At 47.4% G+C, this 49,446-nt stretch carries 40 protein-coding genes (1 of these 40 cut by a window edge); 21 read left to right on the top strand and 19 right to left on the bottom strand.

Annotation, left to right across the window (positions count from 1 at the left end):
- Positions 1-91: 91 nt before the first annotated feature.
- From CWB99_RS13910 to CWB99_RS13890, 5 genes are all read left to right on the top strand, one after another.
- Positions 92-1,063 (top strand): transposase, encoded by a 972-nt coding sequence (locus tag CWB99_RS13910; RefSeq protein ID WP_138551691.1) that lies wholly within the window; start codon positions 92-94, stop codon positions 1,061-1,063.
- An 897-nt stretch (positions 1,064-1,960) separates the two neighbouring features.
- A complete protein-coding gene (locus CWB99_RS13905; RefSeq protein ID WP_138551690.1) occupies positions 1,961-2,137 on the top strand; it encodes a CRISPR-associated endonuclease Cas2 in 177 nt (58 codons plus the stop codon).
- A gap of 326 nt (positions 2,138-2,463) precedes the next feature.
- The gene (locus tag CWB99_RS24605; RefSeq protein ID WP_249331906.1) at positions 2,464-2,721 is read left to right on the top strand and encodes a GNAT family N-acetyltransferase; all 258 of its coding nucleotides are present in this window, start codon (positions 2,464-2,466) and stop codon (positions 2,719-2,721) included.
- Between the two features lie 114 nt (positions 2,722-2,835).
- Positions 2,836-5,250: a hybrid sensor histidine kinase/response regulator gene (locus CWB99_RS13895; protein ID WP_138551689.1), complete on the top strand. Its 2,415-nt coding sequence runs from the start codon at positions 2,836-2,838 to the stop codon at positions 5,248-5,250.
- On the top strand, positions 5,243-6,478 hold the full coding sequence (locus CWB99_RS13890; protein ID WP_138551688.1) for a hybrid sensor histidine kinase/response regulator: 1,236 nt from the start codon (positions 5,243-5,245) through the stop codon (positions 6,476-6,478). The genes CWB99_RS13895 and CWB99_RS13890 overlap by 8 nt, the downstream gene beginning before the upstream one ends.
- A 261-nt stretch (positions 6,479-6,739) precedes the next feature.
- Here CWB99_RS13890 and CWB99_RS13880 read toward each other — a convergent pair whose 3' ends face one another.
- From CWB99_RS13880 to CWB99_RS13860, 5 genes are all read right to left on the bottom strand, one after another.
- The gene (locus CWB99_RS13880; protein ID WP_138551687.1) at positions 6,740-9,001 is read right to left on the bottom strand and encodes an ATP-binding protein; all 2,262 of its coding nucleotides are present in this window, start codon (positions 8,999-9,001) and stop codon (positions 6,740-6,742) included.
- 248 nt (positions 9,002-9,249) lie between these two features.
- Complete coding sequence (locus tag CWB99_RS13875) at positions 9,250-10,524, bottom strand: hemolysin family protein (protein WP_283235365.1); 1,275 nt, start codon at positions 10,522-10,524, stop codon at positions 9,250-9,252.
- Positions 10,525-10,625: 101 nt separating this feature from the next.
- Positions 10,626-11,390 (bottom strand): AraC family transcriptional regulator, encoded by a 765-nt coding sequence (locus CWB99_RS13870; RefSeq protein ID WP_171045341.1) that lies wholly within the window; start codon positions 11,388-11,390, stop codon positions 10,626-10,628.
- Entirely contained in the window at positions 11,353-11,796 is a 444-nt protein-coding gene (locus tag CWB99_RS13865) for a carboxymuconolactone decarboxylase family protein (protein ID WP_138551684.1), read from the bottom strand. The genes CWB99_RS13870 and CWB99_RS13865 overlap by 38 nt, the downstream gene beginning before the upstream one ends.
- Positions 11,797-11,893: 97 nt before the next feature.
- Positions 11,894-12,967, bottom strand: coding sequence for an SGNH/GDSL hydrolase family protein (locus CWB99_RS13860; RefSeq protein ID WP_138551683.1), 1,074 nt, complete (start codon positions 12,965-12,967; stop codon positions 11,894-11,896).
- A 238-nt stretch (positions 12,968-13,205) separates the two neighbouring features.
- On the opposite strand from CWB99_RS13860, the gene CWB99_RS13855 reads away from it, so the two are divergent.
- From CWB99_RS13855 to CWB99_RS13845, 3 genes are all read left to right on the top strand, one after another.
- Positions 13,206-13,775 carry a hypothetical protein gene (locus CWB99_RS13855; RefSeq protein WP_138551682.1) on the top strand — a complete coding sequence of 190 codons (570 nt, stop codon included), beginning with the start codon at positions 13,206-13,208 and terminating at the stop codon, positions 13,773-13,775.
- A gap of 87 nt (positions 13,776-13,862) precedes the next feature.
- Positions 13,863-14,057: a hypothetical protein gene (locus CWB99_RS13850; protein WP_138551681.1), complete on the top strand. Its 195-nt coding sequence runs from the start codon at positions 13,863-13,865 to the stop codon at positions 14,055-14,057.
- Between the two features lie 244 nt (positions 14,058-14,301).
- Entirely contained in the window at positions 14,302-15,900 is a 1,599-nt protein-coding gene (locus tag CWB99_RS13845) for a formylglycine-generating enzyme family protein (protein ID WP_138551680.1), read from the top strand.
- Positions 15,901-15,946: 46 nt separating this feature from the next.
- On the opposite strand, the gene CWB99_RS13840 is transcribed toward CWB99_RS13845, so the two are convergent.
- From CWB99_RS13840 to ahpC, 5 genes are all read right to left on the bottom strand, one after another.
- Complete coding sequence (locus CWB99_RS13840; RefSeq protein ID WP_138551679.1) at positions 15,947-17,773, bottom strand: winged helix-turn-helix domain-containing protein; 1,827 nt, start codon at positions 17,771-17,773, stop codon at positions 15,947-15,949.
- 136 nt (positions 17,774-17,909) lie between these two features.
- The gene (locus CWB99_RS13835) at positions 17,910-21,248 is read right to left on the bottom strand and encodes a carboxypeptidase-like regulatory domain-containing protein (RefSeq protein WP_138551678.1); all 3,339 of its coding nucleotides are present in this window, start codon (positions 21,246-21,248) and stop codon (positions 17,910-17,912) included.
- Positions 21,249-21,255: 7 nt separating this feature from the next.
- Positions 21,256-21,786 carry a hypothetical protein gene (locus CWB99_RS13830; protein WP_138551677.1) on the bottom strand — a complete coding sequence of 177 codons (531 nt, stop codon included), beginning with the start codon at positions 21,784-21,786 and terminating at the stop codon, positions 21,256-21,258.
- A gap of 291 nt (positions 21,787-22,077) precedes the next feature.
- A complete protein-coding gene (gene ahpF / locus CWB99_RS13825; RefSeq protein WP_138551676.1) occupies positions 22,078-23,649 on the bottom strand; it encodes an alkyl hydroperoxide reductase subunit F in 1,572 nt (523 codons plus the stop codon).
- A 219-nt stretch (positions 23,650-23,868) separates the two neighbouring features.
- On the bottom strand, positions 23,869-24,438 hold the full coding sequence (ahpC, locus tag CWB99_RS13820) for an alkyl hydroperoxide reductase subunit C (protein WP_010380696.1): 570 nt from the start codon (positions 24,436-24,438) through the stop codon (positions 23,869-23,871).
- Between the two features lie 220 nt (positions 24,439-24,658).
- Here ahpC and CWB99_RS13815 point away from each other — a divergent pair, with 220 nt between their 5' ends.
- The 4 genes from CWB99_RS13815 (at position 24,659) to CWB99_RS13800 (ending at position 28,141) form a co-directional block, all read left to right on the top strand.
- Positions 24,659-25,081, top strand: coding sequence for a DUF3429 family protein (locus CWB99_RS13815; RefSeq protein ID WP_138551675.1), 423 nt, complete (start codon positions 24,659-24,661; stop codon positions 25,079-25,081).
- A gap of 62 nt (positions 25,082-25,143) precedes the next feature.
- Positions 25,144-25,986, top strand: coding sequence for a GGDEF domain-containing protein (locus CWB99_RS13810; protein ID WP_138551674.1), 843 nt, complete (start codon positions 25,144-25,146; stop codon positions 25,984-25,986).
- A 165-nt stretch (positions 25,987-26,151) separates the two neighbouring features.
- Entirely contained in the window at positions 26,152-27,234 is a 1,083-nt protein-coding gene (locus CWB99_RS24815) for a methyl-accepting chemotaxis protein (protein ID WP_138551673.1), read from the top strand.
- 121 nt (positions 27,235-27,355) lie between these two features.
- Complete coding sequence (locus CWB99_RS13800; protein WP_138551672.1) at positions 27,356-28,141, top strand: class I SAM-dependent methyltransferase; 786 nt, start codon at positions 27,356-27,358, stop codon at positions 28,139-28,141.
- Positions 28,142-28,148: 7 nt separating this feature from the next.
- On the opposite strand, the gene CWB99_RS24590 is transcribed toward CWB99_RS13800, so the two are convergent.
- Positions 28,149-28,892, bottom strand: coding sequence for a metalloregulator ArsR/SmtB family transcription factor (locus tag CWB99_RS24590; RefSeq protein WP_249331900.1), 744 nt, complete (start codon positions 28,890-28,892; stop codon positions 28,149-28,151).
- Between the two features lie 262 nt (positions 28,893-29,154).
- Here CWB99_RS24590 and CWB99_RS13790 point away from each other — a divergent pair, with 262 nt between their 5' ends.
- Positions 29,155-30,003, top strand: coding sequence for an EamA family transporter (locus CWB99_RS13790; RefSeq protein WP_138551671.1), 849 nt, complete (start codon positions 29,155-29,157; stop codon positions 30,001-30,003).
- A 12-nt stretch (positions 30,004-30,015) separates the two neighbouring features.
- Here CWB99_RS13790 and CWB99_RS13785 read toward each other — a convergent pair whose 3' ends face one another.
- Positions 30,016-32,478, bottom strand: coding sequence for a S9 family peptidase (locus CWB99_RS13785; protein WP_138551670.1), 2,463 nt, complete (start codon positions 32,476-32,478; stop codon positions 30,016-30,018).
- Between the two features lie 372 nt (positions 32,479-32,850).
- Here CWB99_RS13785 and CWB99_RS13775 point away from each other — a divergent pair, with 372 nt between their 5' ends.
- The 3 genes from CWB99_RS13775 (at position 32,851) to CWB99_RS13765 (ending at position 36,462) form a co-directional block, all read left to right on the top strand.
- On the top strand, positions 32,851-33,864 hold the full coding sequence (locus CWB99_RS13775) for a LacI family DNA-binding transcriptional regulator (RefSeq protein WP_138551669.1): 1,014 nt from the start codon (positions 32,851-32,853) through the stop codon (positions 33,862-33,864).
- Complete coding sequence (locus CWB99_RS13770) at positions 33,865-35,100, top strand: glycosyltransferase (RefSeq protein WP_138551668.1); 1,236 nt, start codon at positions 33,865-33,867, stop codon at positions 35,098-35,100. It abuts the gene before it with no gap.
- Positions 35,101-35,235: 135 nt separating this feature from the next.
- Positions 35,236-36,462: a threonine/serine ThrE exporter family protein gene (locus CWB99_RS13765; RefSeq protein ID WP_138551667.1), complete on the top strand. Its 1,227-nt coding sequence runs from the start codon at positions 35,236-35,238 to the stop codon at positions 36,460-36,462.
- Positions 36,463-36,529: 67 nt separating this feature from the next.
- On the opposite strand, the gene CWB99_RS13760 is transcribed toward CWB99_RS13765, so the two are convergent.
- A complete protein-coding gene (locus tag CWB99_RS13760) occupies positions 36,530-37,006 on the bottom strand; it encodes a methyltransferase family protein (RefSeq protein ID WP_171045340.1) in 477 nt (158 codons plus the stop codon).
- A gap of 174 nt (positions 37,007-37,180) precedes the next feature.
- On the opposite strand from CWB99_RS13760, the gene CWB99_RS13755 reads away from it, so the two are divergent.
- On the top strand, positions 37,181-39,244 hold the full coding sequence (locus CWB99_RS13755; RefSeq protein ID WP_138551665.1) for a S9 family peptidase: 2,064 nt from the start codon (positions 37,181-37,183) through the stop codon (positions 39,242-39,244).
- A 295-nt stretch (positions 39,245-39,539) separates the two neighbouring features.
- Here the strand turns inward: CWB99_RS13755 and CWB99_RS13750 are convergent, their stop codons facing one another.
- Together CWB99_RS13750 and CWB99_RS13745 are read right to left on the bottom strand one after the other, a co-directional pair.
- Entirely contained in the window at positions 39,540-39,902 is a 363-nt protein-coding gene (locus tag CWB99_RS13750; protein WP_171045339.1) for a hypothetical protein, read from the bottom strand.
- A gap of 186 nt (positions 39,903-40,088) precedes the next feature.
- Positions 40,089-40,856, bottom strand: coding sequence for a hypothetical protein (locus CWB99_RS13745; protein WP_138551663.1), 768 nt, complete (start codon positions 40,854-40,856; stop codon positions 40,089-40,091).
- A 226-nt stretch (positions 40,857-41,082) separates the two neighbouring features.
- Between CWB99_RS13745 and CWB99_RS13740 the strand changes: the two genes are divergently transcribed.
- From CWB99_RS13740 to CWB99_RS13730, 3 genes are all read left to right on the top strand, one after another.
- On the top strand, positions 41,083-41,598 hold the full coding sequence (locus CWB99_RS13740) for an SCO family protein (RefSeq protein ID WP_138551662.1): 516 nt from the start codon (positions 41,083-41,085) through the stop codon (positions 41,596-41,598).
- Between the two features lie 11 nt (positions 41,599-41,609).
- Complete coding sequence (locus CWB99_RS13735; RefSeq protein ID WP_138551661.1) at positions 41,610-43,178, top strand: methyl-accepting chemotaxis protein; 1,569 nt, start codon at positions 41,610-41,612, stop codon at positions 43,176-43,178.
- 256 nt (positions 43,179-43,434) lie between these two features.
- Complete coding sequence (locus CWB99_RS13730; RefSeq protein WP_138551660.1) at positions 43,435-44,121, top strand: LipL32 family surface lipoprotein; 687 nt, start codon at positions 43,435-43,437, stop codon at positions 44,119-44,121.
- Between the two features lie 74 nt (positions 44,122-44,195).
- On the opposite strand, the gene CWB99_RS13725 is transcribed toward CWB99_RS13730, so the two are convergent.
- From CWB99_RS13725 to CWB99_RS13715, 3 genes are all read right to left on the bottom strand, one after another.
- Positions 44,196-45,389, bottom strand: a complete 1,194-nt coding sequence (locus CWB99_RS13725; RefSeq protein WP_138551659.1) for a multidrug effflux MFS transporter — start codon at positions 45,387-45,389, stop codon at positions 44,196-44,198.
- Between the two features lie 76 nt (positions 45,390-45,465).
- Positions 45,466-46,689, bottom strand: coding sequence for a cytosine permease (codB, locus tag CWB99_RS13720; protein ID WP_138551694.1), 1,224 nt, complete (start codon positions 46,687-46,689; stop codon positions 45,466-45,468).
- Positions 46,690-46,774: 85 nt separating this feature from the next.
- Positions 46,775-47,233, bottom strand: coding sequence for a DUF4920 domain-containing protein (locus tag CWB99_RS13715; RefSeq protein WP_138551658.1), 459 nt, complete (start codon positions 47,231-47,233; stop codon positions 46,775-46,777).
- A gap of 208 nt (positions 47,234-47,441) precedes the next feature.
- Here CWB99_RS13715 and CWB99_RS13710 point away from each other — a divergent pair, with 208 nt between their 5' ends.
- Positions 47,442-47,960 carry a hypothetical protein gene (locus CWB99_RS13710; RefSeq protein ID WP_138551657.1) on the top strand — a complete coding sequence of 173 codons (519 nt, stop codon included), beginning with the start codon at positions 47,442-47,444 and terminating at the stop codon, positions 47,958-47,960.
- Between the two features lie 86 nt (positions 47,961-48,046).
- Here the strand turns inward: CWB99_RS13710 and CWB99_RS13705 are convergent, their stop codons facing one another.
- Positions 48,047-49,446: the 3' portion of a hypothetical protein gene (locus tag CWB99_RS13705; RefSeq protein ID WP_138551656.1), read on the bottom strand. Its footprint extends 535 nt past the window's final position; 1,400 of the gene's 1,935 nt are visible here — the last part of the coding sequence; the start codon falls outside the window, past its right edge; the stop codon is at positions 48,047-48,049.

Genomic DNA, 49,446 nt, shown 5'->3' with positions numbered 1-49,446 from the left:
AGCGTCCATCTCAATCACCCAGCCCAAAACTTGTGCGCCAAACCTCCACCGTCTACGCTTGTAATCAGCTCCAAGGATAAGGACGAACAAGATGCCAACCGCACGGAAGAATCAAATCAGCTTGGTGGACACCAAGTACTATCACTGCATATCTCGCTGCGTAAGACGAGCCTTTCTGTGCGGTGAAGACAAATTAACCGGTAAATCTTATGAGCATCGCCGCGAATGGGTAGAGGAAAAACTCCTAGCGCTAGCCATGGTGTTCTGTATAGATATCTGTGCCTATGCCGTGATGAGTAATCACACTCATATTGTGTTATATGTTGATGATAAGAAAGCTAGTCGCTTGTCAGATAAGGCCATAGTTATCCGTTGGCACAAACTATTTAAAGGAAACTGGCTGACGCAAAAATTCATTGACGGGAATGAGTTAACTCCATCCGAGCTTATTATGCTCAGTAGCATCGTCGATATGTACAGAGAAAGGCTGGCGAGCGTCAGCTGGTTTATGCGCGTACTCAACGAAGACATTGCACGTCGGGCAAACAAAGAAGATGGCTGCACAGGCCGGTTCTGGGAAGGCAGGTTTAAATCTCAGGCACTCCTTGATGAAGCCGCACTGGCTGCATGTATGGCCTATGTTGACCTGAATCCTATCCGAGCCAAAATCGCCTGCACCCCGGAAACGTCAGATTTCACAAGTATCAAAAAACGCATTGAACATGCCCAACACGGCAAACAACCTAAAAACCTTCTGCGCTTTGCGGGTAATCCAAGACAGAATATGCCTAAAGGACTGCCCTTTGAGCTCAAATACTACATTGAATTAGTTGAACTTACAGGCAGATGCTTACGCGCAGACAAGCGCGGTCATATCATTGATGAACAACCTATTCTTTCACGATTACAGATAGAGCCCGAAAACTGGCTAAAACTCACCACTAGGTTTACCAAAGTATTCCACGGTGCTGTCGGCCGACAGCAGGCCATGACCGAATACTGTTCACACCTTCAAAAGCAGCGACGCCCAAACCTGACTAACTGCGAGCGCTTGTTGGGATAGAACCCCTTATCTCAACCATTTAAAATACAACTGCAACACTGGCAGAGCTCTATCGTGGGCGATCGCCTGCAATTGAGCGCAATACGGCGTTACTTGAGCGGTAGCCAGCCGGAATGTAGCTTAGCTCTGATATTCCTTACTTCATTTTTTGAAAAATGTTCAACCCGATTAGGCAAAGCTCGGCGCCAGAGCTTTGCTGGCTTTACGATTGGGTGTCCATGCTTTTTGTTTTTGTACGACGAGGCCTCGATCCGCTATAGTACTGGTGACCCCGACTTTAGAGGCTGAGAGCCGCCCGGAAAAAGCACCGCTTTTTCAGACTCGAAGGTGAGGCCCTGGACGGCCGAACTGGTTGGCGCTTCATGGATGAATCAACGATACCACTGTTGAAATGATTGGCTAAGTGACCCCGACTTTAGAGGGGATTGAGACGTACCGTAAACTTCAAACGTGTTAACAGAGAAGTACCGGTAGCTCCGACTTTAGAGGGGATTGAGACCCCGTTTTCTGTTGCTTTTTACTTAATTTTTTCATTGTACCGGAAGCCCCGACTTTAGAGGGGATTGAGACACTCTTGGGTTTCTCCCATATGCTTGCATATTACGTACCGGAAGCCCCGACTTTAGATGCTGAGAGCCGCCCGGAAAAAGCATCGCTTTTTCAGGCTCGATGAGTGAAAATCATGCGTTTTAAAAAGCACCGCTTTTTGCGTGATTTGAACACTGGAGGCAGGACGCCGTAAGCCAGTTTTGGTATTTTGCAGGGAAAGCAAAATAGTAAAACAGGCCCTGGACGGCCGATTCTGGCGAACGCACCGCTTAGCGCTTCATGGATGAATCAACGATGCCGTTGTTGAAATGATTGGCTAAGTGACCCCCGACTTTAGAGGGGTATTCTGTGTTCGAAATTGATACCACATCCAAACAACTCATTAAACTGCAGCGACAGCTGAAAGAGCTGCTTAAACCCAACGACAAAGCACACCTCTTCCCGTTATGCGGAAAATGCATGGGTAACCGAAAAGCAGATGGTGCCGGTCAGGTCACCTGGCCTGAGCGATTTTATTACTACTAGTTTGCGTAGTATGCGCAACTGCCTATTAAATCGCCCGTTCAAATCGCCGCACTAAGCATTATTTTCACGCAACTCGCCCACAGAAATCGCGCCAGCTACTTGCGTTCAGACCTCGCACTTTTTTATGAAACCAGCCTAAAACTCCATTTCCAATCAATATGCTATGTAAAGGTGTATTTTCACACTCCCAGAGACATATCTTTTGATTTATACAAATTAAATCAATATGTTACGACCCATCACCAAAGTCAAAATCGTACTTTGTCAGTAGCTTAGATAGCATATCATTGAATTTTATACCTTTTACTAGTTTAAGAAGGGTTAAAATGTCAGTAAGTCAGCTGTTTCGGGAACAGCCGACAGGACATCGACATTTTTACCCCCTCCAGCCCTTGTACGACGCGGCCTCGATCCGCTGTAGGGTTTTACGATTGGGTGTCCATGCTTTTCTGCATGCTTTTCTGTCGCTACCATCGGTGGGGGCTTATCAAAAGTATGGTTTTGAGCTGGCCGGAGAGGTTGCCGAGTCTGGTGGCCTGGTTTATCAGCCCATGGAAGCCACACTGCCCCAGCCGCTTTTATAACCCTCCAAACGCTTGCATTCCGGGTACCGCTGCCCTGATAAATGCGCCAATCAGTGGTCGTTTTTATTGATCATTCACTACACTGTAAGTTCGGTACGTGAATTGAGATGTAATATGTTTGACGATGACACGCTCCTGTTTGGCTCTGATGATGAACCTGAAGAGTTACCCAGCCTGCCCCCCTGGAAAATCCTGTTGGTTGATGATGAAGAAGACATCCATCAAATTTCACGGCTGGTACTTGAGCAGATGGAACTGGATGGCCGCGGCGTGACCTTTTTGAATGCCTACAGCGGTACTCAGGCACAGCAGATATTGGCTGAACATGACGACATTGCACTGATTTTACTCGACGTGGTGATGGAAACCGCAGAGGCCGGACTGGACTTTGCAAAATATGTTCGTGAGCAAGCTCAGAATCACAAAGTTCGCATCATATTGCGCACCGGCCAGCCAGGTATGGCGCCAGAATCTGACATTACCCGGGAATACGATGTTAACGACTACAAAACCAAAACGGAGCTTACCAGCAGTAAATTAAAAGCGTCGGTGCTGGTTGCACTGCGTACCTACCAGCACCTGGACAAAACCCAGCAAGTTCAGTCCGGACTGGACAAAATCATCACCTGTACCAATGCCCTTTTGAGCGACTCTGAGCTGGTTGAATTTGAACTTAGGGTGTTTCAGACCCTCACCGAAACTTTGCCACTGAGCCAGCAATTTGAACCTGCCCCAATGAGTGTATTTATTGTTGAGCTGGATCGCACCAAAGAAAGCTTTGAGCAGATCCTGCCTCAGGAAGACATTGCGCTGGCCATGCCAGAGCCAATCCGGCAGCAATTTATGGTGCAATACAGTGCTCAAGAGAGCGCCCATTCAGAGCGCAGTGCCATTTTGGACAATTACGCCCTGCTATTTTTGGGTGATAAAGCCGATGGTACGCCCATCTTTGCGATAGCCTGTTACACCAACCTGATAGAAGAGCAAGAAGCGCAACTACTGCTGAATTTGGGCCATAATCTGGGCATTGCCTGGCGTAACACCCAGCTTCAGGAAAGGCTCAGTAACAATAATATTGAGCTTGAGGGGTTGGTCGAAGAACGCACGGCTGAATTGCAATCGGCAAGAGAGCGCGCAGAGCAAGCCAATCTGGCAAAAAGCATGTTTTTATCGAACATGAGCCACGAGATCCGTACCCCGCTCAATGCGGTGCTTGGCTTTGCCCAATTACTCGAACGAACCAATGATTTAAGCACCAGCCACAAAGGCACCATGAACAAAATTATCCGCGCAGGCAATCATCTGCTGGACATCATTAACGACGTGCTGGATATTTCAAAAATAGAAGCGGGTTCAAGTAAGCTCAACCCCGTTGATTTTGAACTGAATGCTCTGCTTGAAGACCTGGGGAGTATGTTCAAGCTCAAGTGCGAGCAAAAGCAGCTTACCTGGCAACTAGACAACACGCTTAATGCACCGACAGGGGTTCATGGCGACCAGGGTAAACTGCGCCAGGTGCTGATCAATTTGCTTGGTAATGCCGTAAAGTTTACTGACCAGGGGACCATTAAACTGAGCTACACCCAGCCAGAGCCTGGGTTACACCACTTTGAGGTGCAAGACACCGGACCGGGGATCGTACCGGAAGATCTGCAAAACCTCTTTACTAGCTTTACGCAAGGCAGTGCCGGTGTTGAAAAAGGCGGCACTGGTCTGGGTCTGTGTATTTCGTCCAAGCAAGTGGAAATGATGGGCGGTAAGCTGGATGTACAATCTGAACCCGGCAAAGGCAGTTGTTTTTCATTTACTTTGCCACTGCAACAGGCACAGGTGGCTACCACCAGCGCTCAGAAACGCAGTTTGCAGCAGTTAAGTGTTCGTGCCGACAAACAATTGAGCGCCTTATGTGTAGACGATGTTGCCTATAATCGGGAGATACTTGGCCAGACACTGGCTGCCTGTGGTATTGACGTAGATTACGCTGAGGATGGCAAACAAGCCATTGAACTCATTCAGCAAAAGAACTTTGATATTGTGTTTTTGGATCTGCTCATGCCGGTTATGCGCGGCGATGAAGCCGTGGTTATCATTCGAAAGGACCTTGGTTTATCTGAGCTAAAATGCGTGGCTATTTCGGCATTCAGCTTACACCATGAGGTACAACATTACCTCAGTATTGGCTTTGACCAGTTTATTGGTAAGCCCTACACAATCGAGCAAATCTTCGACTCCCTGCTGTCGTTCTTCCCTGACCACTTTGAAAGTACAGAACTGGCCGAGTCAGCAAACTCGGATAATGAGTCGTCAAATGAGATCCTGCCTGCTAATTTTTCGCTACCCGCGGAACAACGCGCGCAATTGATCCAATATGCTCAGGTCAACAACAGCTCGCGCATCAAACAAACCCTAAAAGAAATTGAGTCACAGCAGCCAAATAACAGGCAGCTTGCGCAATACTTGGCTAAATTTATAAGTAGGTTTGATATGTCAGGCTTTATTGCGGCGCTCGACGAGGTGCAAGATGGATGATGATCCGGTTTCACTGAACATTTGCAGAATTTTGATTGTTGATGACAAGGCTGAAAACCTTGAACTGCTGACCAACTTTTTGGAACCCGAGGGGTACGAGGTCGCATTTGCCACTTCAGGCAAAGAAGCAATTAATATTGCCACCATTTTCCTTCCCCACTTAATCTTACTCGACGTCATGATGCCCGGCATAGACGGGTTTGAAACCTGCCGCCGGCTAAAGTCACTGGATAAAGTGAAAGAGATCCCGGTTATCTTTGTCACCGGCAAAAGCGAATTAAGTGACATCGTTGAAGCCTTTAGCGTCGGCGCGGTCGATTACGTCACAAAACCCATTCGCCAGGAAGAGTTGCTGGCCCGCGTATCTACCCACCTGCAAATACAGGCACTGATCAATTTACGCGACGAGCTTATTTCCACGCTCAGAGATAAGACGCTGGAGCTGGAAAAACTCTCAAAGCTCAAAGAGCAACAACTGGAGACCTCACAACATTTCAGCCATATTGGTGAGCTGGTTGGAGAGCTCACCCATGAGCTGGGTACGCCTTTAAGCGTGGTGCGTACCGCAGTGTCACATCTGAATGAAAAACAGCAAGAACTTGGCCAGCAACTACAAAAGCAAACCCTGGCAAAGCAAGACCTGCAAGCCTTTATTGATAACACCGCCCAAAGCTGCGAGATAGTGCTATCCAGCATGGACAATGTGATGCACCTGATAGACAGCTTTAAGAACATAGTGGTGGGCGAGTTCAGTGGTACTATTTCGCAGTGCAACTTGCACGACTACCTGCACAATATTCAATACGTCCTGACGCCCAAGTTAAAACGTACTCCCCACACAGTTTCTATTAACTGCCCGCAAACACTCCATATTGTGTCGGATACCGGAGCCTTATCTCAGGTGTTGATCAACCTGATCAATAACGCACTGATCCACGCATTTGAAGAACAAACCGCAGGTACTGTAGATATTCATGTAGAGCATCTGGATGGCAATGTCGCCCTGAGCATAAAAGACAATGGTAAAGGGATTGAATGTGAACAGACCAGCAAGGTGTTTGATAAATACTACACAACCCGGGTAGGCACAGGCGGCAGTGGGCTGGGTTTGTATATAGTGAAAAAGCTAGTCGAAACTCGCTTGAAAGGCAGTATTGCGTTATCCAGTGAGCCCGGAGAAGGCACAGTATTTCATATTGTACTGCCTCAGGAGTTGAAAACTAACTAATGCCAGACAGTTATCTACTTATAGTCTGCCAAGCCTTTGAGATGTCGGTGTGCCTAACCCCCAGATAGTATTATACTGCCAGGGAGGTTTTCGCAATTGTGTGGTCCAGAGAAAGTGCGTTACCCTTCATCTAACATATTGAAATTTGAGGTCTTTGACTTGTTTGGTGCAAAATGGGAGCAACGGCAAATTGAAAAACGCCTGGGTAGAAAGCTCTGAATAGAGACAAACAGAGTTCTTTCGCCGCTGAGCGCCAGACGGCTACTGTGTTTGGCCTGCGGCTTTGTCCACCAGCATTTTGAGCATCTCAGCTTGCAGGACATCGGCCTGAATGGGTTTACTGACATAACCACTCATACCGCAGGCCAGACACGTTTTGCGCTCCCCCTGCATGGCATTGGCAGTCAGCGCGATAATGGGCAGGTCACGACAAGCCTCCAGCTCCGGGCTGCTGCGGATATGCCGGGTTGCTTCATAGCCATCCATTACGGGCATCTGGCAGTCCATCAACACTAAATCCGGTAAGGCATGCTCTGGCATGGCTTTGAGCATATCCACAGCTTGTTTTCCGGACTCCGCCAGTTGTACTTCTACCTCCCAACTTGCCAGCATTTTACTGGCAACCACCTGGTTGATTGGGTTATCTTCTGCAAGCAACACACGTACGCCACGTAAGGGCGACTCCGGCGCAACCGGCTCGGGTAGTTTAGAACCAGAATTACCTGAAAACATCTGGACCAGATCTTTGGCGGTAACCGGTGGATACACGACCGTTATCTGATGCTGAGCAAATACCGGTTCGTGCTGTATATCACATTGCATATTGCAAATAGCGAGAATTTTTCGACTCCCCGATAAGACCCTGAGCGCTTCCAGCTGTTTCTCCTGATACGCAGGTTCAGTCATATCCAAAATCAACACATCGTGGCTGATATCGCCAGCAAGGGGTAACATCAACACCTGTGCCTGACAACCCAACACCTCAAGCTGTCGACAGACAATTTGTGTCAATCCGGGCTGCTGTGACAACACCGCAGCACGTGCCCCTTGTGGTGCAATATCCCTCCCCCACAACCCGCCTTTTTGCGCCTCAACCTCAAAATGAAAACGAAAATGGGCGCCGGGCTCGGTACTATCAACCAGCTCAATATCTCCGTTCATCAACTTGCAAAGTTGCTTAACAATAGCAAGCCCCAATCCGGTACCACCATATTTACGGGTTGTCGACGCATCGCATTGACTGAAAGAACTAAACAGTTTGTGCCTGACTTCGGGTTTAATGCCAATGCCAGAATCAATGACATCGCACTGCAACGTAGTGACCGACCTTTGGGTGGCTGACAATTCCACCTCGTCACACTTCAAAATCAGGTTCAGCGTACCTGTGTCAGTAAATTTAACAGCATTACTTAGCAGGTTGGTCAGGATTTGCCGCGCCCTAACCGGGTCCAGGCGAACAAAGCGATGTTTCAGAGCGTGGCAATCTACCAGCAAAGTGAGCTGCTTTTGATCCAGCGTAATCGCAAACGACTTCACCACTGAATCAACCAACTCATAGAGATCAACAGACTCGACATTAATCTCCAGTTTGCCCGATTCTATTTTAGAGAAGTCCAGAATATCGTTGATCACGCCCAATAACGAATGGGCGCTGGCGTCAGCCAGTTTGGCGTATTGTTTCTGCTGTGCATCCAGGTCGTGACTGAGCAATAAGTTCAGACACCCAATGACACCATTGATTGGTGTGCGGATCTCATGACTCATATTGGCCAAAAATTCAGACTTCATTTTGGAGTGCTGCTCTGCACGTTGCTTTGCCTGCTGCAGTGCCTGATTCGACTCTATCAATTGATGCTGAATTTCACGGTTTTTGGCATTGCGATATTCCCCGGTCATGATCGCAAACGCAAAATTAAATACCAGTTGACTCATAAACAAGGAAATCACAAATAATTGCGCTTTCAATGTCTGATCTTGCTGAAGGCTACTGGTTGCGGGGTCTGACAAAACATCAAACGCTTTACCCAGGGCAAACAGGGTGACAAACCCTAGGCTCAGGCTGATCAGTACAAATGACACCGAATAGCGAGGCCGACCGAAACGATACAGACAAGCCCAGATCCACCCTGATGTGATGGTGAGCGTGAGCATACCTAAGATCAGCCGTGACGCATAATTTGAAACGACGTAAGTGAAAATACAGTGAATGAGCAAAAATGCCCCGTAATAGCAGGCAATCTGGCGCAGCGGTACAACTTGTTCGCAGGCATGGTAACAGCCAATGAGCACCAAAATCAGGGCAGCCTGACCAAACAAATTGGGTAACAGATAACGAACACTCAGTGGCAGCTCGTTTTGCACCCCAAACAGGATCATGCAAAGTGCCAGGCAGATTGGCGACAACGCCCAGTATAGCGTGGCTTTTACATCGCGGTTGGCCAGCCACAAAAACACTAAGGCCAGCGCGGAGGCAACCACCCCTGCACCTGCCATAAGCAATAAAGAAGGCGTAGATAATTGCACTAGCTGCTCGATAGGGAGCCAGTATAAATGTGCAGCTCCCCTAAAATTAACGGTTATTCAAAACTCTAGAAGACAGATGCAGGCTTGTAAAGTGAGTGAAAGTGCCCGACTGAAATACTGTCTGGCACTTTGATTTGAAACACTGATTTGAAACACAATGCACTACGCTACCTTTCCACGTTTCGGCGTACAGTTGACTTGAAGGTGCCAATCGCGGGTGCCAATCGCGGATGCCAATCATGGCAGGTTTAGCTACGGCTCACTTCAATCTGCTTGATGGCCAGGCCCTGTATCTCTGTCACTTTAAAGGTAAAGCCCTCAATTTCTATTGTTTCGCCCTGATGCGGAAAATGTCGGCAATGATGGATCAGATACCCCGCCAGCGTCTCTATTGCGTCAACGGGCATAAACTCATGCTCAACCACCGACAGCTGGAAATCTTTCATCGACATGTCACCTTGCACCAGCCAGCGTGACGCATCTTTTTGTCGAAACTGGGCTTCTATCGCTTCGCTGTCTTTGAGCGCAATAAAGTTGAGTATGCTGGACAATGTCACCATACCCACCACAGTCGCAAACTCGTTGATCACCACCGCGGTATTGCATGGATGAGCCTTGAGCGCATTAAGGGCGTCTGACAAGCTTAAGGTATCGAGCAAGATAACCGGCCGTAAGAACTCCTCCTGTTGCGCATCCAACAGTGGCCGTCCTGCTAACAGGTTACCTAATAACTGCTTAGCCTCTACAGCGGCAATCACCTGATCTAAGCTGCCATCACACAATAAGTACTGCTGAAAGCTGCGGTTTTGCACTTGCCTGGCCAGCACTTTTTCATCGTCATGGATATTGAGCCATTCGACGGCATCACGATTGATCATCGCCTGAGTAATACTGGTCTGGTCCAGGTCCAGTACATTGCCGATAATATTGTGCTCATGCGCCCCCAACTCTCCCTGCTCGGCACTTTGATCAACCACCGCAAACAAGTCATCCCGGGTGATCAGTTCATCGCGCTGATTGGGCAATTTAAATGCGCGAATAATCACATCCGCCATCAGGTTAAATAGCCAAATCACAGGTTTAAACAGCCAAACGCTTGCCAGCATCAGGCTGATAAAGCGCATTGCAATAGATTCGGGGATCACCATGGCAACCCGCTTAGGCAGTAGATCGGCAAACAACACAAACATGGCCGTGATCAGCAAAAAAGACAGCACCGTTGAAACCTGCAACAAAACCGTATGGTATTGCGCCACATCAGCAACAAGCAGACCCAAAATGACTTGCGATGCCTGATAGATGTAGGGCGTAAATACCGACTCGCCAATCATACCGGCAACAATGGCCAGGGCATTCAGTACCACCTGAACAGCCGCAAAAAACTGGTGTGCGTTGGCCTGTAAATACATCACTTTTTTGGCGCGGAGATCGCCCAGATCCAGCCGGCTTTGTAGTTTTACTTTACGCGCAGCAGCCAGAGATATTTCGCATAAAGCAAACATAGCGCTCATTATTATGAGCAAAAAAACCCATATAAGGTCCAATTACACACCTGACGGTTAAACGGAATTCGAGCGCGATATATACGCCCAATCGGCGTTGCTGGCAATAAAAAAATCGCTATCTACACAAATAATTGGCGGGCATATTTACCCGGGGTGATGCGCAGAATGTCCTTAAACTCCCGGGTAAGGTGCGCCTGATCAGAAAACCCGCAAGCCAATGCTAATTGTGCCAGATTTGTCATAGGGTTATCTCTGAGTTTTTGCTGCGCATTGCGGATCCGATAAATACGAGCAAGATATTTGGGAGTCAGCTCTGACTGTTCTTTTACCTGACGCTCAAGCTGGCGCATACAAAGGGGTACAGCACGATAAGCGTCTTCAAGCGGATTTAATTGCATCAGCTGATTAATCAGCTGATAAGTGTATTGCAGGTCACAACTCAAGTTCGGCGCTGAGGCAGCAAAAGTGTCCAGCCACTGCTGCAGAGTATACAGTGCCGGCGCTTGTTTGAGCTGCTCAGCCAGCGCACATAATCCGGATGCCGATAACACTGGATGAACCGCTTCCTGAAGTGCCTTGAATCTCGCTGGGAATAAGCGGATCCCAGCAAATTCGGCTCCGGCGCTGTAACTGAGTTCTGCAGATTGTTTTGAAGGGGCCTGAATATGAAAAGGCGCAGATATTTTATGCTCATCCAGTGTCAACTCACCTTTGAGCAAAAATAAAACGCCCTGAGCACCATCGCAGGGTAACCAGCGAGTACCCGCCTGCGTAGCACGTGCAAACCACACGGCCTGCACGTATCGCCCTGTTTCGCCATCCGGTTGATGGCGCTGTAAAATTAGCTCACTGTTCATCTGGGTCAGGTTTAAACATTTTGACAACTCGGTTCCAGGCATTAATAGCATTGATGGCAACCGTCAGAGTAACCAGGGCATCATCACTGAACACGTCTGACAATTGTGCATACAGAGTATCCTCAATGGGTTGGAGGTTTGTCAATTGCTCGCATAAAGTGAGTGCCAGCCGCTCCTGCGTCGTAAAGCCCGACATATCTCGCCAGGCGTTTAGTGCGATGATCCGTTTGGCGCATTCTCCCTGCTCCATCGCCTGGCGGCTATGCATGGCAATACAGTAGCCGCACTGGTTTAGCTGAGACGCTCTGAGTTTAACCAGCTCCCACAGTTTTGTATCCAAGTGACGCGTTACTTCCTCATTCAGTAATTGTTCCTGAACAAACAGGTGTTGCATCAGTTTAGGGGCACATTGTAAATAGTTGGCTCTTTTCATGGTCTTTTCCTGTTGTGTCTTCCATGGCAGTCAGATTACCTACCAGCATCACAACAGGATTGAAGAAAAACGACTTTATCGTCAGAGCATCTGGCAATCAGAGCAGATCGTGTTGTTTGATAAATTCGACCAATCCGGATGCGATATCCTTATGTTCCTGTGCCGTGGGGTGCCAGATACAGCCTTCCAGAGGAGAAACAAAGGTATTGGCATACACATGCTCAACCCCTTGGCTGGCCAACTGTTTCAATGCTGTGTTCGTCGCGGGGATGATAAAATCGTAGGGGTAAGCGGGTCGGGGCATAACCACTATGGCCACTTCCGGATAACGACTGCGCAAAGAGTGAACAAACTCGACCATGGCTTCTTCCCACGCAGCTTTTACCTCTTCGATGGTTTGCCATGGCTCATGGGGTTGAGGATCGGTACTAAAATCATTGGTGCCAAACTCAAGCACAATTAACTCGGGGTACTTTTCCTGATAGGGCAATTCATCGCCAAACACCGCAGATATTTTATCTACATAATCGACCAGCGTGTGGTGAGACTGGTTGCCATTCCAGTTACGGATTAAGCCTAAACCGGAATACGAAACCTGGGTAAAGGAGCTATTTAATTGCTGGGCAGCCAGATAAGGGAAAGCCAGTCGGGCGTTGCTGGTATCGTTGATCTCCTGCCAGGTGCACTGCCTTTTGGTTGATTCGCTGCCAAAGCCGGCACTGATCGAGTCGCCTATAAAAAGAATATGTGGTTGTACTTCCCAGGTACCTTCGAGCCGGCCATCCACCTCAAAATTAAGGAGTTTACTGCGCGCCTCATAATGCTCCCAGCGCTTGACCACTTCAATGTGCACGCGTTTTGGCTGTGACTGCTCAAACAACACAAAGCTTTGTGCCTCTCCCGTTTGCGCCGTAGCTATTTTTTTATGTAACTTGCCGTCAACCAGAATGTCGAACTGCTCGCCGTGACCCACTAAGTTGACTGCCAGGGATTTACCCACCAGCTGAGTATGAATGGCCGTGCCTGGCCAGTTAAATTCTACACTGCCATCTTGATAGTTTTTATGAATGCGGCCTTCATAAACCAACGCATGATGGGTAGCGGGCAGAATATTGGCCAAACAACTCAGGCTAACACTCAGCCCCAGTAAAATGAATATTAAGCGAGACATAGCAAGTTCCTTTTTTGTTAAAAAAGTAAACCTAGTGTTTAAACCCTAACTCCACAAGCCGATTAAATTGAAATTTTCTAAACTCGTGAGCTTCTGGACTCAAAAAGAAAATACAGATTGCTACCACACTCAAAAACCAATACCAAATTATGACAAATTTAGTACACCCCCTCTTTTATTCCTATGCAAAAGGCAATATAGTTACCAGAAGGTAAATTTAAACGCAAAGTCAATTAACATGTTTTCAATTGCTCGGGCAACGATAATATCAGCGCTGTTACTCGGTGGCTGTAGCCAGACTTATACACCGCAATCACACTCAAATAATGTGGTCCCCAGTTGCGAGATGCCACAACTTGAACATCCCGGTTTGCAATTACTTGCTGATCAAACTGTTCCGCCGGGCATCATTCTGGATAGCGGCCAGGGTGGGCTGTGTGATGCGCAAAACTATCAGGTTGTTCAGGAGCTGGTCATTTGGCGTGCCTGGAACAGCACCTACGAAGGATCAAAACTGGGCAAGTGGTGGGCACTGGAAAAGCCAGCCGGCCCGATTTCTCTGTATCGCGCTGAATTCAATATTTGCCCCAAATACTCGCCACTGGACATGCTGGTGCGTTGTACGCTCAAAGCGGGTACTAAGGTGGTCATTGGCCCGGGTCAGAGCGCACAATGCAGCGAGTATTTTACCTATCCTCAGTCTGATACCAACCAGCTTTATCTTGCCAATGCTGAGCAGGCAACGATGAACTGCACCACTTTCTCCGGGCAGTTCTCCTGGCATGAAGCAGACATGAAGGAACAATAGGTTTACTCCCTGCGGCACCTTCGTTGCGTTGCAGGGATCCACGATGAAGCGTTCAATGCGCTTCCTAACACGACAAAGGAAATGAAAATGAAACTCTCGTTAAACAAAAAAAAGATTAAGTCACTGTCTCAAAACAGAACTTTATCAGCGCAGCAAACCCCTCAGGTCGGCGGCGCAGTGGCAACTGGATTTCCAAACTGCCCCAATACCAACTTTTGTAATTCAATCAATGCCTGCTGGACTTTCAAAGACAATCGTCCGGATTGTATTATCTGGGGCTAATTGATTGCGCCAGTGTATTCTTTCTGTCCGCCTTTTTAACTCCACATGCAACGCGTAGTGAGCAAAAAAGGCCCAGAAAAAATACTTTGCGGCGACGTTTTTTCGCCGCATCATTATTAACTAACATTATGATGTTTATACTTATATACTCTATTCAACTTCTCATTGGCTCACTATCAGAAATAAAATAGGACTCTCATCATGTTCACCGTTAGTGTCTGTGTAAACACTGAGAGGAGATCCTATGACTTTACCAATTCACGCTCTGTTACTGAGCACCGTTTCAGCCTCAGCACAGGTTACACCGATTGAACCAGCCCTCGTTCCTGTTGTTAATAAAGAGCAGCAGATAAACCTGCAGATGGGCAAATATGAGGTCACGGTTGCGGAATTTTCCCGTTTTGTTGAAGCAACTGATTATCAGGTGCCAAAAAAGTGCATGCTCTTTACCTCAACACGCTGGCCAGATCCTGATTCTCCGGGTAACTGGGATAACCCTGAATTGACTCACAACCCCCACCGCCCTGTTGTTTGCATAGGTATACCTGGTGCGATGGCGTATGCACAGTGGTTGTCTGAACAAACCGGCAAACCCTATCGGTTGCCCACTCTAAAGGAATGGCGAGTGGCCGCCTCTGCACGGACCACAAGCCGCTCTCCATTTGGTGAGGACTGGCAGCAAACACAGATCTGTAAGTATGAGAATACCGAAGATCTCGCAAACCTGGCTGGGATGCAGATTGATCATCAACACCGTTACCGGAGCAGTGCAAACTGTAACGATGGTGCGGTTTATCACACGGTCGTAGGCATGTATCGCCCCAACCCACTGGGCCTGCACGATATGATGGGCAATGTAAAAGAGCTACTGCAAAGCTGCCAGCGCTGGGATAACAAAAACCCAAAACAATGCACACACTATGATGTTGCGGGTGAAGGCTGGCACTGGCAAACGCGTGGCGTCTTCAATGCAGACACCATTGCGGCTGATTTTTATGGCAGTATTGAGGGATTTCGTTTAGTGCTTGAACAACCAGCCGAAGGAAGTGAGAGACCATTCAATGACGTGTTTGCCAGGAAGCTTGCTGATGCACAGCGCCAACAACGACTTGCACACCAACAACTCAGGCAGCTTCCACCCGCCCCGGCAGGCGTGCGCGCTGTTCGCAATCAAAACAATCAGGTCACTATTAGCTGGCAGGAACTTGCTGATCAATCTACCCGGTACTCAGTGTTCCGAAGTTACGTCGACCCGAATGGCCAGCTCAGTCGAAAACAAACACAGGTAGCCAAAGACCTGAGTCTGGGTCAGTTTACAGATCAGCTGCCCGGAGCAGGACAAGCAAGCTACAGGGTTGCAGCGACGACAAGCCCTGGCCAGGGGCCTTTCAGTGTGCAGGTAGAAACCGGACATCATACCACCTTTGAGCCTGGACAGCGCATTGAGGCCGAACATTATGTGACGCAAGAGCACGTTTACCTGATTGACCATAAAGAGAAAAACCAACAAAGCCTGGCATTCAATGATAACCCCCATCACTACCCTACCGGTGACAAGCCTTTACTACCGGCATGGAGCAGTTACCAGTTTAAAAGCCACACACAACAAGACGTCGAACTGCAGATGCGACTCAGAGCCGATGAGGGAAGCCAAATCGAGATTTGGCAGGGACACCACCTGGTTGCCCGGGTCACAGGTATGACGCCCGATACATTGGAGATAGTCAAAGTACCAGCAAAACTGATAGCCTCCGATGCACCAATAGAAGTGCAGGCTGGCACGCAAACCTGGTTTATGGTTGACTGGTTACAGTTTAATCCCTTAGCCAGCTTGGAGCAGTAATTCGAATTCTTAAATAGACGTATCGAACAGTGCCACATTTAGGCAATTATAAAGCCGCCAGCTCTCGTTCTGAGATTTGCTGGTGGCGCAGCCAGTCAGCCCCGGTATTCGCTTTCAGATACGCCAGATAATACAGTTTCTCTTCCTGAGTGCTGGAACTAGCGCGGTAGAGCCTTAGCGCGGCTGTCTGTGCACTTTGGCCATCAAAACGCTGCTGAGCCAGTGTAAATGCACGTTTCAGCACCGTCATCATATGCGCCTCTTGCGCCTGTGCGGCATGAATCTGAGCCTTTAATAGCAATGCCCTGGGATTCTGTGACTCTGGCTGGATCAAGGCATGTGCTGCTTCGTAATCACCCTGCGCCAGTGCATACTCCACTAACAGTGCCATCGCCTCATCCTGAACCCAATAGTTTTTGCCCGTACGAGGTAGCGCCACAACCTGCTTCAGATAAGGCTCAGCATCGCTGTCGTTGCCACTAAATATGGCAAAATGGTAGAGCACGATTGCCTGATTGCTCCTGTCCAGTTCATGTGCTGTCAGAACGGACTGAGCCAGATTAAGATGATGGTACTGTTTTTCTACCTGTCCGGTTTTCTTAGCCAATATGGAATACAATATGTGCAGCTCAAATCGACGCAAGCCATCAACACCATCTGTCATGATCTCTGTTAATGCCTGATCCAATACCTGGTTCATCAATGACCAGTTACCCAGCTCATAGCTAAGCCAGGCCTGTGTCGTCACATAGCGGTGCTTTAGCGGCTCAAGCTGAGTTTCATGCAGCACCGCTGACATATCCCGTAAACTTGCCGTAGCCAGCACATGTTGGCTACGCATTTTATAAACCTTTCCCTTATGCCAGTGAGCCATTGCTACATAGGGCTTGTGCTGATGGCCATCGAACTGCTCAATCAGACGATCCAGATAGGTGATCGCCAAATCAAATTGTCCCTGCTCAATATAAAAAAGGCCAGCAGCAAGAATAAGCTCAGGGTCATCCGGTGCCTGTCGGCTCATAGAGAGTACAGCCAACTCATGTGTCGTGGCATGATTGTCTGCAAACAGTCCCAGCGATTTCAGAGCAGTCAGACGTCGGGTCAGGCTTGCTGCTAACTCACTCTCATCCAGTGCATAAACATAGCCTTCCCAGACTCTGCCTGGCCTGGCGATGCCATAATGTATAAAAACACCGCTTGATTCTGGATAAAGCTTGCCCCACATCTGCCAGTTTTTCTGGCCCTTTGACCATAACAGCTCAGGTGTTTCAAATGCTTGCTCTAAGCTTACTTCACCCGGTTCTTGCCAGACTGGCTTTAGTCCAGACATATCAATAGCCTGCGCAGCAATGTCAGAAAATGACAAAGTGCCGGCTTCTAAGTCACCCTTGTGCAAAATGGTGACTTGTGTTTCCACAGACGGACTAATGCTGTCATACAGACTCGCTGCGACATAAACAGACAAGCAAACAAGCAACACTGCCGTTACCCACAAGGGAAGCACTCTGCATCTGCCAGCAAAGTCGGCTTCAATGGGTGTCTCAGTAACATCAGTAACAGGCTTTTCTGTGACAGGACTCTCTGTAACGGGCCACTGCCATTGATACCCCAGGCGAGCGTAGGTGTGTATTGCATCGTCACCCAGTATGCTTCTGAGCTGACTAATGGTCTGAAAGATGACCTGTTCAGATACCACAGTCTCGCCCCAGACTTCATCCAGGATCTGCGTTTTGCTGACTATCTCTTTATGATGGGTCAGAAGTAAATGGAGTAATAAGGCTTGTTTAGGCTTGAGCGGCACACGATATTCTGTTTGATACAGTGCCATGCGGGTCAAATCAAATCGGTAGTCTGCAAAATAAATATCGGACATAAACCGTGTACAAAACAGTGAGTGAGTTTAACCCAACATCTTGCAACATATTGTCGACAAATGCAGCCTTGCAATTGTAACAATAAATCTAAGCAGGTTCAGGCCGGGCGCAAATGCCCGGCCTGTATTTGTGTATTTACTTCTGATTAAGGGCAGCGACGACCTGCATGATATCTCTGAGGTCTATTTCTCCATCCTCATTCAGGTCAAATCGTTGTTCAAATTGCGTGTCCCCAGAGGTGGCAGACCAACCGCTCACTATCGCTGATACATCATCAGCCGACAACTCACTGTCCCCACTAAAATCATATGGGCTAACTTCTTTTAAAACAAAAACCTGCTGCTCACTGAGTATGGTTTTATCCTTGCTGAGCATCACCACTACAGTCACAGATGTATCACCCGGCGCAGACACATCCCACAGATAACGGCCTTGTGAAAACTCTATACCCGTCGCAATTTCGGTCGTCGTTCCTTCAACCTGATAAGCAATATCTACAGTGTCAGAATCTGCAATATGAAGGCCCGACCAATTGATGCTGACCTGCTGCTCCGTACCTATGGCATTTTCGACATTGAGCAGTAAGACCGGCACTGCAACCCCAAGCTGTTTTACTTCCTGGCTTGCATCTGTCAGGTTCACCGCCTCGTCAGAGGTTTCGAACTGATAAGAGGCATGACTGTAACTCAATTTATATAAGCCCTTAGCCAAATTCGCAAAGCTGAATACCCCTTTGTCATCAGTCAACTGACGTGCAATTTCTATCTGGCTTAAGCCAACCCCATTAGTAAGTACAACCTCAACGCCGGCAATCCCCATTTCATTGCCATCATGTACCTGGCCATGCAAGGTGGCCTGGTGTGTGTCTACGTAGATGCTGTTTGGCTCAGAGGTAGAATCCTCAGCCACTGAGTACACATTGTAGTAATACTGGGTGTTTGCCGATGCACTATCGACAAACTCAGATGCCAGCCCGGTAAAAATCGTACTGCCATCGGTGATAGAGGTCGGCAGGCTGCCCACGGTTCTGGTGACAACGACTTCTTTGAGGTTACCACCTTGCGGATTTTGCCAGCTCAGCGAGACCACAGCGCCATTTACAATTGCTTTAAGCGACGACACCTGTGCCACCACAAAGCTGCTCTCCTGGGCATAAGTTGGCGCCTGCGCAACACCATTGACATTGATGTTTGCATCCGTGTTTTGTTGCCCTACGGTCAGTAATACGGTCGCGCTATCCTCATTACTCTGCGCGACCACATCTTCATAATTCAGCACCAAAACTTTGCCATTGGTCTGAGGAATGGTCACATAGACTTCTACTTCCGGATATTGAGGGTACTTTTCAACTTCAATGCTGTAAGTATCAGACAAAGGCAAAATAAACTCAGTCACCAGCTCTGAGTTTTTCAAATACGCCTGCGCCGTATCTGGCTCATCAAGAATTGGCGATAGCAACACCGCACTTTGGTCGCTCTGGCGATTTACCCCCACCAATTTGCCACCCGCGATCAGAACGGTAATGTGTTGTGGGTGCTCCAATTCAACCACACTGACTGGCGTATCTTCCTCTTCATTTAGGGTATCCTGAGACCGTTCACTGGCACCAGGCTGACCATATATACGAAGTTGATCCGTCAGGTCTGTATAGGCACCAAACTGAGCATAACTCGATGCGTTGTAGTAGTTTGTTAACTTAAAGTCCCCATGTTGGTCATAGGGTTCAGTGCCATCACCTGGCGCACCGGAGAATATAAAGTGCTTCAGAGTCAAAGAGTCAGTGAACTCCATCATGGTATATTCACCCGGGAAGTTATTGTCATGAGTGATATACAAAGACACATCGTTATACTGGATCAACCCGGCTGCCAGAATAGAATGCCCGCCGCCCCTTTTTGGACGATTGATGGTAAAGCGCAAACTGGCGATTTTATTTTCCATAAAATGGGGCGAATAAAACGCATTCATTGCCGAGATACCCGGGAATATGGTTCTCGGGTGAGAGCCTATCCATGCGTCACCTTTAAAGGCCGACTGTGATAAAAAGTAAAAGCCAATTTTGGACAAGCCATGAAATGCATCTGCGGCATCCGACTTAGCATCATAACTGCCAACGGCCTTCACATAAGGCTTGGGTGATTCCGTATTACGGTTATCCCAATGGTTCTGGAAGGTAGAAATCAGCTGTGCCCGTGTCAGCGTGGCATCAATGTTGGCTCCCCAGGCGACGCTCTCACTGGCATTGTTATAATTCGCAATAGCCGACGCAGCCATGCCATGGCATACGCCCAGAAAACGCCGGTCTAGTCTGTCAAAGCCTTGTGTATAATCTTTGAGCCGATAATAACCAATGACATCATAGGCTTTGCGTTTATTCGCCGGTGCCAGAAAGCTTGAAAATGAGCGGGCTACTTTACGCATAAAACCCAGATAAGATAATTGATCCGGTGTGCAACGATCGAACTTCCAGCATAAGAAAGAAGAAAGTGATACGTCCTTTACCTCAGTTAACATGAACTTATTCCAATCCCCGTTTTGGAAGGAAAAGCCATCCGTTGAGACATTGAATGCGGTGGTATACACATTGAGGTTATTCACATCCTCTATGGTTTTACATTCCTCCGATTTGCATACCGAGACCTGAGCACTGCTGAGATTGTAGGGTGCTTCAGCCAAAGAAAAGTCTATTCTGAAGGTCTTTTTATCAGTATTAACATTACAGTTCGCAGCCGTGACTTTTAAGTTATTGTCTTGCGCATGAAACTGATAATTACAGACATCGTCCAGTGTCGCGTCGTTGAGCGCTTCCAGATCTTTGAAATAAATAGAAAATTGATTCGCTGTTAAAGCGCCCGGAGAGAGGATCACTTTATCCAGATTAAATGTGTGATCAAATGCGGCTTCAATAAGGTTGAATGCAACGTTGTCGATGGCATACCCGGCATCTTCCTGAGCAATAATTTCAATCCGAAACGAGGCAATGTTTTCATCTCGAATTGCAAAGTGCTCAATACCAAATTGTGAGTCCAGGACTTCCCGGATCAATTGACCTTCGGGGTTAAACCACTGTAACCGCGTTGAACTCAGGTTATCAAAATACCCCGCGTCCAGCGAAAAACTATTTACCGTCGTCGGCTCACCCGTTAGGGGATCCACAAAACGCCCTTCAATGGCGCCGTTATACTGAGGTGTTCCCGATAATACAGGACTCGTTGGGTTCGCACTGTCAGTGGTAATAAACGGCGCGTCACCGCCAAATATGATCCCTCTGTCGGCATACTGATCAGTGATCGCAGTACCTGTTGGGAATTCACTAAAGGTAATAGGCGTCATCCCCACAGCCGCGGCCTGTTGGGCAGCCTGAGGTCGAGACAATGACTTGTCATAGTTCGCACCTGCCGTAGAACCTTCAGTTGCGAGAATCGGCATACTCAGTAAACCAAGTAGCGCTATAAAAAATAAGTTTTTCATCATTGCGCCCTCACTGTTCACTAACCGAAATGCTGCAGCTCACTTGCTGCGCTTGTCGATTCATACAGAGGGTTTTACTGCTGCTCACATCAAGCGCACCAGCATCCGGATCAACTTCAAATTTCAAAACCTCGGCAGAGCCGGTAAAGCCACTGGTATTCCCATAAGTGAGCGCGCCAAAGTGCAGCGCCTTTCCTTGGTCAGTGGATACAGGTCCAAGCGCAACCAAAGTACCGTCGGAGACAATAAAGCTGTTGCTCATGGTCATCGACCCGTCATTCGGAGTAACACTAAAGTTCAGTTTCAGTTCGTAGGCAGATATCGGTTGAGCTGTGCTCAGTGTGACTGTGTATCCCTTTGATGCTGGAGCATCAGATTGTGGAGGATCAGATTGAGGCGGATCAGATTGAGTTGGGGGTGTATTAGTTGTCGTTACACTGGGGGAGTCAACCCCACATCCAGCCAGTGCAATCAACAGTGACGAGCAAAAAACCAGACCTAAGGTATTTCGCGGGGCACCAGACGCGATAGAGGTTTTCATTGTTGCAGCCTTGTTTACGTGCGAAGACTGATATAGCCATTAATATGCTATATCACCTTGTTCTTCGGGTACTGGGCTCACTTTCACTGCATACTGTACAACCTGTGAAGCGCAATAATCAAAGTGACTTTTCGTCAGCACATCGAAGTACACTCGCAAGTATAGTCGAACCATAGGATTGTAAAGCTCAGAGTTAAAAAAGCCACAACCAGTGAAAATCCGGTTGTGGCTTTACTGTACTCAGATGAGTACAGGCTTGGGTGTAACTCGCTCTATGTTCGTTGTTTTAGGTTAGGCTGCCTGCTCAGCCATATCTGACTGATGTCTTATAAGGTAATCAAAAGCCCCAAGACTGGCTGTAGCACCGCCGCCCATGGCAATGATAATTTGCTTGTATGGCTCGGTTGTCACATCTCCTGCGGCGAACACTCCTGCTATGCTGGTTGCACCTTTAGCATCAATGGCAATTTCGCCAAAGGGTGTCAACGCAATCCCGCTTCCCTCCAGCCATTCCGTATTAGGGATCAACCCAATTTGTACAAAAATACCGGCCAGCTCAAGTTGGTGACTTTGATTACTTAGCCTGTCCACATAGGTCAAGCCTGTTACCTTATTACCATCTCCCAACACTTCGGTTGTTTGGGCATCAGTGATGATAGTGACGTTTTTTAAGCTGCGCGCCTTTTTGATCAGCACTTCATCTGCTTTTAGCGAATCGGCAAACTCCAGCACCGTGACGTGTTCAACCAGATTAGCCAGATCAATGGCAGCCTCAATGCCGGAATTTCCTCCACCTATTACGGCAACAGGTTTGCCTTTAAACAAAGGGCCATCACAGTGCGGACAATACGCTACGCCTCTGCCTTTATATTCTTGCTCTCCCGGCACATTCATGGTCCGCCATCTTGCGCCAGTAGCAATAACGAGTGATTTTGCTTTCAAGGTCGCACCGCTCTCCAAAGTCAGCTCAAGCTTATTACCTTGATTGAGTCCACTCGCTCGCTGGTGCTTAATCACATCCACCTGATACTCGTTGACGTGTTCTTCCAACTGAGCAACTAATTTAGGACCCTCCGTAGCCGGCACGGAGATAAAGTTTTCAATGCTCAAAGTATCTGCAACCTGACCGCCAAAGCGTTCGGCCACGATGCCAGTATTAAGACCTTTTCGAGCCGCGTAAATGGCAGCAGCTGCACCGGCAGGGCCGCCGCCTACAACCAAAACATCAAACTCAGATTTTTGCGCCAGCTCGGCAGCCTGTTGCTCGCTATGCGTACTGTCCAGTTTGGCCAGTATTTCGGGCAGGGTAATTGCGCCCTGGCTGAATAATTGGCCATTGAGATAAACGCTCGGTACAGCCAGAATGTTACGTTGTTCAACTTCTTCAGGAAACAGTGCGCCATCTATCATGGTTGCTTTGATTTTGGCATTGTGCGCCGCCATCAGGTTCAGGGCCTGTACAACCTGAGGACAGGTTTGGCAGCTCAAAGATATGTAGATTTCAAAATTTAGTTCGTCTTGCATAGACTGGATCACAGCAAGCGTTTGTTCAGACACTTTCGCCTGATGTCCGCCGCTATGAAGCAAAGCCAGTATTACACTGGTAAATTCATGCCCCATGGGTACGCCGGCAAACTCAACCTGAGTATTACGTACAGGGGAATACACAGTTAAACTGGGAGTACGCTGGCTATTCTCTGATGTGCGAACGGTAATTAGCTCACTCAGTGATGCGAGTTCTTGTGCCAGCGACGCCACCTCTGCTGACTTTGCGCTGTCGTCCAACCCCAAAAGGAGCTCTATGGGATCTACCAGTGCAGCGAAATGGGTTTGCAACTGACTTTTTATCTGATTATCTAACATTCTGTACTTCCTCAATATTTCTGCCATTACACCAGTTAGGTTGACCCTTTTAGGGGCGGGTTTTGCCGAGATTTACCGATTCGGGCTGAACTAGCCCGAACCCGCGTAATTTGCTTAACGCTATCGCCAGTTTTGCGGGAAGAAGTCTTGTCACCAACCAGGTAAAAACATGCGCCTCGGCCGCAACAGACTTTTCCCTCATATTGGCGTAAAGGGGCTTTAAAGCTTACCGACCAGGTCTAAAGACGGTGCCAGTGTTTCTTCACCTGGCTGCCAAGACGCAGGACATACCTCGCCATCGTGAGACGCTATGTATTGCGCCGCCTGAACTTTACGAACAAGCTCTTTTGCACTGCGACCAATACCCAGATCGTGGGTTTCAACCACCTTAATTTCACCTTCAGGATTGATTACGAAGGTACCACGCAAAGCCAGCCCCTCTTCTTCAATCATTACGCCGAAATTGCGGGTAATTTTGCCCGTCGGGTCACCTATCATTGGGAATTGAATTTTCTTAATGGTTTCAGACGCATCATGCCAGGCTTTATGGGTAAAATGGGTGTCTGTAGAGACCGAATACACTTCCACGCCCATTTCTTGCAATTGTGCGTAATGATCAGCAAGGTCGCCTAGCTCGGTTGGACACACAAAGGTGAAGTCTGCTGGATAGAAAAAGACAATAGACCATTTACCAAGTAAATCTTTTTCACTGACATCAACGAACTCGCCGTGATGAAAAGCTGTTGCATTAAAAGGTTGAATTTGAGTGTTAATCAAAGAGGTAGTCATGTTGTTTCTCTCTTAGTTGTCAAGTTAAAGGATAACAAGTGTGACGCTGATGCCGCCTTGTTGTCGTTGTGTGATTACTAAGATAGAGGGGAATGTGACTTTATTTAAATAGATTGTTTTGATTGCTCCAATCCAAAAAACTGATGAAACTTTGGCAAAGTTTATGCGTATATCAGATATAATTAAAACATGAGTCAGAACAAACTTTTAAGAGAACTGAATGCATCCATACTTCAACCATATTATGCTGGCCTATGTTGGCTTTATCCCATTTTTACTCTGCGTCGCATTAACCCTGATGGTTGGTAGTTCAACTGTAGCCATTGATACTTTTAGTTACTACAGTCTGGGTGTATTGGCGTTTTTGGCTGGCAGTCTGTGGCGCCCGGGAGAGCAATCACAGCAGCAGGCCGTGATAGCTATCCTGGCTATTGTGCCTTTCCCTTTGCTGGCCCTTGCTTCACAGGTGGTTTTACTAAGTTATCTGGCAGTCTCTTACTGGCTCGTACTGTTGTTTGAACGGATGGCACCAAAGTGGCAAGAGACCCATCAGGATTATAAGAAAATGCGCTTTACACTTACTTCTGTTGTTTTTGTGAGTCATTTATTTATGATTGCGCAGGCCGTCGAACTGGCCGGATGAAAACAGTGAGCCACAGCCCGAGTAAAACCTGCTATAACTAAACAGATTACTGAGGGTCACGTATGCGTCAAAAACTATTACTCACACTTATCTGGCTGACAACGGCGTGCGCAATTGTAATCCTGTTACAAAACCCAGCTCAATACGCGGGAACCATCGAAGAATTAATCTGGTTAGCGGTGGCACTAACAGTCCTTGTATTGAGCCTGCCTCACTTAAAATACCAGTTACTGTTATATGCCTGGATAACATATTGCGTTGGGCTTATTCTGGACCTTTTTGACGACCTGATGGCCATTGAATTCATACCCGTCAATACTTTTGACACCTCGCTAAAACACTTGGGTTTTATGCTAGTTTGTTATGGCCTGCATACCATAATTCAGCAGAAAAAAGAGACCATTTTGGCACTGAATAAAGAAATAGCCAGACGTCATGAACTGGAGCAGCAACTTAAGTTTGACGCAACCCATGACGAGTTAACCGGGCTTGGCAATCGTCGAGCCTGCTTTGAACGATTCGAGCCACTGTGTGAAAACAGCAGCTACCTGTATTACTTTGATCTGGATAACTTTAAGCTGGCTAACGACTGCCATGGGCACCACACCGGCGATGAGATACTCAAAAAAGTGGCACAGGCCATGTCCAGGCAGTTTACCGCCGACGCATGTTTTCGTATTGGTGGAGACGAATTTGTCGCTTTCACGAATGAGGCTAACCTGCAGGAAGAAACACTCAGAGCCATGCTGCTTGAAGAGGTGTTCGAATATGGCGTTGGTGTCAGTATCGGAAAAGCGGCCGCAGATCCCACCCAGGATCCGGATGCACTGCTTCATCAAGCTGATTTGAGCATGTACGAAAATAAAGCCGGAAAAAGCATTCGTACTAAGATCAGAAAGCCATAATCTCCTGATAACTTAACACTGATTCACTACGCTTAATTAACCAGTAGAAAACTCCTACCTCTTTACTTCTCCTTTATGTAGATCATTGTTTATTTACATTAATCTAGCACTTTAGTGTCTCTGCTGCTATGCTGCTGGCAGTTTTGATAGTCGAAGGAACCCCCAGTGTTAAAAAATCTTTTTGCCAATGCCAGCCATCAGTCGGAAATACAGCAATTAAAAGCTGAGCTGGCCGCTCAACGTCAGGCCTATGAGCAACTGGAGGCGGAAAAGCAGGCGATACAGAACGAGCTTGTCGAGGCTCAGAAACAGTTAAACGACAACACAGACAACCAGCTTTTGCAATGTGCGCTGTCCGGATTGGGACAGATCCATGAAGTACGAGACGCCGTCTTGCGAAGCCTGCATCAGATTGAAGAAGAAAGTAGCTCCATTTCTCAGGTAAGTGCTTCGTTCGAAACATCGGAGTCCTCTTTGGCAAAAATCCTGTCGGGCATGTCCAGCCTGTCAACCAACATGGCCAGCATGACAGACAACATTTCTGGCCTTTCCCAAATGGCGGATAACATCAATACCTTTGTTACTACAATCTCAAAAATATCCGATCAGACCAACCTCCTGGCTCTTAATGCCGCGATTGAAGCCGCACGTGCTGGAGAAGCAGGTCGGGGCTTCAGCGTTGTTGCCGACGAAGTGCGTGCACTGGCAAACAATACTAACGAGTCAGCCAATGAAGTGTCTGACCTAGTTAAAAAAATTATTGATACAACCCAATTAACCGTTGATGGTGTGAACGTGATCCAAAGCTCAAACAACGACTTATCGTCAAGTATTGCGCACCTCAATGACGAATACGGTAATATTGTGAGTTGCTGTGGTTCAATGAAACAAACCATCGTCTCAGCGTCTTTGCAAACCTTTGTGCAGACAGCAAAGCTGGACCATGTGGTGTGGAAAGGGGAAGTCTACGGCGTGATTGCTGGCAACAGTAACAAGCAAATCAATGAATTTGCGGATCATACCAGCTGCCGTCTCGGTAAGTGGCTCAGTGGTGAAGGAAATAAAGTACTCAATAAATCCGGGATAATCAACCGCATTGATGGCCCTCACAAAGAGGTCCACAGGGCCGGTGTTGAAGCCATGACCCTGTTTGTTGCGGGAGAAAAGCAAAAAGCCATCGCTGAGCTGAACCGTATGGAACAAGCCAGTCGCGATGTACTGAGACTACTGGATGAAGTAACTCACTGATATTAATTCGAGCAACCTTAGGGGGAATTTTGTTTGTTAATCTCCCAAAGGTTGCTCAGGTTTCTCCTGCGCCGCTCTTCTGCTATTATCGCGCTTTTGTGATTTTCCCCTGGTAGTAATTATGTTGATAGATGCGAATTGGCGCGTTCTTACCGTCGGCGATGGCGATCTGAGCTTTTCATTATCCCTTAGCAAACAGCTAAAACCCGGCCATATTTGCGCCAGTATCTATGACGATGAAGCAACTCTGAGAGCAAAGTACCAACATCATGCATTAGACGCCCTGCGTCAGGACAGTGTACCAGTATTAACAGGGTTTGACGTGACCAAACCGGAAAGCTGGCAACGTCTGGATGGGGCGCTGTTTGATGCGGTGATCTTTCAGTTCCCCTTGATCCCCGCCTTTACCAGTAAGCAGGCGTTTGATGACCAAAAGCTATCGACAAACACCCTCAACCGCCGTTTATTGCGTCATTTTGTTGATTTTAGCCATCGTTATGCGCTTAACCCGGCTGGTCCTATGCTGGCTCTGATCACTTCAAAAGACGTTAAGCCTTATTGTGAATGGAATCTGGAAGACTCTTTATGCCGCGGCACTGACTACCAATATCTCGGTCAATCTAACTTCGACATTCATGCTTTTCCGGGTTATCGCATAAGAAATGTTGACAGAGACAAACATGTTAAAGAGACCAGTGGCATCACCTACTACTGGTCAGCAAAGCCTCACGCAGACCTGAGCGCATCGCTCTACCAACCAGCTTACCTCAACCAGGATCATTGTGGGATGTGTCGCGCCGGACCATTTCTCAACGAGTACGACAAACGTGCACATTTAGGGTCGAAGAAACATGCAATGATGCTCAGGCATGAACAAGACTGGCTCACTTACCTTAACATTGGCTAAGTACCCGCTAGCTACAACAACTTTGCTGTCGGGCTGGCCTGTCTCCCATTTTTGCAAGTCGGGTCAGCTCCTGAGCAATACATTCTGGCTCGCCAAACAAAGTTCGTTGCAGCACCTTCAGCATCCAATCAGGTAATGCCACATTCAGCGCATAGTAGACCCACTGGCTCTGCTTACGCACCGTTAGTATGCCCGCCTTTCTCAGCTGTGCAAGGTGTCGGGAGACTTTAGGCTGGCTGGGTTCATCCAATGCAACCATGAGCTCACATACGCACAGCTCTTGTTCAAGTAAAATCAGTAACAGCGTTTTCAGACGCAGCTCGTCGCTCATTGCCTTGTAAAAAGTCATGGATGTAACTGGGCTTACTTGCTGAGACTGGGTAAGTAAATTGCGTACTTTCTCATTGAGCTCATACAGGCATTTGCGATAAGGGTTATAGGGCTCCACAGACTCATCTAACGTAACTTGCCAGTTCAGAGCCTGTTCTACTAGGCCATTTTCGTGTGTTGATCCCATACCGTCTGTAATGTGGATAGTTAACTCACACTCTTCAGGTTTTGCACCGCAAGACACACACTCTGTGCTACTCAACAAACCAAAAGCCCCGAGGGCCTCCTTTGCCATAGGGCTGATACTCTGCTCTGTTTGCAAAATGGCTGAAACCTTGATGTCCCGCCTGTGATGGTTAAGTAAAGACACAAGCATTAGCACCAAATCCGGGTTTGCACCTGTCACAAAAATACTTTTCACTGAACTGCTCTCCTATATACGAATATGATTATATAACGAAAGCACAACACAGTTAATATCCAGATTGGAGAACGCAGTGTTTCTCCAGGTTAAATTAAACCACTCAATGAAATAAAAACGCTGCAACTTGATAATATAAGTTAAAGAGAAATGGCGAATCTCTCGGTATTACCGAACTTTATAGAATAATGTATACAAAACTATTGAGCAGCACTATTTTGATAAGTAGACTAGCGACCTTCATTTTTTGCGAGACTTCTCGATGCATGTTTTAAACAAGAGCTTTCTATATGCCATCGCGTGCTTGTTGCTTGCCATGGTCACCATTCAGTCCGGTGCTTCAATCGCCAAACAGCTGTTTCCTCATGTTGGTCCTGAGGGCACAACGGCCTACCGGTTGGGCTTTTCGGCTCTTATTTTGTGCCTAGTTTTCCGCCCCTGGCGACATTTACCTAAAAACTGGCGACCTGTGATCTTGTATGGCCTGAGTCTGGGCATCATGAATCTGACATTTTATTATGCAATTGAACGCATTCCGCTGGGCATTGGCGTTGCATTGGAATTCACCGGGCCACTGGCCGTCGCGCTATTTTCCTCACGACGTAAGCGTGATTACCTCTGGGTCGCGCTCGCACTTGCTGGCATTTTGCTGTTGCTGCCTAATATGGGAGAGGTCGATGGGCTGGATCCCATCGGGGTTTTACTGGCTCTTACCGCAGGTGCCTGTTGGGCGGGGTACATCTTATTTGGTAAAAAAAGCGGGGGTCACGGCTCAGGAGGCGCAACGGTTGCCATTGGAATGAGCGTCGCCGCTTTCGCCGTTGTCCCGGTTGGTGTGATATCACAAGGCAGCGCATTGCTCGACTGGTCATTGATCCCGCTGGGTATCGCCATAGGGCTGTTGTCCAGCGCACTGCCCTACAGCCTGGAAATGGTGGCATTGAAGAAAATGCCGGCGCAGGGCTTTAGTATCATGATGAGTATGGAGCCAGCCATTGCCGCACTGGCTGGCTTAGTGATCTTAGGCGAGCTGCTCAGTGGCTGGCAGTGGCTTGCAATCTTTATGGTGATTGCCGCGTCACTAGGCAGCTCCCTTTCCTCTAAAGAATGATCACACTTAACATTACATCGGCCAGGGCGTTTGAGGCTCTGGCTCAAGCTTGAATCTTAATTCTTCCGGGACCTGATTGATTTCTTCAATCACAGGTAGTGGGTCAAAATGGCGTTGTAGCCAGCTCTGCTGCTCCCAGAGCATATGCAACACATCCTGACGATTTGCGTAATCGTGATTACTCTCAGGTAGCAACACCAGACGTGCCCGCTTGCCTAGATCATTCAGAGCACTGAACATGCGCTCACTTTGAACCGCAAAGTGACCCGGCTGGCGGTCCTGATAACCATGGATCAACAACACAGACGCAGAGATTTTATCAGCCGCCGCCAAAGGTGAGCTCATCAGATAAGCCTGTGGGTCCTGCCACAAAGTGCCAGTTTGCTTCTCAAAGGCGAATGGCGCTAGCGTATAATTATAAGTACCGCTGCGTGCTATCCCTGTGACAAACAGCTGAGTGTTGGCCAACAGATCAAGCACCACGGTAGCAGCAGCGCCATGACCCCCAATGGCCACTTTGCTGACATCTGCTATACCTTGCTGCGCTAATACCGCGACAGCGGCCTCTGCAGTCGACTGCCACTGTGCTCGTAATTGTGCAGCACTGCCGGGCTCGCCCGGTAAGGTAAAGGCCTCAATTTCAAATACCGCATACCCCTGAGCTAAATGGGGCAAAGCACCGAGGTGATCCACGGGCACAAAATAGTGCGGGGAGTTAAATGTATGTTTTACCTGACTGGGTGCTTTTACCCACATCAGCACAGGTACCCGACCAAGACTGGGATCGTAATTAGCTGGTAGATAGAGCGTGCCGGATATTTGCGTCCCATCACCGCGATCAAAATTCAGGACCTCCTGAGACAGGCCACGTAATGCCGGATATGGATGTCTGAAATGAGTGATCTGTTCCAGCGAGCTGAATGTCCTATCATGGACAAAATAGTTAGGTTGCTCCTGTTTCGATTGACGACGAGTGATAAAGCGCATCCCCTCTTCATCCAACAGTGCGATAAACTCTTCAAAATACGGTGCCTGAGATTGCCATATCCGGGTACGGGTGTTCGTTCTGGCATCAAACCTGTCCAGGAACGGCAAATCCTGCTCTTTTACCTTTTCTACACCACGAATAAATAGATATCGACTTCCCACCACTTTAAGTACCTGAACGCCCAAATCATTACGCGCAGTCAACCACTGTTCGGAGGTCGCTTCCGTCACACGATACCTGGCCACTTCCAGAGGGTTGCGCTGTGGCGCGAGCGGGTTAATCACCGACGTTGTTAAGAAACGCGCGTTTTCCGCCTGGGTCAGTAAAGCAATGTTTGAGTCGCCCCAGTCCATACGAACAAAGCGCTCCTGCAATGCCATAAACAAACGCGGCGCTCGTTTAAAGGGCGAAGAAATATGGTACAGACCGTACTCATTCTGTGCATCTTCTTCTTGTGCCCAAATCACAGTAGCACCTTTATCTGCACGCCACTGAAAATGACTGCGCACAGGTGGAGAAGGTGGCGCGGAGATAGCCGCCAGGACCGTATTTTCTTCGCTGTGCTCCATCGCTGATTCGCTCGGTAACACAGGCCGGTAAAGCTCATACAATGCAAACCCTGTCATTCCCCAGACTTGCCAGACACTGGGGTGACTGGCCAGCGAACGTTGCAAAGTTTGTGGCTGTTGTGGCGCTTCCAGTATCGCCATCGCAACGATTAAATTGGTGGCGTCTGGCGACGGTTCAAAGTGGTGGAAATAGGCGGGTCCGCCAATGGCTGTGGGGCGGCCTTGCAAAGGAACTTTGATTAACTGACCCTGCGCATATTGGGCAAAGGCTTCAGTAGAGAGCGTTTGACTGGTTTGCTTAAGCGGACTCAGTGCCCCATGCGATTGCGCTACCACGGGTCCTACCAGTGGCGATTGTTGCACTGGTTGCTGCTGCTCACCTGTGTGATTGATGGCGCTGTTAATCACCAATGCGGAACTGTCTGGTAGCCAGTGGTAAGGTATCTCACTGGTGACTCCGTTGAGCGGATAGCGTGATAAAGCACTCAGCTCACGTTGTTCAATATCATAAATCCAAAGACGGCCGTCCTGCTTAGATAACAAGATAAAAGCCAGGTAGCGACCATCAGCACTCCAACGCGGCGCATATATTTCACCCGCAGGCAGATTGTCGACTTGCACCTCAGCGCCTGTTGCGACATGCTTGAAGCTAAGCCCAGAGTAGGTTGCGATGCCCAGACGCATAAATGTGGTCGGGTTGAAATGCAAATCACCATAACGCACACCTGTTTCGGTGTTTTGCTCTGACGCGGGTGATTTTGTCAATAACGCCATCCAGACATGTTGCTCATTAAGCAAGACTTCAGGCATTGGCGGCACATCAACGAGTTGGGCGATCTCTTCTTTGGGTATCTGATACCCTTCAGACACCGCAATCGCAGCATGTACCCACACACAACAAGCTAAAAAAAACAGCACAGCCGGGCTCTTTTTCACCACTTTTCTACCTTTGAATTTGTATCTTAACCTCTCATGATATAACGAAATTCCTTAAATGTGCACTAGTTTAATGCCAACGGCACAATAAAGTAGCCAATCATGAGGTGAGTGAATTTCGGCGATAACACCGCTCCCGCGCCCTGCTATCGCTGAGGCACCGACATCCATACAGGCGCGGCAGAAAATTTGATATTTAGTTGTTCTAAATGAGAATTTTTTAACACGGTTAGCGGCAAATTTAATCCCTCAGGTTAGTTACGTATCACTGCTGACAAGTATAAAGTGTATCCAGACGCGAAGTTACGGTAAACTAAGCGTTCGTCAACCGTTTGAACAGTTATTCAGGCCATTATGAACAACAATAAAAAGCCGGACAAAGTAACCATTTTCGATGTCGCCAGAGAAGCGCAGGTGTCTAAGTCCACCGTGTCACTGGTCCTTACACATTCAGACAAAGTCAGTGATAAAAGCCGGGAAAAGGTGCTTGGTGCAATCGCCAAGTTAGGTTATGTGTACAATCGTGATGCAGCAGCTTTGCGCAGCAAACGCTCCAATCTGGTCGCTTTGGTGATCAACGACCTGACTAACCCCTATTCCGCACAACTGGCGGTGGGTCTGGAAAAACACATTTATGCACTGGGGATGGTGCCTATGCTGGTTAATACCAGTGAAGATTTGGCACGTCAGCAGCAAGTCGTCAACACGCTTAAAGAGTACAACGTCAGCGCGTTTGTGATGGTACCCGCACCTGGCACCACGATGGAATGGGTCAATCAACTCGTTGAGTCTGGCTTTCCGGTCATTAACATCATGCGGGAAATCCCCTACAGCCATGCGCCCTGTATTCTGCCTGATAACCAAAAAGGCACCCACCTGGCAACACTGCATTTACTCGACCAGGGATTGGAACGACTGGCATTTTTGGGGGGAACACCTGATATCTCGGATTACCACGAGCGTTTGGCAGGTTTTCGCAGTGCACTGACTCAGCGCCAGATGACTCAACCTATGCCCGAAATTGCTGCGCAAACTAATCGCCAGGGTGGCCGCGAGGCATTTAGTGCCCTGTACGCCCAGGCACCGGATACTCAAGCCGTGGTGTGCTTTAGTGACGTTATCGCCTATGGTGTGATGGAAGCCATGCGTGAACACGATCTGGTACCAGGCAAAGATATCAAAGTTGTCGGATTTGACGACCTGGCCGACTCCAGGTTAATGAAACCAGCCCTGTCATCAGTACGGATTGATGCAGACGACATTGGCAAACGAACCTGTCAGGCACTGGCAGAGATCATGAATAAATCACAACCCGCGGTACGCACCTTAGTCGATGTATCGCTGCAACTCAGAGAATCCTCAGTTTAAATGACACAAGTTTTAGTAATTGGTTATGTCTGGCCGGAGCCGAACTCCTCGGCCGCCGGCAGTCATATGATGTCCTTACTGCGCTTTTTCCGCGCACAAAACTGGCAAGTGGAATTTGCCAGCCCGGCTCAACAAACCGAGCATATGGCCGATTTAAGTCAGGAACAGATCACTTGCACGCCCATCGCGCTAAATTGTAGCAGCTTCGATGAATATATTTCCCGACTAAAGCCCGATATCGTCATGTTTGACCGCTTTATGATGGAAGAGCAATTTGGCTGGCGGGTCGATAAGTTTGCCCCTGATGCGCTTAAAATCCTCGATACAGAAGACTTACAATGTCTGCGCAATGCGCGCCATGCGGCGCACAAGGCACAGCAAGCTTTCACACTGGATAGCTTACTGGATAGTGAATTAGCCAAACGTGAAATCGCGGCAATTCTGCGCTGCGATCTGTCGCTGATTATTTCCGACTATGAGCTCGAATTACTCACAACACAATTTAGTGTTGCTCCAGAGTTGTTACATCACCTTCCCTTTATGGTCGATTTGAATGCGCTTAGTTCTGATTTACCTGACTTCTATGAGCGCAAACACTTTATGACCATAGGCAATTTTCGCCATGCTCCTAACTGGGATGCCGTGCTTTACTTACAGCAGATCTGGCCCATGATCCGCAAACAGCTACCAGACGCGGAGCTACATATATACGGTTCTTACCCACCACCTAAGGCGACCGCTCTGCATAATCCAAAAACAGGCTTTTTAATCAAAGGCTGGGCGAATGATGCACTGAGCGTAATGGCACACAGTAGAGTTTGCCTTGCACCACTGCGCTTTGGGGCTGGGATCAAAGGCAAACTGCTCGAAGCCATGATAACTCAAACCCCATGTGTGACTACTCAAATCGGTGCCGAAGGCATGCATGGCGATTTGCCCTGGCACGGCGCGATCAGCGACTGCCCACACACCTTTGCGGCTGAAGCCGTTGCTTTATACCAGGATCAGGTGCGCTATCAACAGGCTCAGCAAAACGGTCAATCCCTGCTTCAGGCATGCTATGACAAACAGCCGTTAGAAAAAGGTTTAAAACAAAAGATTATCAATACATTAAATAATCTGAGTGCGCACAGGCGCGCTAATTTCACCGGTAGCATGCTGCGTCACCACTCACTTCGTAGTACCCAATACATGTCCCAATGGATTGAAGCAAAAAATGCAAATAAAATGCGTTGAATTTGCGTGAGAACCCGTTAGAATTCGCGGCAATTTAGGTTATTGCCTAAACTCAGTATGGAAGCCTGACAAGCTGTTGACTTCCATACTCACTGTATCGCTGTCGATTTTCACTTATTATTAGGTTACACGCCGTTGAATTCAGCCACCTTTACACAAAAACGCAAGTTTATTGTTAAATTAGGAAAAATGCTTCATCAATACGGAACTCCGGCTTATCGTCTGGAAGCCCACCTGATGGAGGTTGCTACCCACCTGGGCCTTAAATCGTCCTTTGTAATGTCACCGACTTCGGTCACTTTTGTGATCTGGACTGAAGGACATGAAGACGAGTACACCCATGTTGCTCGCGTTGAGCCAGGTGATCATAACCTGGGCTCGCTTGCTGATACCGACGATGTGGTCAATCGTATGTTGGCGGGTGAACTGAGTATAGAGCAGGCAGATCAGAATCTGGATGCGATCACCAAAGCAAAAGACCCCTATGGGCGCTTGCTGACAGGTTTTGCATTTGCAGTGTCTGGCGGCGCGTTTGCTATGTTGATGGGGACCAGCTGGAATGATGTGCTGTGGTCTGCGGTGTTGTCTATCCTGGTATTTCTCTTTGTGCTGTGGTCCACGCGCTCTAAGCGGGTAACCCATATGCTGGAGCCGGTAGTTGCGATAGTGTCCGCGCTGGCGGCCTGTGCCATTTCATCCTATCTGGATCCCATGGTGAACATTCGCCTTGTGGTGCTCTCTGCCATCATAGTATTCATTCCGGGATTAGCATTGGCACTAGGGTTTGCAGAATTATCAGCTCGTCACCTGGTATCGGGTACTGCACGGGTTATGGATGCCATCATGCTGTTGTTTAAGCTGTATTTTGGTGCGTTTCTGGGTATCAGTATTGGCTTTTTCCTGTTTGGCCAGAGCGACTATGTACAACCCGATCCGCTCCCCAAATGGACGGCCTGGATGGCAATTTTACTGCTGTGTAGCAGCCTGATTGTGATTTTCCGCACTAAGCTTAAGCACGCCAGCTGGTCTATTGCGTCGGGCTTTATTGCCTATGCTGCCAGTATAGGGTCAGCGGTCTATCTGGACTACTCACTGGGCACCTTTGTCGGTGCTTTTGCCGTGGGCGTATTTAGTAATGTGTTTAACCGCACAGTCAATGCACCAGCTTCGATTGTCGCTATGCAGGGGTTAATTGTACTGGTACCTGGCTCCAAAACTTACATTGGCCTGAACTCACTGATTGAGGGTCAGAGCTTTGTTGCCGCCGACCACATCGGCCAGCAAACCTTTTTGATCTTTATGTCTTTAATTGCAGGTCTTATCTTTGCCAATGTGGCGTTGCCACCGAAGAAAAGTCTGTGATTTTACCGGTCTCCTGGTTTTGCCAGGAGACACCCCAGCCGTTATCCGCAAAATCAAAGCAACCGGTCTAAATCCAGCGACGGGTTGTGCTCAGAAAGTCCCGGTATGCCTGGCCATAGGCTTCTAGTAAAAAGCGCTCCTCTGGTTTGATCTGAAAGCGAGTCATATAACCGATAAAGCTCAATACTGCGAGTGCACCAGCAGGTGATACCAGATACCAGTTTTGTGCAACCAGCAGGCACAGAAACCCCACATACATAGGGTTACGGGTAAAATGGTAAATGCCGCCAGTCACCAATGTCGATGCTTTATCTAGATGCACCGGATCTACACTGGTATTATGACGACGAAAGGCCCAAACACCCGCCAGAGCCACGACAACGCCTATCGCGCTCAGCACCAAAGTGCCACCAATTTTGAGTGGCTCAGACACAGTACCGTGCCCGATCATCTGGACCAGCCCCCAGCTCAAGAGCATATGAAGCAGGAGAACGACCAAAGGTGGTACTTTAGTGTCCAAAGGATGTTCCTGTGACTGTGACATTGTGGCCCCCAGCATTAAAAGATGTCATTTAGTTGATATGTCGCAATTATTTGTCCCATAAAGCTGACGGTTAATCGCAAACACTGGTTTTCAATCTATGCTAACGTAAAATGTGGCCCAGTAGCACTACACCTTGCGGTCTAGTTTATAAAAAGTGTAATCCAGAGAACATTTATGAAGCTTATAAAAACTACCCTCGCGCTCGCCATTGGTCTTGCCAGTGCCAGCACCTTTGCCGCATCGGCAAAAGATACAATCACAGTTGAAGATATTCCTACTATTCAACGCGTTATTCAAACAGCAGTGAGCCCGGATGGCGAATCGGTTGCATTTCGTCGCTCCGTACCACGTGAGCTGTATGTAGACAGCAACGGTAAAAACTACAGCGAGCTGTATGTGGTTGATGACGAAGGCAATGAAGTCCCTTTTATTACAGGCAAAATCAACGTAGGCAAAATTGAGTGGTCAGCAGATGGCAAATTCATTTACTTCACAGCCAAGAAAAAAGAAGACAAATTCACCTCGCTATATCGCATTGCGGTAGACGGCGGTGAAGCCCAAAAAGTATTGTCGCTCAAAGGCACTTCAATCAATAAGTACCGTCTTAGCCCGAACGGCAAGCAGGTTGCAATTCTGGCTATGCCGGCCAAAGATGCAAGCGAGAAAGAGCTTAAAAAGCTGGGCTTTATGGCTGAAGTGTATGAGCTGGGCCTGAAAAACAAACAGCTACATTTAGTGGACCTGGTACAGACCAATAAACCTCTGACGCCTGCCGTGATGCCTGTCGAGGGTTACGTCAGCGACATCAACTGGTCTGACGATGCCAGCAAGTTATTGGTAAAAACCCAGCCAACGGCGCTAATTGATGATCAGTATATGAAGTCGCAGTGGCATGTGATGGATGTGGCAACGCAGAAAATCACCACCTCGTTTAAAACCGAAGGTAAGCTGGGTGAAGCGGAATTCTCACACGATGGTAAATACATTGCCATTTTAGGCGCCGAAGACAAACACGACCCGGCCAAAGGCCGTTTATTCCTGGCCAATGCTAAAACCGGAAAAGTAGAAGAGTGGATCCCTAACTTTATGGGCCACTTCAAAGACTTCGAGTGGTCAAACCGCAAAAACGTACTGAACTTCATTGCCGATGTAGGCGTTGAAACTTTCATTGGCCAGGTCAAAGTAGGTTCAAGCAAATACAAAAAGCTGGTTAAAGAAGGCAAGTTCATCGCGCACAGCCTGTCTGTTTCAGATTCAGACAAGACCATTGGTGTACGTGCTGAAAGCCCGAAACACCCAAGCGAAGTGTTCATGGTCCGTTCCAAAAAACCAACTCGTTTAACCGATTCAAACCCCTGGTTGAACAACAAGCGCCTGGCGAAACAAGAAGCGATTAACTTCAAAGCCCGTGACGGTGTTGAGATTGGTGGTGTACTTATCTACCCACTGGATTATCAGGAAGGCAAACGTTACCCTCTGATCATGGCGGTACACGGTGGCCCAGAAAGTCACGACAGAAATGGCTGGCTGACCAGCTACTCAGATCCAGGTCAAATGGGTGCGGCACGCGGCTATGCCGTATTCTACCCGAACTATCGTGGTTCAACGGGCAAAGGCGTGGACTACTCTAAACTGGGCCAGGGCGACTATGCTGGCAAAGAGTTTGACGATCTGGTCGACATGAAAGAGTACCTGGTTAACATGGGCCTGGTTGACACCAAGCGTGTTGGTATCACAGGTGGCTCTTACGGTGGTTACGCGTCTGCCTGGGGCGCAACTAAACTGACCGAGCACTTTGCAGCCAGTGTGATGTTTGTAGGTGTGACCAACCAGCTGTCTAAGTTTGGTACGACCGATATTTCAAACGAAATGTTCCTGGTACATGCCCGCTCTTACCCATGGCAGAAATGGCAGTGGTATCTTGAGCGCAGCCCAATTTACTGGGCTGGCCAGTCGAAAACCCCACTGTTGATCATGCATGGTAAAGACGATCCGCGCGTTCACCCAGCTCAGTCTATGGAACTGTACCGCTATATGAAGGTACAAGACAAAGACGTACGTCTAGTTTACTACCCGGGCGAAGGCCATGGTAACCGCAAAGTTGCTGCTCAGTACGACTACAGCCTGCGCTTAATGCGCTGGATGGATAACTACCTGATCCACGGCAACAAAGACATGCCAGCGTATGAAATTGACCATGCTGCCAAATTAAAAGCGGTGAAAGAGCAGAATAAATAAACTGCTGTTTTTTATGGTTTAAAAGACAAAAGGTTTGCCAGATTGGCAAGCCTTTTTTCTATGAAAACGAAACAACGTTAACTACTCTACGATAGAGTGTGCAACTCCACCCAACCTAGTACAGCTCATTAGTAGAATTATGCAGCCTCAAGGTAGCCAACTGGAGTCATGTCTGGCAGCGTACCGGCATTACAGGTTTTCTACTTTCACAGACCCCATCATCGCGCCCTCTTTGATGTATATTTTACAACCAACCCTTTTATTATTGGTGCAAAAAAACGTTTAAAATTCCGTATTAACTATCTTTACAAAAAAGCGAATCGAAAAAAGCATGAAAAATAACATAAATAGAAGGCAATATAAGCATTACAGTGAGAAGCGCTTCAAAACTGACTTTTTCGTCACTATCACCAACCCAATAATAAGAATAAAAAAGCAACAAAATCAAAACAACCAAAAATCTAAAAAGATAAAAAAACCTAATCCCCCCATCATAATAAAACCCCATTACTTTCAAAGAAAAGAAGGGAACGAAAAATGACAAAGCATGAAACCAAGGCAAAGAATAGAAGCCCAAAACCAAAAAAGAAACAAGCAAAACAAAAGAACACAAATAATAAAAGTTATAAAACATCGAAATCGGAACTATTTTTTTCATCACCATAAAACCACAAAATTTAAATCGGTTATAAATCAAAACCCAAGATCTACATAAAAAATAAAAACCACGTCCCACACCTCACCACAAGCCCCCATTAAAACCAGAACAAAAATTAAAACTTCTTTGCAAAAACTCGAATAATCTTCACAACCAATTTCATTACTTAAAAAGTAAAATCATAAACTACCTATCTATTAAAACTCGTGTCCCATGCTGCAACTTCAAAATAAGACCACAGTGGTTTTTCTCATTACACATTTCTGACTTTATCAATACTACCTGACCTTTTTTCAACCCAGACAAGAGATAAGTTTCAGCGCTTGAAATGTTCCAAACTTTCTTTTCCCCAGCTATATAGCCATATACGCCAGCATCAAACCTTGAGTCTTTCATTTCAAAGTAATCATAGATAACTTCTCTTTGAACGATTGGATACTCTTTATCAACTGGTATTAGAACAGGAGAAAATATAACAACCCATAAAAGCCAATATCTGTATTTATCTAGCAGACCAACTAAAAAAACAAAAGAACCGTATATTTTATTTATTAAAATCATTGTAAACCTATAATTATTCGCCTTAAGTAATACACTTCGTGGTGTTAGCAATAAGTAGTGACCTTCGGTCAGCGCATCTAGACAACCCCGCTTCAGTTGCATCTGCTGTGGCTTTGCAACCACAAAATAGTGACCATCAAGGTACAGAGCAAAAATGGGGAAAACTTTGCCATCTATCTTTTCGATATTTGTTTGGTCGCTTTTTGACTTAAAACCGATACTTTTAGCGGCACGCTGTAACTGCGTATCAATCAGCTCAGGGTGTGACTCAACCTCAGGGTCAAACTCATGTAACAATTGGGAGGGATCAATTGACTTTTGAAGTAATCGAGCGACGAGAGGCAGACTCAGTAGACCACTCTGAAAGGAAGAGGAGATATTATTATTTTCCACTTGTACAATTACTTCTTGTGAGGAGTAAGGAGCAATGCAGTACAGGTGAAACTGTCTGAACAAACTCCTTTTGTTGCCATTATGGGTATTTTAATCTAATTTCCACTTCAAAGAAATATTATTTTACCCAAAGATGTGCAAAAAGGTAAATCATTTGCTGCCTATCCATTTACTGTCTACAGTTTACTAATGGTTCATAGATCAAGGCCTTGTTGTTAATAGCGCTATGCTGAAATCATCGTTTATGGTGTTGCTGCTTTGCCTGCTGCTGGGGGTTATTTTTGGGCTGCCATTTGTACCGCTTGAAAGTAATCGCACAGTGGAAGCGCCTTTTTTAGAGCACTCGGGTAGCGATAAAGCGGTGGTGTTCTTTGGCTTTAGCCATTGCGGTGGTGTGTGCCCCACTACATTGCTGATTTTAAAAAGTTTACTAGAAAATACTGGGCGACAAGACCAATGGCCGCAGGTGGTGTTTGTTGATATTGACAAGAATAGTTCAACGCAACAGGCACAGCGGCATGCTCGCTCTTATCATAGCGCTTTTTCTGGCGTCCATGCCGTTGGAGCATCTCTTTCTCAACTGAGCCGAGATTTTGGCTTAAATATTCAGCAAGATGGCGAGCTTATCCGGCATCAGGGGCGCACTTATCTGCTTGCCCGGTCGCAACAGCAATGGCGCATAGTCAAGGCTTACAATCCAGACGTCTTTGATTTTAAAACGCTACAAGATGAGCTTTATTAACGAGGCACACCATGCTTAAAAACCTGCTAATTTGTTATGACGATAACCTCAGCGATTATATGAAAGCCAGGTTTGACGAGGACTTTAAACGCGCGGATAAAGTAGTGCTGATGACCCTGCTGGCGTTTTATTTTATGGTGGCCCTGCTTACACCATGGCAAAACGGTTACTTTATGCTGGGTATCCTTGGTGGCGGGATTGTTTTTGCGACTTGCCTCGCTGCATATAAAACCATGCCAGGTGCATTTATGACTCGCATTATTATGGCGGTCGGATTAACTGCGATGATGGCCATTACCATTCAACAGGCGAATGGTCTGGGCGAAGGTCATTTTATTTTCTTTCTTAACTTTACAATATTGATTCGCTACCGGGATGTCATGCCCTTAGTGGCCCTCATTGGTGTGACCGTTGCCCACCATCTCACTCTGACCTACTGTCAGAGCATTGGCGCACAATTATGGGGCACGCCCATTATTATTTTCTCCTGGGGTGAGCAAACCACTTGGGGGCTGATCGCGCCTTTGCTGTACCATATTGTAATTGCCCTGATAGGCGCAGCCATTGCCATCTACTATATTCTTGATGGCAATATTAAATTTGTTGCTTCCAGTCAGGTGATAGGCCTGGTGCAAAAAGGCGCAGACGGTGACTTAACAGACCGCATAGAAGCGGCGGAAGAAACCAACTTGTCGCGCATTGTTAATGGCTTTTTTGACAGACTAAACAATACCTTACTCGATACGGCAAACACAGCTGTAGCGCTTACCAAACAAGCTGAAGACACCACCTCTCAGGCACAAAGCAGTGCTCAGGCAGCACAGGAGCAACAATCTGAGATCGTTAAAATATCATCCGCCGTCGAGCAAATGACATTCGCAACCGGGGAAATAGCGAGCAACGCCGAACAAACAGCCTCTTCGCTGCGTGAAGCTGTAGAAAGCAGCCGTACAGGCCAGACGTTGGCGAGCAAGTTTGAACAAACCATAGATTCACTGTCATCCAGGGTCAAAGATGCCACTAAGGTGCTCGACCAGCTGGAGCAAAGTAGTCAGCAAATTAGTACTATTGTAGCGACCATTCGGGGGATCTCGGAGCAAACCAATCTGCTTGCGCTAAACGCGGCCATTGAAGCCGCCCGGGCCGGTGAGCAGGGCCGTGGTTTTGCAGTCGTGGCCGATGAAGTGAGGGTACTGTCGCAGCGCACCCACGCCTCAACAGAAGAGATCTCTGCAATGATCAATACCTTGCAATCAACGTCTCACTCTGCCGTTGAGACCATGAACCAGTGCTACGAACTAACCTCGGCCAGTGTCGATGACGCCAGCAATGCATCCCGCAGCTTTCGGGATATCGCCAATCTTATCAGCGATATCAATGCCATGGCATCACAAATAGCCACAGCCGCCGAGCAGCAATCGGCCATGACCAATGACATACGTCAGAACACCAACAATATACAGGATGCTTCCAGTCAGTTTTTAAGCAACTCGGAAACCAATTTACAATATGCTTCTCAGCTCAGTGAAATGTCACTCCAGCTAAATCGCCAAATTCAACAATTTAAACTTGTTCGCTAGGTGCAAATTCGTGTGCTACAGACGTATATGTCGCATTGGTAACAGCCTTGTGTGTCCGGTAATGCTATTAAACCTCAGTGCAAAAAGCAGTCATCACCGTATACCTGCCCAACGCATTATTGCTCTGTCATTCGTTAAATTTTAAGAGGGTCAGCGTATCTTGTCATCCTGGTAAATGCGTAAAAATTTGTTTTACTTTCTCCAGTACATGCCTATAATTCGAACGAATTTAAAATGGTGACATGGAGTCAACACAATGAAAATGAAGTTAACCGGAAAGATCCTCCCTCTGATTGCGCTAACCACTCTTGCAGGTTGTATGAGTACTGGTCCACACCTTAAAAGCTCTGTCTCTGAAGGTGTAGCCGGGATTGAAGCACGTCTCCCTTATGCCAATTACAGCAACTACTTTGGCTATGTTGATAAATCTGTTGTGCCTGAGGGTAAATATAAAGGTAAAGACACTTACTATCTGTATGTCTGGGTGCCTGCAGCAGTAGATGAAATTGGCGTTTCAATGATTTCACCTGCCGTCGCTACGCCTGGTGACAAAGACTTTGTTCACGCAAACTTTAAACCAGGTATGGCAAAGGACGCCAACAAGTTTTTCGATACCTATATCGTCTTAGATCGTATGAACATCATAGACAGCGGCAGCATTGCTGACGGCGGGAAAGTACTGCAAAACCTGGGGCGTAATGATGACAGCAGCGAATTGCCAGCGAATCCAAGTGGTGCTAGCTATAACTCATTGTTGCGTAAAACAACGTCGATGAATAACCCGACCGAAGCACTGGTACGTGGTGTATATCGCATCGGCTTTACATCATTCCGCTCGTCGGTTGAAGGCTCTTTTGAAGCAACCATAGGTACCAATGTACCTGGTGTAAAAATTGCGGCATCGTTGTCTGAATTAGACGCACTGGTAAACAATAAGCTGTGATCCAGACAATTTCACAGACCAATTAAGTTATGCCAGCCTTACCCGGGCTGGCATTTTCGTTTTTATCTTACAGGTTATTTGTGGCGATGCGTAATAAAATGGCAACCCTGAACCAAAGCCGTGATAGCAACCGCACCAAACATCATTGCTGAAAAAGGAACCGTGTTGTTAGCATGGAGCAAGGCAAGCAAAGGTCCTACCAGAGCCCCGCTACCAAACCTGAGCGTTCCGATCACTGCCGTCGCTGTACCCGAGTTTTTCTCAAACTCAAGTAAAATGAGCGCATCTGCGTTGGCTGCGCTGACCCCCAAGCTCATCATCAAAGGCGCAATACTCAGCACAATGTAATACAAAGACAAATCCATCAGGCTAAATATTAGTAACGCGGATGCACTGAGCAAACCAAGCAACAGGCCGTAGTACAACATTTTGCGTGAGCCCACTTTGGGCACTAGCCTTGTATTAATAAAATTTCCCAACATCAGCGCCACAACATTAAAGGCAAACAGCACCCCAAAAAGCTGTTCAGATACTCCAAAGTAATCGAGATAAACAAAGGACACAGAGGTGAGAAAACAAAAGAAGCCAAAAGATACCAGCATAGAACTCAGGATATCGGGCAACGCACTGCGTTTACCCAATACCGTTGCATAGCTATCCAGGAACAAGTGAAAACCTCGCTTGTCACTTTTATAAATAGGCACTTCCACAAGATAGAAGTAAGCGAGGATCATGACCACAATGGCATAACTTGCCAGCGTAAGAAAAATCCACTGCCAGCTTGCCAACCCCATAATGGCCGACCCCACACTGGGGGCAATCAGGGGCGCGACCATCATGATCATAGAGACATAGGACATACCTTTTGCAGTGTTGGCCTGATAGATATGTCGTATGATCCCAGGCACTACTACAGTCGCCGCTGAGCCTGTAAATGCCTGCGCTGCACGCAAGAACCATAGTTGCGAAACATCGCTGCTAAATGCGATTAAAAATGAGCTAACAGCAAAACCACCCAGCCCAAATAATGCCAATTTTCGCCTGCCCAATTGATCTGCAAGAGGACCAAATACCATCATACCAATAGCATAACCGGCAAGATAAATACTGAGCGAAACCTGGACCTGGGGCATGTCTGTACCCAGGCTGTCGGCTATCACCAGCATTGCGGGCAGGTACATGTCTATCGCTAAAGGAGTAATTGCCACAATACTTGCTAACAGCGGTAGTATTACACGAATATTAAAATACTTTTCGGTATCGTCCATTGAGTGCCAAATGAGAGTGTGAGGGACACGAATTGTATCATTTTAGGTATCAATCCGCACGCACACTCAGTTGCAGTTATCGCGCAATACGACTCTCCCACCGAGAAACAACCGAATAACAGAGTGCAGCCGAAAGCACGGCATTTAGGGGGACAATGCCAGGCAACAGATGCCCAAGCAACACGCCCACAAAGACAGCAACAATGGCACTCCAACGCACAGTTTGCCATTGCATTTGCTCAAATGCATGGTAACGCGGTTTATTGATTAGATAATCGGCTATCAGCACTCCACCAATTGGCGGAATGGCCGCAGACAAAAAAGTAAGCCAACTGACAAAGTGATTGTAGAGCCACAGCGCACTGAGTGTGCCAATCAGTCCATTGATCACAGCCAGATTGCGACTGGACCAGCCGGTGATATTCGCAAAACCAAGTCCTGAGGCATACAATGCATTGTCATTTGTCGTCCAAATGTTCAGACCTAAAACCACAATGGCGGGAATAAGTAAACCTTGCAGCATCAACACCTGTGCAATGTCAGATTCCCCCATTACCGCACCACCGGCAGCGCCAAAAATGAACATTAAGCTGTTACCCAGAAAAAAGGCAATTAGCGTGATCAGCACCGCACTTGAGGGCCGGCGGGCAAAACGCACAAAGTCGGCAGTTAACGTACCTGCTGAAATAAACGACCCAACCACCAATGCGATCGCAGCACTCATAGGCATAGGATCTGCTGGTACCAGTGACTGTAGCTCGCTGATCCCGCCAACTTCTTGCACAGCAAGCCACACGGAGTACCCTCCCAGCAAAGCAATCGCTGGCACAGCAAGGACAGACAGCGCCATTAAAGCGGATATACCGAAATAAACCGTTGTGGTCATTGCAAGGCCAGCCAAAATGATCAGTACATTGGTATCGAACCCTGTTGCCTTGTGGACAGGTATGGCAAACATCGCCACCCCAACACCAAACCAGCCGACCTGAGTGCCGCCCAAAAGCATAGAAGGCAGCCAAGATCCCTTCACACCAAATGAAAATCGTGCCAGTAAATGAGTAGACAATCCGGTGGATGCACCTATATAACCCAGTGCAGAGGTGTATATACCCAGCAATAAGTTACCGACTAATACTGCCAGAAAAAAATCATCAAATGAAAGCCCCGTACCCAGGGTGCCTCCAGTCCACATACTGGCGGAGAAAAATGTGAGTCCCAGCATCAGCAGGGATAAAGCAATGCCTCCTTTTCTGGCTGACTCTGGAACGGGCTTGAGCCCATAGTTACTGTCTTCAGTCACATTGTGGCCTTTTTGGTATAGCAAAGGTAAAACCTAAGTACAGCACACAACAGTGGAAACATTATGGAGTCTATCCGGCGCTTTCTCAGAGGATCGTGACTGCGCGGGGCTTGATTCTGTATACAGTGATCGGCTTCTGTATCGCATCTGCATCAAACACTTCGCCATTTTCTTCGGCTTTGTGAGCCAGATACCTACGCGATTTTTCCAATGTCAGCTCAAACACTTCGAACCGACCTGTTGCATAGGCAGTTTTGCCCACTGCCGACATTGGAAATACCATGTCACCATCACGTACTTTTACAGTGATTTGCTCTGTGTTGTCTACATTCAGCGTCATCCAGCAACCACGCTTTTTACATACTTTGGTCACTGTGCCTTTCACCGTTACCTCACTCTGATGATACTGCTGCGCCTGACTCAGTAACTTTGTTGCGTCAATCACATTGGTTCGGTCAGCACCACCGGCAAACTCCAATGACTGAGCCTGAGCTGGCGATATACACAAAGCAAGTAGTAAACCCAGCACCGTTCTTGTAACCATATTCATCCTCGTATTTAGCGATGGCGCGTGGTTGTTATGGATCAGATATTCATAACAAGCTTTTGCCGATTTCGAAGTCCCCAAACAGGTAGTATACAAGCAGGCTACTTAAAAGACATCCTATTTACAAAGCATTACGCACCGTATTGCAAGTTTAACCAGTTACATTTACCTTAAATGGGTAAACACTATCACAAAGGAAAATAGTATGAATAAGATGATCAAATCTGCTTTAGCACTCACAACAATAACAATGCTGAGCGCAACCGCACAAGCTTCACCACAACAGTGGCAGGGTTATTACAAAGGTCAGTGCGAAGTCATCTCACCTGCTCGCGGAACGCTTTACCAATTTCCAATGTCACTTGAGGTCGGCGCATCTGTAGACGACAAAGCTGACTGGATCGTGACTTATGGAGAAGGCGCGCGTAAAAATGTTCGCAATTACAGCTTGCTGACAATCAACGAAAACCTGGGCCATTATGCTATTGATGAAAACAATGGCGTTGTCATTGATCAATACCTGCTAAACGATGAGTTCTTAAGCCTGTTTGAAATCGGCAGTACCAAGCTACAAGTGTCTTACAAGCTCGACAGCAACGGTACGATTGACGTTAACATGAATACATTCAGCGTCGACCCAATCCGTGAGTCAAAAGTTGGACACACGGTTGTCTCCAATTATCAGGGCAATACCCAGCAAAGATGTAAGCTGTTTAAGTGGTAAGCACACTAAACAAGCGTGCCTGATTCGGGCTGTTATATAACGGTAAAAGCGGGTTTTCACCCGCTTTTACTCATTCAGTTTAGTGATTAACCGCCACCACCCCCCGTCACTGTGCCTTCAACCGTTACCATGACATCCACGCCTTCCGAACGTATTCTGTACTGGATACTGGTGATCTGCATACGGTCTTGCGACAAAAACAGATTGATCACTGGCCCATCATCATCCTGTCCATAATTCACCTGAATACGAGGCTCTTCCAGTTCTGCTCCGGTACGATCGTCGATTCTTGTTATGTCGCTTTGTGCGTAAGTGATACCAGTGTCAAAGTCGATAGCGCCATCTGAGCCTATCACCACAGTGCCACGTGTATGACCGGTTCCGGTTACTCTATACTCTCCTGCTTTTGCGGTTACCAGGTCCAGGTTAGTAACACCTGCAGCGATAAATGAACCCAGTAATTGATTTTCCATAGTAAACAAGTTGATTTCCTTAATGCCTGTTGCTGTTACAGACACCTTGTACATAAACCCGCCATCGTCTTTGTAAACATATTCAGATCCTTCCATCATCACACCATCAAGCGACATTTCGTCTCCATTGTTTGCGTCCGGATCGGTGTCTATAAACATCATGCCTGAACTTGAGAATGTAAATTTAACTTTCTGACCGTCGGCATAACTGCTGCCGTTATTCGCTAACATAAACATCAATTCGAATACCTGGCCTTTGAGCACTTCTGGCAGCATTACGTCATTATTGTCATTGCCAGTCAGCGTCCAGGTATAAGTTAAATCAGATGAGACAGTTACCCCCTGAGTTGTCACTGAATAACGCACAGAGACCACAATTTCGGTTGCTGAGCTGCTCACCAATTCAAATACCAGATCATTCACTGTCAGGCTTTGTTGAACAAGCGAATCCTCAATCTGCTTTTTGATGGTTTCAAGATCATTGGGGTCTGGCGCAGGTACGTCATTGATAGTGATTTTGGGTATTTCTGTCGTGACACCCGCCACGGTCGAAGTACCTGTGATGGTCAAAGTGTTGCCTTCACCGGTATTGTCACCGCCTGAATCACCTCCTGATCCAGAAGATAAACCGCCGGGCACAAAGTCCAGCTCAAGCGAGCCAAGATCCAAGCCGGCAAAAATGTCACCCAACCCTTCAAGCGTTTTCTTGATGTTGTCCAAAGAAAAAGTTGTATTGAGGTCAGCTGTTAACCCTACCTGTTGTGCGTATGCCTGAATGGCACTGGTATATTCACTGATAAAATTACTGGCGTTGTACAAAGGTGATTCGAACACTTTATCGCCAACCTTTCCGTCAATCGTTAAATCCAGAAAGTCAGCACGTAATGCATCAACAATGGCTAATGCCGGTGAACTCGACGAATCACCGAGCTGAGCCAGTGCGGCAAGAGAAACAGCATATATTCCTGCCTGATCACTACTTGCGGTCACACCGCTGTTCGCACCGATTAACT

Source organism: Pseudoalteromonas rubra (assembly GCF_005887095.1).
Taxonomy (GTDB): domain Bacteria; phylum Pseudomonadota; class Gammaproteobacteria; order Enterobacterales; family Alteromonadaceae; genus Pseudoalteromonas; species Pseudoalteromonas rubra_E.
This window is presented reverse-complemented; position numbering and strand designations above follow the sequence as displayed.

What these genes read in the sequence shown, in the direction of transcription:
- CWB99_RS13910 (WP_138551691.1), top strand. Translation starts at nt 92, where the DNA reads ATGCCAACCGCACGGAAGAATCAAATCAGCTTGGTGGACACCAAGTAC.
- CWB99_RS24605 (WP_249331906.1), top strand. Translation starts at nt 2,464, where the DNA reads ATGTCAGTAAGTCAGCTGTTTCGGGAACAGCCGACAGGACATCGACAT.
- CWB99_RS13895 (WP_138551689.1), top strand. Translation starts at nt 2,836, where the DNA reads ATGTTTGACGATGACACGCTCCTGTTTGGCTCTGATGATGAACCTGAA.
- CWB99_RS13890 (WP_138551688.1), top strand. Translation starts at nt 5,243, where the DNA reads ATGGATGATGATCCGGTTTCACTGAACATTTGCAGAATTTTGATTGTT.
- CWB99_RS13865 (WP_138551684.1), bottom strand. Translation starts at nt 11,796, where the DNA reads ATGAAAAGAGCCAACTATTTACAATGTGCCCCTAAACTGATGCAACAC.
- CWB99_RS13860 (WP_138551683.1), bottom strand. Translation starts at nt 12,967, where the DNA reads ATGTCTCGCTTAATATTCATTTTACTGGGGCTGAGTGTTAGCCTGAGT.
- CWB99_RS13855 (WP_138551682.1), top strand. Translation starts at nt 13,206, where the DNA reads ATGTTTTCAATTGCTCGGGCAACGATAATATCAGCGCTGTTACTCGGT.
- CWB99_RS13850 (WP_138551681.1), top strand. Translation starts at nt 13,863, where the DNA reads ATGAAACTCTCGTTAAACAAAAAAAAGATTAAGTCACTGTCTCAAAAC.
- CWB99_RS13845 (WP_138551680.1), top strand. Translation starts at nt 14,302, where the DNA reads ATGACTTTACCAATTCACGCTCTGTTACTGAGCACCGTTTCAGCCTCA.
- CWB99_RS13840 (WP_138551679.1), bottom strand. Translation starts at nt 17,773, where the DNA reads ATGTCCGATATTTATTTTGCAGACTACCGATTTGATTTGACCCGCATG.
- CWB99_RS13835 (WP_138551678.1), bottom strand. Translation starts at nt 21,248, where the DNA reads ATGATGAAAAACTTATTTTTTATAGCGCTACTTGGTTTACTGAGTATG.
- CWB99_RS13830 (WP_138551677.1), bottom strand. Translation starts at nt 21,786, where the DNA reads ATGAAAACCTCTATCGCGTCTGGTGCCCCGCGAAATACCTTAGGTCTG.
- ahpF (WP_138551676.1), bottom strand. Translation starts at nt 23,649, where the DNA reads ATGTTAGATAATCAGATAAAAAGTCAGTTGCAAACCCATTTCGCTGCA.
- ahpC (WP_010380696.1), bottom strand. Translation starts at nt 24,438, where the DNA reads ATGACTACCTCTTTGATTAACACTCAAATTCAACCTTTTAATGCAACA.
- CWB99_RS13815 (WP_138551675.1), top strand. Translation starts at nt 24,659, where the DNA reads ATGCATCCATACTTCAACCATATTATGCTGGCCTATGTTGGCTTTATC.
- CWB99_RS13810 (WP_138551674.1), top strand. Translation starts at nt 25,144, where the DNA reads ATGCGTCAAAAACTATTACTCACACTTATCTGGCTGACAACGGCGTGC.
- CWB99_RS13800 (WP_138551672.1), top strand. Translation starts at nt 27,356, where the DNA reads ATGTTGATAGATGCGAATTGGCGCGTTCTTACCGTCGGCGATGGCGAT.
- CWB99_RS13790 (WP_138551671.1), top strand. Translation starts at nt 29,155, where the DNA reads ATGCATGTTTTAAACAAGAGCTTTCTATATGCCATCGCGTGCTTGTTG.
- CWB99_RS13775 (WP_138551669.1), top strand. Translation starts at nt 32,851, where the DNA reads ATGAACAACAATAAAAAGCCGGACAAAGTAACCATTTTCGATGTCGCC.
- CWB99_RS13770 (WP_138551668.1), top strand. Translation starts at nt 33,865, where the DNA reads ATGACACAAGTTTTAGTAATTGGTTATGTCTGGCCGGAGCCGAACTCC.
- CWB99_RS13760 (WP_171045340.1), bottom strand. Translation starts at nt 37,006, where the DNA reads ATGTCACAGTCACAGGAACATCCTTTGGACACTAAAGTACCACCTTTG.
- CWB99_RS13755 (WP_138551665.1), top strand. Translation starts at nt 37,181, where the DNA reads ATGAAGCTTATAAAAACTACCCTCGCGCTCGCCATTGGTCTTGCCAGT.
- CWB99_RS13750 (WP_171045339.1), bottom strand. Translation starts at nt 39,902, where the DNA reads ATGAAAAAAATAGTTCCGATTTCGATGTTTTATAACTTTTATTATTTG.
- CWB99_RS13740 (WP_138551662.1), top strand. Translation starts at nt 41,083, where the DNA reads ATGCTGAAATCATCGTTTATGGTGTTGCTGCTTTGCCTGCTGCTGGGG.
- CWB99_RS13735 (WP_138551661.1), top strand. Translation starts at nt 41,610, where the DNA reads ATGCTTAAAAACCTGCTAATTTGTTATGACGATAACCTCAGCGATTAT.
- CWB99_RS13730 (WP_138551660.1), top strand. Translation starts at nt 43,435, where the DNA reads ATGAAAATGAAGTTAACCGGAAAGATCCTCCCTCTGATTGCGCTAACC.
- CWB99_RS13725 (WP_138551659.1), bottom strand. Translation starts at nt 45,389, where the DNA reads ATGGACGATACCGAAAAGTATTTTAATATTCGTGTAATACTACCGCTG.
- CWB99_RS13715 (WP_138551658.1), bottom strand. Translation starts at nt 47,233, where the DNA reads ATGGTTACAAGAACGGTGCTGGGTTTACTACTTGCTTTGTGTATATCG.
- CWB99_RS13710 (WP_138551657.1), top strand. Translation starts at nt 47,442, where the DNA reads ATGAATAAGATGATCAAATCTGCTTTAGCACTCACAACAATAACAATG.